The sequence below is a fragment of the Pantoea sp. X-Soil-YNGN-775 genome (genome assembly GCF_059730575.1).
Genome location: NZ_AP035945.1, coordinates 230,476 through 288,146, shown reverse-complemented (window position 1 = coordinate 288,146; position 57,671 = coordinate 230,476). Strand labels below are relative to the sequence as shown.

The window sequence follows — 57,671 nt, the reverse complement described above, 5'->3', positions numbered from 1 at the left end:
GAGCTGGCGCGTCAGGGACTGATTACGCTTGAGGCTGGCCAGCTGCGCTTTACCGCGGCGCGCTACCGTACGCTGCAACTGCTGGCGGCCGGCGTGCGTGAAACGCTCCAGCGCTATGCCATCACCTTCTCTATTCTCAGCGCCAAACCGGCCATTAACCGCGGGACGCTGGAGAAAGAGAGCCGCACACTGGCGCAACGTCTGTCAGTGCTGCACGGTATCAACGCGCCGGAGTTCTTCGATAAAGCGGTCTTCACCTCACTGGTTCTGACGCTGCGCGATGAAGGTTATATCAGCGACAGCGGTGATGCAGATGTCGCGCAGACCCTGGCAACATGGCACATTCTGGCCGATCTGGTCACCAGCGATGTACGCATGACCATCGAAAGCGCCGTGGCCCACGACTAAATGCCCTGCGCAGTAAAAAGGCGACCCCGTGAGGTCGCCTTTTTTGTGCCTGAACGATGCTGCGCTGCAACTGCACCCTTTCCTGCCTGACTATCTGTGCCGGAACCTTCTCCTGCCTGACGAATTGCCTGAACTGTACGCTGAGTCCCGTCACGCTGAATCGCATCGGTTCTTAGCCCGCCTGCAACCCGCCCGGCCTGTCGATCACCACGATTACCACAGTTGGCTAAACGGCGGGGTATTCATCAACACACCGAGGAACAGCACCAGCCCGACATAGTTGTTGTTGAGGAAGGCTTTAAAGCAGGCCGGGCGTTCACGCCGGGCGATCAGCGTTTGCTGGTAAATAAACAGGCCAGCCGCCAGCAGTAGCGTCCCGTAAAACGCCACGTTGAGCTGCAGCAACATGCCAACCCACGCCATCAGCAGCAGCGTTGCCAGTTGCAGCAGGCCGATTATCAGCTTGTCGAAACGGCCAAACAGAATCGCGGTCGACTTAACGCCAATCTTCAGGTCATCGTCGCGATCCACCATCGCGTACTGGGTGTCATAGGCCACCGTCCAGCAAATGTTGGCGAAGAATACCAGCCAGCAGACCAAAGGTAAGGACTCACTAACTGCCGCCCAGGCCATCGGAATCGCCCAGCCAAACGCGGCCCCCAGCACCACCTGCGGCAGATGGGTATAGCGTTTCATAAACGGATAAACCCAGGCGAGCGCCAGACCGACCACCGAAAGCAGTATCGTCATCAGATTCATGGTCAGCACCAGCGCAAACGCCACCAGCGCCAGCCCGGCGAACAGCAGTTTGGCTTCTCTGGCACTGACCGCGCCGCTGGCTAAAGGCCGATGCCTGGTCCGCTCAACATGCCCATCCACCTTACGGTCAGCAAAGTCGTTAATGACGCAGCCGGCGGCGCGCATCACGAAAACGCCGGCAACAAACACCAGCAGCACCGGAAGCGGCGGGATCGCCATATCAGCCAGCCATAAGGCCCACAGGGTGGGCCACATCAGCAACAGGGTGCCGATCGGCTTATCAATGCGCATCAGGCGGCTATAGGCCTGCCATTTATTGATGTGTAAGCTCTTTTCCACCACAGATTTCCTCAGGCCAGATCGCGATAAAGCGGTGAAGCCGGTAAAAACAGTTCCGTCAGCAGCAGCGGTTTGCCGGACAGCCGCAGACGCGAGCGGCGTCCCCACAGCGCATCAACCTTGCCCGGCTCGATAAAATCACGGGTTAGGGTTGAAGAGGAGAACAGATAACGCCCCAGCGGACGCGTACCCAGCTGTTGCAACATCGCCTCCGGGCCATTCAGGGTGCTTTCCGGTACCAGCGTGCGGCCAGCCAGCCAGGGTTCACCGTCGCCGAACAGCAGCACTTCCCGCAGCCAGAAGCGTTTGTCGTCCGGTAAAAAGGCTTTTTCTTCTCCCAACTCGCTGGCATCAATAAAGCCTTCACGTACCGGCTCTACCGTCACCTGCTGGCAATGCTGCTCAAAACGGCGCGTCATGGAGTCTTCTTCCATCAGCCAGTCGAGCAGCGACGGCGCAAGCGGAGCCTGCGTCGGTGAAAGCCAGTTAAGCGCACGTAATAAGCTGAGCGCGTCTTGCGACATAGCACCACTCCCAAAAATTTTCAGGGCGTCAGTTTAGCGCAGAGTCGCGGCATGAACACCTGCTGTCGTTACAGACGGCAGAGGGTTTATTCACGTTTGAGGCGGTTGCTGTTCGCCAGCCACAGCGTCACCACCAGAATCAGGATCGCGGCAGAGTAGCAGAGGGTGTCGAAAGGATTTTTATGATCGACAATAATCAGGCGAATGATCGCGGTGATGCCGATATAGACAAAATAGCGTAGCGGGAAGTGATAGCCAGACTGGAAATATTTCACAATCAAAGCGATAAACTCAAAATAGAGGAAATAAATCACAATTCCCTCTATCAGCAGATAGGACGATGCCTGTTCACCGGTGCTGAACAGCACGTTAGCCAGGTGAATGGTTTCTTTGCCGAGAAAAACGATAAGGATAATCGCCAGGCTAAGCAGACCCAGATTCAGCACCCATTGCAATACGGTCGCAAGGTGGCGGGCCAGGGGATTCTTGTCACTCATGTAGCGCCTCAGAAGAGAGTTAGTAGCGGACGCTATCATGCGTGAGTGTGACCTGAATCACAATATGGCCCTCAGGCTTCGACATCAACACACAGCGCATCGTAGCGCCAGTATTCACAGTCGCAGTCAATTACCCGTTTTTGCCGATCGCGATTAATCCGGGTAATCAGCAAGCCCGGACTGCCAGGCGCGACGTTCAGCGCCGGCGCGGCGATCTCCGGCAAAGGGCCGGGCAGAATGGTAAAGCGCGCCCCGCCATAGCGAATACCGTAGCGCTGGTCATAGAGATCGGTCAGTGAACGGGTAAGATCTTCATCCAGCAGGCCGGGGAAAAAACGCGGATTAAGGTAATGTTCAACGTACAGCACCGCCCGTCCGTCAATGCGCCGCAGGCGGCGAATGCGGTAAACCGTTGATCCCGGTGCCAGCAGCAGCGCTGTCGCTATCGCGCCCTGCACCGCGACCTGTTCAGCCGCGATCACTTCGGTGGTCGCCTGACGCCCCTGCTCCGTCGCCATGGCATGAAAATGGCTGTGATGCAGCGGGTTATAGATCAGTCGTGGCGGTGCGATAAACCAGCCACGGCGCAGTTCACGGTAAATCATTCCCTGCGCCTCCAGCTTGCCTAACGCTTCACGCAGGGTAATGCGGGTGGTGCCAAATGCCTCGCTCAGGGCCCGTTCCGCAGGCAGTCGCCCGCCGCTGAACTCACCGGCCTGTATGCGGCTCAGCAAGACGCTGGCGATTACGTCCGCCGTTTTGAGTGCTATCGACTCCACAACAGTAGCCTCATTTTGGTGCGATTTCGCACTGTAACCGTTCAGATAAGCGTCCCAGACCCTGCCTGCCGCGTTGAGTCGCTGCGGGCTTGCCATCCGCTATCCGCCACGCGCCCTCGCTTTGTCATAAATCGTTCATATACAGGGGCTACATTGGCTCGGTTCTTGCTGGACTAGACCAGCCAGGCCCATCAACTTACACCCGGAGCAACTGAGATGAAAGCGTTTATCGCCTCTGTAGTAGCCAGTGCTGTAGTGCTCGCCCTGCCCGTTGCGCAGGCTGCCGATAACGACCTTGCCGCGCTGGAAATAGCCGCGCGCAGTGAAGGTCAGGTTAACAGCGTCGGCATGCCGGACAGCTGGGCCAACTGGAAAGATACCTGGAACGACATCAGCAGCAAATACGGCCTGAAACACAGCGACACTGACATGTCGTCTGCCCAGGAGCTGGCGAAGTTTGACGCGGAAAAAGAGAACGCCAGCGCCGATATCGGTGATGTGGGCGCGGCATTCGGCCCGGTGGCGGTGGCGAAAGGCGTTGCTCAGCCTTATAAACCGAGCCACTGGGATCAAATCCCCGACTGGGCCAAAGACAAAGAGGGGAACTGGGCGCTGGCCTATACCGGCACCATCGCCTTTCTGATCGACAAGCAGCAGGTTAAAGATATTCCGCACAGCTGGGCCGATCTCAAAAAAGGTAAGTATGTGGTTACTATCGGCGACGTCGGTGTGGCTGCTCAGGCTGCTAATGGCGTACTGGCTGCAAACTACGCTTTAGGCGGCGATGAGAAGAACCTGAAACCGGCGCTGGCCTTCTTTGCCGACCTGGCTAAACAAGGCCGGCTGGGCGTCACCGATCCGGTGATTGCCAACATTGAAAAAGGCGAAGTACAAATGGCGGTGGTGTGGGACTTTAACGGCCTGAACTATCGCGACCAGATCGATAAAAATCGTTACGAAGTGGTGATCCCGTCTGACGGCTCCGTGACCTCTGGCTATACCACCATTATTAACAAATACGCGAAGCATCCGAATGCCGCCAAACTGGCGCGCGAATATATCTTCTCAGACCAGGGTCAGATCAATCTGGCGAAAGGTTACGCCCGCCCGATCCGTGCCGAGCATCTGACCCTGCCTGCCGATGTTCAGGCTCGCCTGCTGCCGCAGTCTGAATACAAAAATGCCCGTCCAATCCACGATCAGGCCGCCTGGGATAAGTCCTCGAAAATGCTGCCGCGCCTGTGGCAGGAAAATGTCGTCATCAATATGCAGCAGTAAATCGCGGCAAGGAGAACGGAATGAAGACTATCCTGGTGGTGCTGGACGGGTTGAGCAATCAGGTCGCGCAACATGCAATGGGTTATCTGCACGCCGAATGTGCGCAGGGCAACGGTCACTATTACCGTCTGACCTGTGAACTGCCCTCGCTGTCGCGCCCGCTTTATGAGTGCATTCTGACCGGCGTAACGCCGGTCAGAAGCGGTATTATTCATAACGGCGTCAACCGTTTAAGCCGCGAGCGCAGCGTATTTCACTATGCGCGCGCTGCCGGGCTGACCACGGCCGCCGCCGCCTACCACTGGGTCAGTGAACTGTATAACCGCACGCCGTTCGTGGCGGCACGCGATCGTCATACTGATACGCCGGAGCTGCCGATTCAGTACGGACATTTCTACTCTGATGATAGCTATCCCGATTCGCACCTGTTTGAAGATGCCGAAAGCCTGCGGCTGCGCCATGATCCGCACTTCCTGCTGATTCATCCGATGAACATTGACGATGCCGGCCATAAATCCGGCCTCTCGTCACTGCAATACCGCAATCGGGCGCGGATAGCGGACGGCCTGCTGTCGCTCTGGATGCCGTGCTGGCTGGCCGAAGGCTATCAGGTGATAGTGACCGCCGATCACGGCATGAACGACGATCGCTCACACGGTGGCATCCTGCCGGAAGAGACTCAGGTGCCACTGTTCGTTTTCGGTGCGGCTTTCTCGCTGCAACCCGACCTTCTGCCGCAGCAAACCGACCTGTGCGGCACCCTGTGCGAGCTGCTCGGGGTGCCGCACGATAAGCCACTCTGTCGCGGGCTGCTGGCGGAGCGACGCGCATGAAGGGAAAAGTGCTAGCGCTGTTTCTGCTGCTGCCGTTTGCCCTGTTCTGGATGGCCTTTCAGCTCGCCCCACTGCTGTGGATCACTATCAATAGCTTCTGGAGTGAGATGAACACGCGCTGGGGCTGGGACAACTATGTCGACATTCTGAGTTCGCCGTTTTATCAGCAGGCGTTTCGTTTTTCGCTGGATATCTCTTTCTGGTCAAGCGTATATGGCTTACTGATTGCGCTGCTGACCGGCTATTCGCTGCATCAGCTTGGCGGCGGTCGCCTGCAGCGCTTCCTGATTTCATTCACCAACATGACCAGCAACTTTGCCGGTGTGCCACTGGCGTTCGCCTTTGTGATCCTGCTGGGGCTGAACGGTTTTCTGACCCTGCTGCTGCGTCATTATGGGGTCATTGACGCGTTCAGGCTGTTTTCGCGCAATGGTATGGTGCTGGTCTACACCTGGTTTCAGATCCCGCTGGGCGTGCTGCTGCTCTATCCCGCCTTTGATGGGTTGAAACGCGAGTGGCAGGAGTCCGCCGCCCTGCTGGGTGCCAGCCGCTGGCGCTACTGGTGGCACATCGGCCTGCCGATTCTGTTTCCGGCGCTGCTGGGGACTTTCGTCATTCTGCTGGCCAATGCGCTCGGGGCCTATGCCACCATTTATGCCCTGACCACCGGCAATTTTAACGTGGTGCCGGTGCGGATTGCCGCACTGGTGTCAGGGGATATCTCGCTCGATCCCAACACCGGCAGCGCCCTGGCGATGCTACTGGTGGCGATTATGGCGCTGATCACCCTGATACAGCAGTATCTGGTGCGCCGTAGCTACCTCAACGCTAAACAGCCATGAAAGGAGCTGTCATGTCGCGCGCCGAACATCTCTATCATCGGGTGATGGTCTGGTTACTGTTTATTCTGCTGGCGTTGCCGCTGGTGGCGACGCTGCTGTACGCGCTGTCGTCCGACTGGAGTAATACCATTCTGCCGCAAGGCTACAGCCTGAAATGGTTTATCCAGCTCTGGAGCGATGGCCGTTTTCTGACCGCGCTGGGCCATTCTTTACTGATTTGCTTCGGCGCCCTGCTTTTTTCGCTAGTACTGGTGCTGCCTGCGATGTTTGTAATCGCTTACTACTATCCGCGACTCGATGCGGTGATGAACATCCTGATCCTGATGCCTTTCGCCGTGCCGCCGGTGGTGTCATCGGTCGGATTGCTGCAGCTCTACTCCTCTTCACCGCTGATGCTGACCGGTACGCCGTGGATCCTGATTGGCTGCTACTTCACTATTGCGCTGCCGTTTATTTACCGCGCGCTGGCCAACAATATGCAGGCGATCAACCTGAAAGAGCTGATCGATGCTGCCCAGTTACTCGGTGCCAGTACCTGGCAGGCGGCGCTGTGGGTGGTGCTGCCTAACCTGCGTAAAGGGATGCTGATTGCCGTCCTGCTCTCTTTCTCTTTTCTGATCGGTGAGTTTGTATTCGCTAACCTGCTGGTCGGCAACCGCTATGAAACGCTGCAGGTTTACCTCTACAACATGCGTAACGGCAGTGGTCACTTCACCAGCGCGCTGGTGATCTCCTACTTTTTTGTGGTGCTGCTGGTCACCTGGCTGGCCAATGCCCTGAATCCAGAACGAGGCTGAGTATGAGCTACCTTGAGGTCAGACAACTGAATAAGCGCTATGGACCGACGACGATATTCGAGCAGATCAATTTCAGCGCCGCCGAAGGAGAGTTTGTGACGCTGCTCGGGCCGAGCGGCTGCGGCAAATCGACGCTGCTGCGCTGTCTGGCCGGTTTAACCGAGGTCGACAGCGGTGAGATCGTGATAGAGGGCAAGGATATCGTGCCGCTGGCCCCGCAGAAGCGCGCCATCGGCATGGTATTTCAGAGCTACGCGCTGTTTCCCAATATGACAGTGGAGAAAAATGTCGCCTTTGGCCTGAAGATGCAGAAGCTGCCGGAGGCGCAAATTCGTCAGCGGGTGCAGGAGGTTCTGGAGCTGGTTGAACTTACCGACTATGCGCGCCGCTACCCGCATCAGTTGTCGGGAGGACAATGTCAGCGGGTGGCGCTGGCCCGATCGCTGGTCACCCGCCCGCGTCTGTTGCTGCTGGATGAGCCGCTGTCAGCGCTGGATGCACGCATCCGTCGTCATCTGCGCGATCAGATCCGTCGCATCCAGCGCGAGCTGAATCTCACTACTCTGTTCGTTACCCACGATCAGGAGGAGGCGCTGACGCTGTCAGATCGCATCGTGCTGATGAACCGCGGCAAAATTGTGCAGAATGGCGACGCCGAAGCGCTCTATACCCAGCCGGTCGACCTGTTTGCCGCCGGTTTTATTGGCAACTACAACCTGCTGAGCGCCGAACAGGCAACGCAGTTAACCGGCCAGTCTTTCCACAGCCAGGTGGCCATCCGCCCCGAGTCGATGCGGTTCACCGCGCCAGACCTCGGCATTCCGGCCGAAATTCTCAGCCACACCTTGCTGGGCAACGTGATTCGCTACCGCATCCGGGCGCAGGGAGTGGAACTTTCTGTCGATGTCCTGAACCGATCCGCTGCGGAATTACACCCCGCCGGACAGCAGATTGGTCTACAGTTAGAGATGTCGACTTTGCGCCAGGTGGCTTAAAACACAGGAAAAATTCACGCAAAGCCCGGCAATCCCCTTCACAGATTGCTCTCTCCGTCAGGCTGGCAGTCTGTGCTGCTTAAAGCCTGATGGTCGAGGAGCATCGCGACGTGTTAACCCTGCTTAATTTACTCTCTGCTGTCGCCCTGCTGGTGTGGGGAACCCATATTGTACGAACCGGCATAATGCGGGTGTATGGTGCCGATCTGCGCCGGGTACTGAGCCGCAGCGTGGAGAAAAAGCCGATGGCGTTTCTGGCCGGCATTGGCGTGACGACGCTGGTGCAGAGCAGTAATGCTACTACGCTGCTGGTGACCTCTTTCGTGGCGCAGAACCTCGTCAGCCTGACGCCGGCGCTGGTGGTGATTCTGGGTGCTGACGTCGGGACCGCCATCATGGCGCGAATCCTGACCTTTGACCTCTCCTGGCTGTCGCCGCTGTTCATCTTCTTTGGCGTGGTGTTTTTTCTCAGCCGTAAGCAGACCCGGGCCGGTCAGCTCGGCCGGGCCAGCATCGGGCTTGGCCTGATTCTGCTGGCGCTGCAGCTGATTGTCGAAGCCGCCCGCCCGATTACCCAGGCCGCCGGGGTACAGGTTCTGTTCTCCAGCCTGACCGGCGATATTATGCTGGATGCGCTGATTGGTGCCGTCTTCGCCATCATCAGTTACTCCAGCCTGGCGGCGGTGCTGATTACCGCGACGCTGACCGCCACCGGCGTCATCTCATTTAAGGTGGCGCTCTGCCTGGTGATTGGTGCCAACCTCGGTAGCGGTTTACTGGCGATGATCAATGCCAGCACGGCTAATGCAGCGGGCAAGCGCGTCGCCCTCGGCAGCCTGCTGTTTAAGCTGATTGGCTGCGTGGTGATCCTGCCGTTTGTTAATCTGGTGGCAGACTGGCTGGATAATCTGCCGGTTAACGATGAAGAGCTGGTGATCTTTTTCCATGTGTTTTACAACCTGATCCGCTGCGTGGCGATGGTGCCGTTTGCCGACCTGATGGCGCGTCTGTGCCGTCGGCTGATATCTGATGACGTGGAAAACGATCTGCACCTGAAGCCTAAACATCTGGACCGCAGCGCGCTGGACACCCCGGCGCTGGCGCTGGTCAATGCCGCCCGTGAAGCACTACGAATGGGCGATGTGCTGGAACAGATGCTGGAAGCGTTCAACAAAGTAGTGCATGGCGAACCGCGTGAGGAACGTACGGTGCGGCGGCTCGATGATGATGTTGACGTGCTTTACACCGCCATCAAGCTCTATCTGGCGCGGATGCCAAAAGAAGATCTGCCAGCGGAAGATTCGCGCCGCTGGGGCGAAATTATTGAGATGTCGCTTAACCTGGAGCAGGCCGGTGACATCATTGAGCGAATGAGCGGCGACGTGGCGGATAAGTCGCTGGCCGCGGGCCGCGCGTTCTCCGCCGAAGGATTGAAGGAGCTGGAGGCGCTGCAGGAACTGTTGATTGCTAATCTGCGCATGAGCCTGTCGGTGTTTCTGTCGCACGACGTCACCAGCGCCAAACGCCTGCGCCGCGCCAAGCATCGCTTTCGCCTGATGATTCGTCGCTATTCTCACGCGCACGTCGATCGACTGCATCAGCAGAACGTACAGAGCATAGAGACCAGTTCACTGCATCTGGGTTTGCTGGGCGATATGAAGCGTCTGAACTCGCTGTTTTGCAGCGTCGCCTATACCGTGCTGGAGCAGCCGGATGATGAGCGCGATTACGAGTAACGGCGGGCCGATAGCGCCGGGCGAGGCATTGCCCGGCGCAAGCAGATTGCGGTGTGGTGGTTACTCGCCGTGCCGCGTTGACGTCTTATTGATCGGTTTACCGGACCAGTAACCGGCCAGCAACGAACCGGAAAGGTTGTGCCAGACCGAGAACAGCGCGCCAGGCAATGCCGCCAGCGGTGAGAAGTAGAGCTTGCCCAGCGTTGCCGCCAGACCGGAGTTCTGCATCCCGACTTCCAGCGCCAGCGTTCGGCAGGTTGACTCATCGAAGCCAAACAGCTTACCGCCCCAGTAACCGCCCAGCAGGCCAATCGCGTTATGCAGGATCACCGCCGCGATCACCATTAATCCTACCGATCCGATAAAGCCCTGGCTGCCTGCTACCACCGCGCTGATGATCAACAGAATGCAGACCATGGAAAACGCCGGCAGCCAGGGTTCAACCCGACGTACCACGCTGTTCATGCTGTGATGAATGATCAGACCGAGACCGATCGGGATCACCACGATCTTCACGATGCTCAGCAGCATGCCAACCACATCCACCTGAATATGGGTATCAACATAGAAACGCGTTAACAGCGGCGTGGCAAACACCCCTACCAGCGCCGAAACTGACGAAATGGTTACCGACAGGGCGACGTCGCCCTTCGCCAGATAGATCATCACGTTACTGGCCGTGCCACTGGCGACGCTGCCGACCAGGATCATCCCGGCGGCTAAATCGGGTGGCATCTGAAACAGTCTGGCTAATCCCCACGCCGCTAACGGCATCACCAGATAGTGCAGAAAGGTACCGGCAATCACCGGCGCAGGCCGGGTCAGTACCCGTTTAAAATCGCCGATATTTAAGGTTACGCCCATACCAAACATGATCAGCATCAGCAGGTAACTCACCCACGGTCCGATGCCGAGGAAAGTAGCGGGAGAATAATAGGCGGCGACAGATAACAGCACGGCCCACAGCGGGAACAGGCGAGTGACGGTGGCGAGCATGGCCAGACTTCCTTATAAGAATGTGATGATTTATGCAGGTTTGCCATAGAGATACGCCCGGCAGGAACGACTGCGCAAGCGAAGGCGGGATCATAACATTTCGTTATCACGGCGTAAGGCGCAGATAGGGCCAGAGGGGAAAATGCGGATCGACTGCTGCCGATCCGCCGATCATTGACGAAATTACGCTGCTTTTGCCGCTAAACCGCGGTAGATCACACCACCAATTACCGCACCGAGGATCGGCATCAGCCAGAACATCCACAGCTGGGACAGCGCCCAGTCGCCCTGGAACAGTGCAACGGCGGTGCTGCGCGCCGGATTGACCGAGGTGTTGGTGACCGGAATGCTGATCAAATGGATCAGGGTCAGTGCCAGACCGATAGCGATCGGCGCGGCACCTTTGGCGGCGCGTTCGCGGGTAACGCCCATAATGACGATCAGGAAGATCGCTGTCAGCACGCCTTCAGTAATCATGCCTGACAGCAGGTTAAAGCCGCCCGGTGAGTGCTCACCGTAACCGTTCGCCGCAAATCCGCTGGCGGCGGCGTTAAAGTCGCCTTTGCCGCTGGCGATCAGATACAGTACTGCACCTGCCGCAATACCGCCTGCCAGCTGCGCGATGATGTAAGGGATTACCTGTGAGGCAGGAAAACGTCCACCCGCCAGCAGGCCCAGCGTCACCGCCGGATTAAAATGACCGCCGGAGATATGCCCGACCGCATAGGCCATAATCAGCACACTCAGCCCGAATGCCAGTGCCACGCCCATGAAGCCAATGCCCAGGCCGGGGAACGCCGCCGACAGCACCGCACTACCGCAACCGCCCAGTACCAGCACGAAGGTGCCCAGTGCCTCTGCCACTATCCTTTTCATATTATTTCCTAAAATGGGTGTATTGATTTAGCGGCAGGATTATAAAACTGCGCAGCGACAGCGCAACGAAAGTGACTGAAATTGCTGAATAAAATGGGTTTCATTTGGCAATGAGGGAATCTAACGTCTTGTAGAATAAGACTTAAATCTGAGCGGTGGGCATAACGGGAGGGGGATGATTTTCAGGCCGCGCGCCCGCGGCCCGATCGACGCGCTGGCGTCTATTCAAACAGGTTGTGATGCAGCGTACGGACCACGCTTTCCGCGTCTGTGCCGGGGACCAGGAAGCAGAGATTATAGCTGCTGGCACCGTAGCAAATCATCCGCAGGTTAAACGGTTCAAGCACGCCAAACACCTCTTTGCCGACGCCACAGGCTTTTGACAACTGGTTGCCAATAATCGCCACCAACGCCAGATCTTCTTCTACTTCAACCCGGCACAGCGACGATAGCTCGGTCAGCAGCGCCTGCGTCAGCAGGCTGTCGCCGGTGGAGGTGGAGCCAGTGGTGTCGAGCGTCAGCGCCACGCTTACTTCAGAGGTGGTAATCAGGTCCACGGAAATATTGTGGCGGGCCAGAATATTAAACAGTTCGGCCAGGAAGCCAGGCGTGTGCAGCATGTTAAGGCTGTGCAGCGTTAGCAGCGTCTGCTTGCGGCGCAATGCCAGCGCGCGGAACAACGGGGGATTACGGGTCTCATTACAGACGCGCGTTCCGCCCGCCGCCGGATCTTTACTCGAGCCGACAAACACCGGAATATCGCAGCGTACCGCCGGCAGCAGCGTGGCCGGGTGCAGCACTTTGGCACCAAAGGTCGCCATTTCAGCGGCTTCTTCAAAGGTAATTTCGTCGATGCGCTTAGCGGTCGGTACCACGCGCGGATCGGTGGTATAGATGCCCGGCACGTCAGTCCAGATATCGACCCGCGCCGCTTTCAGCGCTTCACCCAGCAGCGCCGCCGTGTAGTCACTGCCGCCACGGCCTAAGGTGGTGGTGCGGCCTTTGCTTTCGCTGCCGATAAAACCCTGGGTAATCACCAGCGCCTGCTCAACGCGCGGCTGCAGCTGGGCAATTGCCTGCTCCGCCAGCAGCTTCACGTCCGGCTCGGCCCGGCCAAAACGATCGTCGGTGCGCATCACTTTACGCACGTCAAACCACTCGGCATTAACCTGGCGTTCACGCAGAATTTCGACAAAAAGCAGCGATGACATCAGTTCGCCATGGCTGACCAGCTCATCGGTTAGCGCATGCGACGTCGCCAGCGAAGCGGCTTCAGACAGCATGGCAATGTTGTCGATCATCCGATCGATTTCGTCACGGATAACCTCCGGACGCTGTAAGCGATCGATGATGGCATATTGGATACGGCGGATATCATCCAGCAGGATGGCGCGCTCGGTAAGCGGCTGGCCTTCAGCCAGTGCCACCAGCAGATTGGTAATGCCCGCCGAGGCGGATAGCACCACCAGACGCGTACTGGCATCATTCAGCACCACGTCGGCGCTGCGGTTCATCGCATCAAAATCGGCTACGCTGGTGCCGCCGAATTTTGCCACAATCAGAGTTTGAGACATGTATGACCTCGTGTCAGGTTATCTTGTTCTCGCCGGCGATAATGCGGTCGGGAAACATTTTTTCAGCCAGGCACAAGGAAAGAGCAGAAACGGGCAGACCAGATCGGGTAGACGAGTCACCCAGAAGCGCCCCACCTTGCGAAACGTCCGACTGTGGACGTTTCTGGTGACAACCCAGAGGATTCAGCCCCTGTAGCCGACAGGCAACACACCGCGTGTTGACCCACCTCGGCGTCGCTCCCCATCATGTGTCTTCACCGGATACGGTTCCTCCAACACACTGCCTGGGCGACGCGCCTCTTCTGGCTTGCGCACGGGTGCGCAAGTAGCCGCATACATTTATCGGTTTCTGGCGCTGCTGTCAATCTCAGAGGCTGGCAGATTTTGCTTTGCGGCGCACCGTAAAACAAATTTACCCGCTTCACAGCGACTAGAGTGCTAAATGGCTTCAGCCAGTGCAGCAATCCCTGATGCGGCACAAGGATTTTTCGCCGCGTTCACGCCACACTTGCGCCGCGCGATCTGTTCGCCGCCTGCAGGCTATCCGCACCAGCCAATGCTGGCGCTCCGGCGCAGGCTGGCCGGTGACGGCGCCCGGCTTAGCCGGCACCGGGTGACAAAATTTTTCCTTTCAGTAGCAACTGTGGTCATACTGAAACGCTAACCGGGTACGATGTGCCCCCGATGGAATGACGGTTCTTAATATCAACAAGAGTGTTGCCATGAAAAATATCAATCCGACACAAACCGCAGCCTGGAAAGCGCTGCAACAGCATTTTGAGCAGATGAAATCGGTAGAAATTGCCGACCTGTTTGCCCAGGATGCCGATCGTTTTGCCAAATTCTCTGCCACCTTTGATGATCAGATGCTGGTGGATTTCTCCAAAAACCGCATCACCCAGGAAACCCTCGACAAGTTACAGGCGCTGGCGAAAGAGACCGATTTAAGCGGCGCGATTAAGTCTATGTTCTCTGGTGAGAAAATTAACCGCACCGAAGACCGTGCGGTGCTGCACGTCGCGCTGCGTAACCGCAGCAACACGCCGATTCTGGTCGATGGCAAAGATGTGATGCCAGAGGTCAATGCGGTACTGGACAAGATGAAGGGCTTTTCAGAGCGCATCATCAGCGGCGAATGGAAAGGCTATACCGGTAAAGCGATCACCGACGTGGTGAACATCGGTATCGGCGGGTCTGACCTCGGTCCTTTCATGGTGACGGAAGCGCTGCGTCCTTACAAAAACCACCTGAACATGCACTTTGTCTCCAACGTTGACGGCACCCATATCGCCGAAACGCTGAAAGATCTCAGCCCGGAAACCACCCTGTTCCTGGTGGCGTCAAAAACCTTCACCACCCAGGAAACCATGACCAATGCGCACAGCGCACGCGACTGGTTCCTGAAAACGGCCGGTGACCAGCAGCACGTCGCGAAGCACTTTGCGGCGCTCTCGACCAACGCTAAAGCGGTCGGCGAATTTGGTATCGACACCAACAACATGTTCGAATTCTGGGACTGGGTTGGCGGTCGCTACTCACTGTGGTCCGCGATTGGCCTGTCGATCATTCTCTCTATCGGTTTCGATAACTTCGAGCAGCTGCTGAGCGGCGCGCATGCGATGGACCAGCACTTCGCCTCTACCCCTGCCGAACAGAACCTGCCGGTGCTGCTGGCGCTGATTGGCATCTGGTATAACAATTTCTTCGGCGCGGAAACCGAAGCGATTCTGCCATATGACCAGTACATGCACCGCTTTGCCGCCTATTTCCAGCAGGGAAATATGGAATCGAACGGCAAGTATGTCGATCGTGACGGCAATCCGGTGGATTACCAGACCGGCCCGATCATCTGGGGCGAACCGGGCACCAACGGCCAGCACGCGTTTTATCAGCTGATCCATCAGGGAACCAAGCTGGTGCCGTGTGACTTTATCGCACCGGCAATCACCCACAATGCGCTGGCGGATCACCATCCAAAACTGCTGTCTAACTTCTTTGCACAGACCGAAGCGCTGGCGTTTGGCAAGTCACGCGAAGTGGTTGAGAAAGAGTTTACCGATGCCGGTAAATCGGCCGAATCAGTCGCCCACATTGTTCCGTTCAAGGTGTTTGAAGGTAACCGTCCGACCAACTCCATCCTGCTGCGTGAAATTACGCCGTACAGCCTCGGCGCGCTGATTGCCCTGTATGAGCACAAGATCTTCACCCAGGGCGCGATTCTGAATATCTTTACCTTCGATCAGTGGGGCGTGGAATTAGGTAAGCAACTGGCAAACCGTATTCTGCCAGAACTGGAAAATGACGAACAAATTACCAGTCATGACAGTTCCACCAATGCCTTAATTAACCGCTATAAATCCTGGCGTTAATTGGCGATAAAATATCCGGGCGGCAGTATTGCCGCCCTTTTTTCGCCCATTTTTAGCCTGAATACGGCAATTTATACACTTCTACCCTGCCGCTCCGGTTGGATAATTCTTAAAATTACCTAAGATAATTCTGAACATACCATTATTAACACCCACCCAATCCAGTTTAAAGTGGACCTGAAAATCATGCCGCGTATCAGTTACTCTTTGATTCATAATGGGATTAAAATAAGGCAATCCTGAGTAAATTCTGATTATTCTTATTCCGTACCAAATATAAATAAAAAAGAACAATCCGCTTTGCATCTGATTTAAGACCAGTGAAATATGCGGCATAAACCGGAAATATTCCGATATAAAAAGGTGTTAAATCCAAACTGAGTTAATATCCCGCCGTTTTACCCCGTCCGATCACCTGCTTTTTCCGCTGCTGAACTCTGGTATTTTGTTGCCCTATACTGAACGCGCCCGCAATGGGACTGTCCGTCGCTTTTGCTGCGTAGTGAACTGCGCGGTGAATGTGGCGGATCAGACATCCTTCATTCACTCAATGCAGGAAATGTTGTTATGAAAAAAACCATGGTTGCCGGTGCAGCCCTGATTTTCGTTGCTGTCTCTTCCAGTGCTTTTGCAGCCCCGGAAGACGCAGGTGCCGCAGCAGGCGCGCAGGCGGGAGCAATCTCCGCTGGCACGTCGACCGCTGTAGGTATCGGCGCACTTGGCGCGTTAGTCGGACTCGGCATTGCTGCTTCTGGCGGTGGTGACGGCGCAAATACCGGTACTACAACCACGACCACGACGAGCACCACTCGTTGATGGATACCCAGCAGGTGTTCGGGTGTCAGACAGCGGCGAACGGGCAACGGCGGAATCGCTGACCACGGTGAGTGATCTGCCGGGCAACGCAGTCTGCTGTACCGCCACGCGAACCCTGCGGGTATAGGATCTTTAAACATAACCACACGCCTGTGTGGTTATTTTTACTTTGGCATGACTTATCAGGGACACACAGTGCGCCAACTTCCTCTGCTGCTCGCTTGCCTGCTGCTGCAGGCCTGCACACAAACGCAAAAAGGCCTTGAACAGACCCTCATGCTGGCTGTTAACGGTCCGGATGACGTCACCGTCACCGACCAGCAGGTCAATGCATTACCCTACGCCAGCCTCTATGCCCGCCTCAATGAAGGCCCGCGCATCTTCGTGGTGCTTGGCTACAACGAAGCCGGCCAGCAGAAATGGGTGACGCAGGACCAGGCGATGCTGGTGACACAGCATGGCCGGCTGGTTAAAACGCTGGGACTCCCCGACAACCTGCTTAGCGTGAGTAATCTGCAGCAGGATCCGCTGGCAGACAGCCTGCACCTCAGCAACGGGGCCAGCTGGACCCGCATCGTGCAGTGGACCGAGCAGGGCAATATCCGCGGAGGGACGGTTCGGTCCACCTTCCAGCGCGGCATCGATGAAGTGCTGACCGTGGCAGGTAATCGTATCGCCTGTCGCGTCTGGCATGAGCAGGTGAGCCTCGACAGCAGCAACCGCGAGTGGGAAAACACGTTCTGGATCGATAACAGCAGCGGCGATGTGGTGCAGGCCCATCAGATGCTGGCGGCTGACGCCTTCCCCGTAGACATCACCATTCTGAAGCCGGCGAAATCATGAAAAAAATCACTTTCCTGCTGGCCGGATTGAGCCTGCTCAGCACCCCAGGCGCGCAGGCTGCTGCGCAGGTGACGGTACATGCGCCACACAATGGCGCACAGGCAGAACTGAGCCAGGTGCCCGATCTGGCGCAACTGGTCAGCCAGCCCGCCCTCCAGCAATCAATCGACTGGCGCAGCAGCGTGATTGCCGAACGCGGTGCCAGCGCCGTGGCACAGCAGCAGTATCAGCAGACGCTGGGCCAGTTACGCGCCTGGCGCGCCGACAGCAGTGGCGACCGTGCCGCCGCAATTGATGAGGTGCTCCGCCAGCTGAGCGCGATTAAGGTTACCGGCCGGCAGTTCACCTCGCTCGACCCGGACTGGGTGCGTCTGCATCCGGCCGATAATCGCCGCCTTGAAGGCAGCTACGATCTCTATCTGCAAACCCGGTCTGATTCGGTGTTACTGCTCGGCGCCCTGAGCGGCGCGGGCAAGGTCAGCTGGCAACCGGGCCGGTCGGTGCGCGAGTATCTGGCCGATCACCCACGCCTTTCCGGCGCGGAACGAAATTTTGCAACGGTTATCGCCCCCTCAGGTGCCACGCAACAGGTGCCGATTGCGTACTGGAACCACCGTCATGCTGAGGTGGAGCCGGGCAGCATTATCTGGCTGGGCTTCTCATCATGGAGCCTGCCAGGCGCCTATGACGACCTGAATAATCGCATCCTTTCCGTTCTGACTCACCGGATACCAGACTGATGAAAAAACGTTATCTCTTCAGCCTGTTGGCTGTTTCTGTGGCGACAGCCTGTCAGGTCGAGGCTGAAACCTGGCCCGCGCCGGTGGGTCCTTCCCAATCCGATTTCGGTGGTGTTGGCCTGATGCAGGTGCCGACAGCGCGCATGGCCAGAGAAGGCGAGTTCAGCCTTAACGCGCGCGACAACGATCAGTACCGCTATTACTCCGCGTCGCTGCAGCTGTTCCCGTGGCTGGAAACCACCGTGCGCTATACCGATGTGCGTACCCGCCGGTACAGCGCCGTGTCAGACTTCAGTGGCAATCAGAGTTACAAAGATAAAGCCTTCGATCTGAAACTGCGTCTGTGGCAGGAAGGTTTCTGGCTGCCGGAAGTGGCGCTGGGCACCCGCGATCTTGGCGGTACCGGGCTGTTCGACAGCGAATATCTGGTCGCCAGCAAAGCCTGGGGCCCGTTTGACTTCACGCTCGGCCTCGGCTGGGGCTATCTCGGCAACAGCGGCACGGTTAAAAACCCGTTCTGTTCCTACAGCGACAGCTACTGTCAGCGTCCGCGGGTTGGCGAAGCGGGCTCGATCAATGGCTCACAGATGTTCCATGGCCCAACGGCCCTGTTTGGCGGCGTCGAGTATCAGACGCCGTGGCAGCCGCTGCGGCTTAAGATGGAATATGAAGGCAACGATTATCAGGATGATTTCGCCGGCCGGCTGACGCAGAGCAGCAAGGTTAACGTCGGAGCCATCTACCGCGTAACCGACTGGGCAGACATCAATGCCAGCTACGAGCGCGGCAATACCTTTATGTTTGGTGTCACCATCCGCACCAACTTTAACGATCTGCGTCAGGCGCACATCGACAGCGAGAAACCAGCGTATAACCCGCAGCCTCAGCCGAAGCTGCTGGAGCCGACGGTGGTCGGTAATCAGCTGACTGACCTGAAGTACAATGCCGGACTCGACGGTCCACGCATTCAGACTAAAGGCCACACGCTGTATGTGTCGGGCGAGCAGACCAAATATCGCGACACCCAGGAAGGGGTCGATCGCGCTAACCGCATCGTCATGAATCATCTGCCGGCGGACATTGATACCATCAGCGTTACCGAGTCCCGCTTCAATATGCCGCAGGTCACCACCGTGACGCCGGTCGCCAGCCTGCACAATACCCTGGCGGGCTATCCGCTGGGTCACGAGCAGCCGCTGCAGCAGACGCGTGAAAATCCGGTTGATCCGGGTCAGACTGAGCAGGGAATGTTTATTCGTAAAGATCGCCTGAACTACAGTCTGTCACCGGTGCTTAATCAGTCGGTGGGCGGCCCGGAAAGCTTCTACATGTATCAGGTTGGCGTGATGGGTAACGTCGATTACTGGCTGACCGATCACCTGCTGGTGGGCGGTAGCCTGTTCGGCAACCTCGCTAATAACTATGACAAGTTCAACTACAACGGCGCGCCGGCGGACTCCAGCCTGCCCCGCGTGCGGACCCATATCCGCGACTACGTTGAGAACAACGTCTACGTTAACGATCTGCAGGCTAACTATATGGGCCACCTCGGCAATGGCTTCTACGGTCAGCTGTATGGCGGTTATCTCGAAACCATGTATGGCGGCGTGGGCGGCGAGCTGCTCTATCGTCCGGTCGATGCTAACTGGGCGGTGGGCGTTGATGCCAACTATGTCCGGCAGCGTGACTGGGACAACATGATGCAGTTTACCCGTTACAAAGCTTCCACCGGCAATCTGACCGCCTACTGGCGTCCGTGGTTTATGCAGGACGTGCTGGTCAAAACCAGCGTCGGTCAGTATCTGGCGAAAGATAAGGGCGTGACGGTAGACGTGTCGAAGCGCTTTGACAGCGGCGTGATGGTGGGTGTTTATGCCACCAAAACCAACGTGTCGTCTGAAGAGTATGGCGAAGGTGACTTCACCAAAGGGTTCTACATCTCGATTCCGATGGATCTGTTCACCGTTACCCCAACCCGCGGTCGTGCGCAGGTCAACTGGGTGCCGCTGACGCGTGACGGCGGTCAGATGCTGGGCCGTAAGTACCAGCTGTATGATCTGACGTCGGATCGCGACGCTCGCTTTAACTAAACAGAGGCGGCCTCCGGGCCGCTTCATGTGGCTGCCAGACGTAAAGCGATGGGAGCATACGCCTGAAGTAAAGCATAGCGGGCCAGGGATGGCCGCGCTGAGCCTGCCAGGGAGGGCGTTGTGGTGTCTTTGCGAAAGACATATGCTCCCTGAGCCTGCTTAGGGAACCCGGTCAGATCGTAAAGAGGCTAATGCCAATCCCTGGCCGCTCGGCCCGCGCCATCCATGGCTCGGGACGCTTTCCTCATCTGCCCGGGTTCCCTGCGCGTTGAGTTTATTCCTTGCGACCCGATTCACCCGAATTTGGGTTTGTCAGTAGTCTTAAGCGGCCATCAGGCCGCTTTTTTGTTTAGTCCGCGTCGTAGCCGAGATTTGGTGCCAGCCAGCGCTCACTGTCATGGTAAAAATGAAGTTATTGCTCAGACCGAAAAGTAAAACGCCCTGAAATGGCATGCTGACTGGATCAAGCTTAAATTCAAAACATTCACACCCGCTTTTATTTTTGGTGGTGGCAACTATCGAACATTCCCTGCTTCGCTATCATCAGACATATTTCATTACCCAGCGGACTGTTCTAATCTGCTAACTAGGTTCGTAAACATGCGCTTTTATCCTTATTGTCTGGTGTTATGATCTCTTATACTCATCGGATACGCTGACAAGCTGGGAAATTAACAGGTACATTTAAATACTAGCGAATTATTCGCGTTAGCGAGAAATTTGTGACTACTCCTGTATATTTTGCATTTCTGGCTAACAGGTGGAAATATCTATGAAGCTCTCATTGATTTTTCCCACCGGGATGTTAATTATATGTTACCGAAAGTTCATGTCGTCAACTCATCTCAGGGAAGTTTTTTAACTTTCGGGAATGATGCTATTTCTCAACATCTTTTCACTCATGGCAATTGGGAAAGCTGGTTGGTTCCAATCACTAATGAATTCATTCAGGGTTTCATTGCTCCTGTCGTTTTTGATCTGGGTGCAAACCTCGGAGCTTATACTGTCCCTATAGCACTACAGGTTGAAAAACAAAAAGGCCAGGTTTACGCGTTTGAGCCACAAAAAACCATTTATTATCAATTGTGTGGTAATATTTTCCTTAACCGACTGGATAATGTTACCGCGCTTAATTACGCCGTTGGTCATCATTCCTGCTTTATAGACATTGCAGTACCTGATTACCATAAAACGCATAATATTGGCGCGTTTTCTATGGATGAACAGTTCCGTACTGAGTTAGGCACTCAAGCATCCATGAGTAATGAAAAAGATAGCATACAACTGGTGAAGTTAGACGATATTATCCCCGATAACAAAGTCCGCTTCCTTAAAATTGATGTGGAAGGGTTAGAAATTGATGTGCTGAGAGGCGCATTAAACTTTCTGGAACAGAATAATTTCCCACCTTTTTCTTTTGAAGCCTGGAGTCTCCCATGGTTTAGCGAAAAAAGACGTGAGTTGCTAACATTTATTTTGCAATTGGGTTACCAGATTGAACACATCCAGATGGATGATTATGTGGCTCACCATCCTGCAAATGAGGCTAAAGTCGAGTTTGTGCGCGACCAAAAAAAATGTTTACAGAAAATACATCGAATCGGATAAGAACCCTTCAGCTTTATTATCAGATTGTTATCTTACCTATGGGGTTGTTGTTCTGGCCCTCTGGCAGCCATATTGCATCGAGTGTGTTCTCAGCTAATTGTTCTGAAACTCTTCTTTAAAAATGAGAATAATTCGAAGAACTGTTTTCTGCCTGGCTGATGGATGAACCGCCATTTAATAACCCTCCGTATTATTGAAACAGAAAAAATGCATATATTTCTCTTCCAGAAGTAACGTTTTAGGTTGTTGTTTCTACCTTATGGGACATAGTCGATGACTGAATTTTTACGTATCAAGGGAATGCACCAATTCTATCGGGATGTTTTTACCCGAGATATTTATCTACCCGAAGCGGATATTATGCCAGAACATGTTGTGGCAAAGATCCTCAGTGGCAAATTTACTATTTCTGACGAGCAACCTGAAACCATCATTCATGCATTTGATACCGGACTCGACGTGAAAAAAGATGGCGCACTAAAAAAAATGCTTTGCGCTATCGCTATTGCAAATGGAGCACTTGATGAGCACAATGAAGGATACCAACGTCAACTCCCTGCCGGGTTGAGCGCCCAGGTCATTAACTACCTCAGTTCCGCTCTTGAAGCCAATAATAATATTAACTATCTGATTGCCGCAATTCAGATATTATTCCGTATTAATGAAATCAGTTCTGCAATATCTTTGATTGAGCAAAATTTTTCAGCAATCGATAAATTCGAACCGGTACTGAAAATACTTCTGCTCATTAGTTTGATGGAGCGAGACTATATCCTGGCACTGGATATGATTAAGCTGCTGGTTTCGAAAGGCGCACATCTTGTGGGAGATATGACCACGAGACTGATGATAACCTGTGGTCTTTACCAGGCTGGCGGTATGCCTGAAAAGTTTATAGATTTCCGGCCGCTCAACGATAGCGGCTATTACCTTGATTACTCAAGCTACACGTGGTTACTTAAAAAAGAATCAACAAACAAAACCACAGTGCTTATAGCTTGCGATAAGCATTATTATTTTGAGCATGCCTTGCCGTCGATATATTCGATTTACGCAACAAACCGCGATGAACTGGATGTGCATCTGCATCTCTATAACAGCGATAATGAAGTTAATGATAGTGTAATGTCACTTCGTCAACAGTTGCCTGAGTTACATATCTCTGCAAGTCTGGAAAATATCCCTGCTAATGGCGCGATGAACGTTTTTTACGCCTGTCGTCGGTTCGTTTTCCTCAGCTATGCGCTAAAAAACTTTAATACGCCAATCCTTGTTCTGGATGCAGATGTGTTGATACGCAAGCGCTGGAGCCTGCCGGAATCACCAGCCTCTACACTGCTGTTAATGAAAGGCAATTCCTCGCCATTCTGGGAGGAGGTCCTGGGTGGTCTTTTGTATGCAGAACCCAATGATGTAGCCCAGAAGTATTTTGACGTGGTAGCACATTTTATCGATGTGAACCTTAAAGCCGGCAATTACGTCTGGTTCCTGGATCAGGTAGCGCTGTCTGCGAGTTTAGATAGGCTGACGGAGAGGGAGCAGATGATGGTTTCCCGTCCGGCAAACGCCTCTCTAATCGATCTTAATCACAACAGTGATGTTTTCTGCTGGGCGGTTACGACGGTTAAAAACGCAGAAGGGCCCTATAAGCAATATAAATTATCGCTTATTGAAAAATATCAGCATTAACCATTTTCTCAAGTGCCTGCAGGCGATCGATCTCTCACCAGGCTGGTGAAAAAGATGCTATCCGATAGCGTTTGAAACGAACGTTATATACCCGATAAGGGCGCATTACGCCAAGGCCAGATAATCTGGCAAAGGAAGTGCGGTCTGTCTGACATGCTGAGGATTACACTCACGATCCCGCTAACGCTGGCCGCGATCGGCTGAACGCCTCAGACAGCGGGCAAACCCAAGTCAAGGTGAATCTGGCCGCAATAACTAAGCTGCCCAGACAACAGCGGCAAAGCAGGAAAGCGCCCCGCGCCATGAACAAAATCACGGGCGCGTTTTGAACAACGCAAAGCGTTGGTCCGGCTACGGTCGCACCTCAGGGATGAGGTGCGTAATCGTGCGGGGCGAGCGGCCAGCGACTGGCGTTAGCGTCTTTCCGACCTGACCGCGTATCCTGCGCAGGCTCGATTTCACAGCTGACGGCGCCAGACGGTGTAACAACCTCAGGCGGCCATCAGGCCGCTTTTTTGTTTAGTCCGCGTCGTAGCCGAGATTGGGTGCCAGCCAGCGCTCGACCTCGGTCACTGACATCCCTTTACGCGCCGCATAATCCTCCACCTGATCGCGCTGAATCTGCGCCACAGCGAAGTAGCGACTGTCAGGATGGCTGAAGTACCAGCCTGATACTGCCGCGCCTGGCCACATCGCAAAGGATTCAGTCAGCTGCATGCCGGTCTGCCTTTCCACCTCCAGCAGGGTCCAGATTGCCGCTTTCTCAGTGTGCTCGGGACAGGCCGGGTAGCCTGGCGCCGGCCGTATGCCCTGATAGTTTTCGCGAATCAGCTCTTCATTACTGAGGTTTTCGTTGGGCGCGAAGCCCCAGATCACTTTACGCACGCGTTCATGCAGATATTCCGCAAAGGCTTCAGCCAGACGGTCAGCCAGCGCTTTCACCATGATCTTGTTGTAGTCGTCATGCTGACGATCGTACGCCTCCGCCAGCGCATCCTCTTCCAGTCCGCCGGTCACCGCGAAGGCACCGAGATAGTCCGCTTTGCCGCTGGATTTAGGTGCGACAAAGTCCGCCAGACAGTAGTTGGCGAAGTCGGTTTTTTCGGTCTGCTGGCGTAAGTGATGACTCACTACCAGTAGCTCACTGCGGCGCTCATCGCGATAGATCTCGATGTCATCGCCGACCCGGTTAGCCGGGAAAATACCGACCACGCCGCGCGGTTTCAGCAGCGCCTGCTGGCTTAGCTGGTCCAGCATCGCATTCGCATCGGCGAACAGACGCTGCGCCTCTTCGCCGACCACCTCATCTTCCAGGATGCGCGGATACTTACCCGCCAGCGACCAGGTCATGAAGAACGGCGTCCAGTCAATGTAGTTGCGCAGCGTTTCAATACTGGCCTCGACCTGACTGACCCCGAGACGATGCGGCACCGGCGGCGTATAGCTCTGCCAGTCAATCGAGGTGGCGTTGTCGCGGGCCGCCTGCAACGATACCGGCGGGGTGCGCGGTTTTTTACGCGCGTGCTGGATACGCACGGTTTCGTACTCTTTGCGGGTCCGCGCCACAAAATCCTCTTTCAGCGTGGCGGAAAGCAGTGACGAGACCACGCCAACGGTACGTGAGGCGTTCTGCACGTAGACCGTCGGACCGCTGTAGTTCTGCTCAATTTTGACCGCCGTATGCGCTTTAGAGGTGGTCGCGCCGCCGATCAGCAGCGGTAAAGTGAAGCCCTGACGCTCCATCTCTTTCGCCATATTGACCATCTCATCCAGCGACGGTGTAATCAGGCCCGACAGGCCAATGATGTCGGCATTCACTTCGCGGGCCGTTTTCAGGATCTTCTCGCCTGGCACCATTACGCCGAGGTCAATAATTTCGTAGTTGTTGCACTGCAGCACTACGCCAACGATGTTTTTACCAATGTCGTGAACGTCGCCTTTGACCGTGGCCAGCACGATTTTGCCGTTGCTGCGCCCCGCCTCTTTGCTGGCTTCGATAAAGGGTTCCAGATAAGCCACCGCCTGCTTCATCACCCGTGCCGATTTCACCACCTGCGGCAGGAACATTTTGCCTTCGCCAAACAGATCGCCAACCACGTTCATGCCGGACATCAGCGGGCCTTCAATCACCTCTATCGGACGCGGCACCTGCTGGCGCGCCTCTTCGGTATCCTGTTCAATGAATTCGGTTATGCCTTTGACCAGTGAATATTCCAGCCGCTTCACCACGTCCCAGCTGCGCCACTCCGCCAGCTGTTTTTCCTGAGCACCGTCGCTTTTGCCGCCACGGTATTTTTCCGCCAGATCCAGCAACCGCTCGGTCCCGTCATCACGGCGATTGAGGATCACATCTTCTACCGCGTCGCGCAGTTCCGCCGGCAGATCGTCATAAATCGCCAGCTGGCCGGCGTTGACAATGCCCATATCCATGCCGTTGCGGATGGCGTAGTAGAGGAATACCGCGTGTATCGCTTCGCGCACCGGATCGTTGCCGCGGAATGAAAACGACACGTTGGAGACGCCACCGGAGATCATCGCATGTGGCAGCTCGCGCTTGATATCTTCACAGGCACCGATGAAATCCATCGCGTAGTTGTTGTGTTCATCAATGCCGGTCGCCACCGCAAAAATGTTGGGGTCGAAGATGATATCTTCCGGCGGGAAACCGACCTGCTCCGTCAGGATGCGATAGGCGCGGCGACAAATCTCAATCTTACGGGCGCGGGTATCCGCCTGGCCCACCTCATCAAATGCCATCACTACCATCGCCGCACCGTAGCGGCGGACCTGGCGCGCATGATGAATAAAGGCCGCTTCCCCCTCTTTCATCGAGATGGAGTTAACGATGCCTTTACCCTGAATGCACTGTAACCCTTTTTCGATCACCTCCCACTTTGAGGAGTCGATCATGATTGGGACGCGGGCAATATCCGGCTCACCGGCGATCAGATTGAGGAAGCGCACCATCGCCGCTTCGGCGTCGAGCATTCCTTCATCCATATTGATGTCGATGATCTGAGCACCGCTTTCAACCTGCTGCAACGCCACTTCCAGCGCTTCGTTATATTTCTCTTCTTTAATCAGCCGCTTGAATTTTGCTGAACCGGTGACGTTGGTCCGTTCGCCGACGTTAACAAACAGCGATTCTGCGGTAATGTTGAGCGGCTCAAGACCGGCCAGACGACAGGCAACCGGGATCGTCGGCAGCTTACGCGGCGCCACGCCCTCAACGGCCGCCACCATGGCGGCGATATGCTGCGGTGTGGTCCCGCAACAGCCACCGATAATATTCAGAAAACCCGAAGTCGCCCATTCGCCAATCTGCTGCGCCATCAGCTCCGCATCCAGATCGTATTCGCCAAAGGCATTGGGTAAACCAGCATTCGGGTGCGCAGTGACGTAACCCTCGGCGATGCGCGACAGCTCCGCCACATACTGGCGCAGCTCGTCCGGGCCGAGGGCGCAGTTCAGGCCAAAGGAGAGCGGCTCAGCGTGACGCAGGGAGTTGTAAAAGGCCTCGGTGGTCTGGCCGGAGAGCGTCCGACCGGAGGCATCGGTGATGGTGCCTGAAATCATCAGCGGCAGCGTCACGCCGAGCGCTTCCATCTCGGTCTGGACCGCATAGATCGCCGCTTTGGCATTCAGGGTATCGAACACCGTTTCGATCATGATGATGTCACAGCCGCCTTCCACCAGCGCCCGGGTCGATTCGCGGTAGGCGTCCACCAGCTGATTAAAAGTGACGTTACGGAAGGCGGGATCGTTTACATCGGGCGAGATCGAGCAGGTACGGTTTGTCGGCCCCAGCACGCCCGCGACGTAACGTGGGCGATCCGGCGTTTTTGCCGTCCATTCATTGGCGCAGGCACGTGCCAGCCGGGCCGCCTCGTAGTTGATCTCGGCCGATAACGCTTCCATCTGATAATCCGCCATCGCAATGGTGGTGGCGTTAAAGGTATTGGTTTCGAGAATATCGGCACCGGCGGCCAGATAGGCGTTGTGGATCTCGCGGATCACCGCTGGTTTACTCAATACCAGCAGATCGTTGTTGCCCTGAAGATCGCAGGGCCAGTCGGCAAAACGGCTGCCGCGAAAATCCTGCTCATCCAGCTTATAGCTCTGGATCATGGTGCCCATACCGCCGTCCAACACCATAATGCGTTGGGCGAGCTGCTGGTGTAGCGCTTCGATTTTATTGATCACTGTTGGCTCATCCACGTCAATCTGCTGGCTGAAATAGCTTTGAATCATTCTGTCATAAGCGGGTTAACCGACAAAGCAACCTTAGCTGAGACATTTTCAGGTCGACCGCCAACAGGTCTGACCAGAAAACCAGCGTTTGCAAAGCGCGTGATTAAAACGAAAATGATTTCCACATTCCTAAGGAGATTTGATCATGGCGACGCCTGTTCCCGTTAAGCGCGGCAAAAAACCTCGCGGCACTGCCGCCACTGCCGCACCCGCGGGCGGCCAGGTGCAATCCCTGACTCGCGGCCTGACACTGCTGGAGCTGATTGCCGATTCCCACGGCAGCGTGGCGCTGACCGAACTGGCACAGCAGGCAGGTTTGCCTAACTCCACCACTCATCGTCTGCTCAGCACCATGCAGCAGCAGGGCTTTGTCCGCCAGGTGGGCGATCTGGGGCTGTGGACCATCGGAGCACATGCCTTTGTGGTGGGCAGCAGCTTCCTGCAGAGTCGCAATCTGCTGTCGCTGGTGCATCCGGTGCTGCGCAGCCTGATGGACGCCTCGGGCGAAACGGTCAATCTGGCGGTGCTGGATCTCAGCGATCATCAGGCGGTGATCATCGATCAGGTGCAGTGTACCCAGCTGATGCGCATGTCCGCGCCGATTGGCGGCAAGCTGCCGATGCACGCCTCGGGTGCCGGCAAAGCGTTTCTGGCCCATCTCAGCGATGAACAGGTCACGACGCTGCTGCATCAGAAAGGGTTGCATTACTACACGCCGAAGACCCTGATGTCGCCGCAGAGCCTGAAAGAGAATCTGGCGCAGGTACGTAAAGCGGGCTTCTCATTTGATGATGAAGAGCATGCGCTCGGACTGCGCTGTGTCGCGGCGCCAATTTATGACGAACACGGCGAGGCGTTTGCAGCTCTCTCTATCTCCGGTCCGATCGCCCGGATGACCGACGATCGTATTACCGAACTGGGTGCGCTGGTGATCCGTGAAGCACGTCAGGTCACGCTGGCGTACAGTGGTCGCTGACCGCCTCCGTCGCGTAGCGCACGCAGAAGCGCTGCGCCTGCCGCCAGGCGATCACCTCTTCTACGTGCCCCCCGGCAATGCGTTGTTGCTGGGCTCGCCACCAGCGGGCCTCAAAGATCTCCGGATGCAGTTCCAGCAGCAAAGCACCGATGGCAGTGTCGCTGCATAGGGCGTAGCGGAAGGTTTCCGGAAATACATCGTCCGGCCCGACGCTGTACCAGGGTTCGGCGCTGAGTTCATCCTCTTCGTAGCGCGCGGCCGGCACCTCACGAAAGTGCAGCTCCTGCATCGGCCGGATCTCATCGTAGTCGTAAAACACCACCCGGCCATGGCGGGTTATGCCGAAGTTTTTAAACAGCATGTCGCCCGGGAAGATATTCGCTGCCGCCAGCTGCCGGATGGCATTGCCATACTCCTCAATCGCCTGACGCCGTTGTCCGGCACTGGCCTGCGCCAGATAGAGGTTAAGCGGCTGCATGCGGCGTTCGAGCCACAGGTGCCGAATGATCAGCCGGTCGCCTTCAATCTTCAGCTTCTCCGCCGCGCAGGCGTTAAGCTCGGCCAGCAGTTCAGGCGAGATACGCGCCAGCGGCAGCGCGAACTGCTCAAACTCCTGAGTATCCACCATTCGTCCGACGCGATCGTGCTCTTTAACCTGCTGATAGCAGGCGCGCACCTGGGCCTCCGTTACCTCTTTTTGCGGCGCGAAGCGATCTTTAATCACTTTAAACACCCGATCAAAGCCAGGCAGCGTGAAGACCAGCATCACCATGCCGCGAATGCCAGGTGCGATCTCAAATTCAGCTTCACTCTGTTCCAGCGCCTGCAGGTATTCGCGGTAACTTTCGGTCTTGCCATGCTTCTGGCAGCCAATCGCCATATAACGTTCGGCCAGCGTTTTGCCTGGCAGAATCGGCTGCAGCCACGCCACCAGCGCTGCGGGCATCGGCGCATAAACCATGAAATACGCGCGGGCGAAACCAAACACAATACTGGCGTCATCCACATCGGTCAGACAGGTATCGATCCACAGTTCGCCCGTCGCGCTGCGCTGAATCGGCAACAGACAGGGATGGATGGCATCCGGCAGGTGCAGACGCGCCACCAGCCATGCAGTTTTATTGCGATAAAACAGTTCGCAACTGACCTCAAGCCAGCCCTGCTCCAGCTGCGGAAACTGCGTCTGCAGGTGGCGCACAATCCACCCGATATCACGTTCGCGAAGCTGCCATGGCAAGGTTAACGGTAAATCGCGCAGCACCTGTCCGATCAACGCCTGCCAGCCCTGCTGTGGCTGATAGCCGCGCGCCAGCGGCCGCGACGGGCTTATCTGCGCTGACGGTGACTGCGAACTGAAGATAAACAGCCGTTCCGGCTGCAGATCGGCATGACCGTGCAGCCGACAGTAAACCGAATTGAAGAAACTCTCGGCAATTTCATAGCGCGGATAGCCAGGCAATAAGCTTTCATACTGGCCCTTTACCCGTAGCCAGAACGCCTCATCCCAGCAGGCTGCGCCGTTCAGCACCCGCAGTTGATCGGCGACCAGACCGACATGATGATCGTAGAGATGGATTCTTGCTTTCATGGCCTGCTGCACCGCCTGCCATTCAGCCTGTTCAAAGCGCTGCTGGGCCCCGGCCGTGATGTCGAGAAAGCGGCCATATTGTGCGTCGAAGCCCTGCAGGATGGTGTGCGCAATCAGCGATTCGCGTGGCGGCATAATCAGCTCCGATAAAAGCCCGCCGGCAACCAGCCGGGCGGGAGGCTGTCAGGGATTTACTCAGAACTGGTGCTCTTCGGTCGAACCGGTCAGCGCTGTTACCGACGATTTACCGCCTTGGATGGTGGTGGTGACCCGATCAAAATAGCCGGTGCCCACTTCCTGCTGATGCGATGAGAAGCTGTAACCGCGATCTCGCGCGGCAAATTCAGGCTGCTGCACTTTCTCAACGTAGTGGCGCATGCCCTCGCCCTGCGCATAGGCGTGGGCCAGGTCAAACATGTTGAACCACATGCTGTGAATCCCGGCCAGCGTGATGAACTGGAAGCGATAGCCCATCTCGCTGAGCGCTTGCTGAAACTGTGCGATGGTGCGATCGTCGAGATTCTTTTTCCAGTTGAACGATGGCGAACAGTTGTAGGCCAGCAATTTACCGGGATAGTGGGCGTGGATGGCATCGGCAAAACGTTGCGCCATGGCCAGATCGGGCGTCGAGGTTTCACACCACAGAATGTCAGCGTAAGGGGCATAGGCCAGACCGCGGCTGATCGCCTGCTCGATACCGGCATTGGTGCGGAAGAACCCCTCTGCGGTGCGGTCGCCACTGATGAAAGGACGATCGTATTCATCGCAGTCGGAGGTAATTAAATCGGCCGCATCGGCATCGGTGCGCGCCAGCAGCAGCGTGGGTACGCCCATGACATCGGCCGCCAGTCGGGCAGCCACCAGTTTTTGTATCGCTTCCTGCGTCGGTACCAGTACTTTACCGCCCATATGACCGCATTTTTTCACCGCCGCCAGCTGATCTTCAAAATGGACAGCCGCCGCTCCCGCCTGAATCATCGCCTTCATCAGCTCAAACGCATTCAGCACGCCGCCGAAGCCCGCCTCGGCATCGGCAACGATCGGCAGAAAGAAGTCGGTATAGCGACTGTCACCCGCTTCAATCCCGCTGGACCACTGAATCTGGTCGGCGCGCTGAAAGGTCTGATTAATGCGCGTCACCACTTCAGGTACCGAGTTAACCGGATAGAGCGACTGATCGGGGTACATCTGTCCCGCCACGTTGGCGTCGGCAGCCACCTGCCAGCCAGAGAGATAGATCGCCTCGATACCGGCCTTTGCCTGCTGTAATGCCTGCCCGCCGCTTAACGCGCCCAGACTATTGATGTAACCCTTCTTCGCGTCTCCGTTGAGCAGCGCCCACAGTTTTTCCGCACCGCGCTGGGCCAGAGTGCAGGCGGGCTGTACCGAGCCGCGCAAATTTACCACCTCTGCCGCACTGTAAGGACGGGTGATGCCTTCCCAGCGCGGGTGCTGCCAGTGCTGCTCGAGTTGCTGAATTTGTTGAGTTCGTGTCATGGCAATGTCTCCAGGAGTCAGGGGATCAGGCGGTAGCCCGGCAGAGTAAGGAATGAGACCAGCTCGCGTTCGGTGGTGATTTGCGCCATCAGCTGTGCCGCTTCGCCATAGCGACCGGCACTGAACCGGGCTTCGCCCAGGCTCTGCTGCAACAGATGGAGTTCTTCGTTCAGCCAGCGCAGGAACAGTTCAGCGGTGACCTGCTGACCACTGCTCAGGGTTTGCTGATGACGTATCCATTGCCAGATTGAGGTGCGGGCAATCTCGGCCGTGGCGGCATCTTCCATCAGGCCATCAATCGGCACGCAGCCGTTGCCGCTGATCCAGGCTTCAAGGTATTGCAGTGCTACGCGAATATTGGCGCGCATACCCGCTTCAGTGCGTTCACCGCTGCAGGGCGCCAGCAGCGTGGTCGCGTCGATCGGCGCATCCTCTTCCCGTGTGACTGATAGCTGGTTAGGCCGGTTGCCCAGCACCGCATCAAATACTGCCATCGCGGTGTCCGCCAGCCCGGGATGGGCGATCCAGGTGCCATCATGACCGTTGTTCGCTTCGCGCTGTTTATCTTCTGTAACGCGTTGCAGTACCCAGGCATTACGCGCCGGATCTTTACTCGGGATCAGCGCTGACATGCCACCCATCGCAAACGCGCCGCGCCGATGACAGGTTTTGATCAGCAGGCGTGAATAGGCGTCCAGAAAAGGCTGAGACATAGTGACGGACTGGCGATCCGGCAGTACCCGATCCGCATGCTGTTTCAGCGTTTTGATATAGCTGAAGATGTAGTCCCAGCGCCCACAGTTAAGGCCAACGATGTGATCGCGCAGATTCCACAAGATCTCATCCATCTGGAAGACCGCCGGCAGGGTTTCAATCAGCACCGTGGCTTTGATGGTGCCGCGCGGCAGATCGAATCGATCCTCGCTGAAGCTGAAGATCTCACGCCACCAGGCGACCTCCTGCCAGCTTTCGGTTTTGGGCAGATAGAAATAGGGGCCGCTGCCCTTCGCCAGCAACGGGTGAACGTTGTGAAAGAAATAGAGCGCGAAATCAAATAGCCCGGCGGGAATCGGATTGCCCTGCCAGCTGACGTGTTTTTCCGACAGGTGCAGGCCACGCACCCGACACATCAGCACGGCGGGATCGGCACGCAGCTGGTAAATTTTGCCGGCGTCGCTGGTATAGCTCAAAGTGCCCTGTACCGCTTCACGCAGGGTCAGCTGCCCCTCAATCAGCTTATTCCACTCCGGTGACAGCGAGTCCTCAAAATCCGCCATAAACACTTTTACGTTCGCATTCAGGGCGTTAATAACCATTTTGCGATCCGGCGGACCGGTGATCTCGACCCGTCGATCCTGCAAATCTTTTGGAATCGAACGGATCGCCCAATTACTTGCTCGAATGGAAGCTGTTTCCATATCTAAGTCGGGCAGATAACCCTGATCGTACTGTTGCTGTCGCAGCTGGCGGGCCGTCAGTAACGCGTCGCGCTGTGAGGCAAAGCGCGTAACCAGCGCATCTAAAAACAGAATCGCCTCGGCAGTCAGCAGCTGCTGTTCGGCGTGGTTAAAGGGCTGGCTGAAGGTCAGAGTATGGCTGATCACAGAATCTGTCATGCTGGCGCTCTCCTGTATTCAGAGGATCGAATAACGCGGATCCCCGGATCGACTGTTTTATGAACTACAGGATCAGAGCATATGCATTTAATTTTCTAAATCAAAAACTATTTCCATTTTATTATAATTATCTATTTATCTTTTTGTTTTTAATGAATTTAAAGTTTTGTTATTAAAGGGAACAGCTTTCATCGAAAATTTGAGGCGAAAAAAAACCGTGTCGCCATCGGCTGACACGGTTCATTTAAGGTAGATTCTGGCACTATTCGAGGGTCGGATTCATGTGGCGTAAATCAAACGGTGTGATCTGATAGACGTAATAGTTTAGCCAGTTGGAGAACAGCAGATTGCCATGACTACGCCAGGCGGCACGCGGCGGCAGTGCCGGATTATCCTGTGGGAAGTAGTTATACGGCACCTCAGGATTCAGGCCGGCTTCATAATCACGGTGATATTCACCCGATAAGGTCAACGCATCGTATTCAGGGTGACCGGTAACGAACACCAGTCGTTTGTCTTTACTCGCCATCAGGTAGGCACCGGTTTGTTCCGATTCAGCAAATAATTCCAGATCGGTATAATCGGTAATTAATTGCGTCGGGAAATCAGCGTAACGTGAATGCGGCGCCAGGAAATTATCATCAAATCCGCGGGTCAGTAAGGCATGCGGATGCAATATCTGATGCTCAAAGACACCAGATAGCTTGTTATGTCGGGTCTGCTTAGGAATGCCATACAAAATATTAAGCGCCGCCTGCACTGCCCAACAGACAAACAGCGTTGAGGTAACATGCTCTTTGGCCCAGTGCAGCACGCGCTGGATCTGTGGCCAGTACGCCACATCATTAAAATCGACCAGTCCCAGCGGGGCACCTGTCACGATTAAGCCATCAAAGTTGTCGTGCTGGATATCTTCAAAATTGCAGTAGAAGTTATTGAGGTGCTCAGTCGGCGTGTTACGTGACTCCCGGCTGTCGATGCGTAACAGCTGGATATCGATCTGTAACGGCGAGTTTGAGAGCAGGCGCAGGAACTGATTTTCCGTTTCGATCTTTTTCGGCATCAGATTCAGTACCAACACTTTAAGCGGACGGATCTCCTGAACACTGGCGCGTGACGAGGTCATCACAAAGACATTCTCGTTACGCAAAAAATTCACTGCCGGTAATTCGTCGGGAACCCTGATTGGCATAGCCTGCTCACCTCTTACAACCATATAAACGTTTAGACATCTGGATGCCCAACATTAGCCTGGTGGCCATGTAATGTCGAGGTTTCATGCAGAAAATGAAAATGTTTCAGTTTAAAAGGGCAAATAGCAGACGGGTGTTGCAGGGGGAATTTCAGGATCTCAGCGAAAATTTCAGCGATCTGCGGACGTAAAAAAGCCCCGCACTTCCGTGCGGGGCTTCTTCACTTGTTTGATGCCTGGCAGTTCCCTACTCTCGCATGGGGAGACCCCACACTACCATCGGCGCTACGGCGTTTCACTTCTGAGTTCGGCATGGGGTCAGGTGGGACCACCGCGCTACAGCCGCCAGGCAAATCTTGGTGCACGGAACGAATCTTTTGCGTCATGACCGTGCGCCATGCCGCAGAATCCTTCGTTCCCGCTAATTTTTATCCGTCACAAGCTGAAAATCTGTCCCTCAAAAACGCCTCTGGCGTTGTAAGGTTAAGCCTCACGGGTCATTAGTACCGGTTAGCTCAACGCATCGCTGCGCTTACACACCCGGCCTATCAACGTCGTCGTCTTCAACGTCCCTTCAGGACCCTTAAAGGGTCAGGGAGAACTCATCTCGGGGCAAGTTTCGTGCTTAGATGCTTTCAGCACTTATCTTTTCCGCACTTAGCTACCGGGCAATGCCATTGGCATGACAACCCGAACACCAGTGGTGCGTTCACTCCGGTCCTCTCGTACTAGGAGCAACCCCCCTCAATTCTCCAGCGCCCACGGCAGATAGGGACCGAACTGTCTCACGACGTTCTAAACCCAGCTCGCGTACCACTTTAAACGGCGAACAGCCGTACCCTTGGGACCTACTTCAGCCCCAGGATGTGATGAGCCGACATCGAGGTGCCAAACACCGCCGTCGATATGAACTCTTGGGCGGTATCAGCCTGTTATCCCCGGAGTACCTTTTATCCGTTGAGCGATGGCCCTTCCATTCAGAACCACCGGATCACTATGACCTGCTTTCGCACCTGCTCGAGCCGTCACTCTCGCAGTCAAGCCAGCTTATGCCATTGCACTAACCTCACGATGTCCGACCGTGATTAGCTGACCTTCGTGCTCCTCCGTTACGCTTTAGGAGGAGACCGCCCCAGTCAAACTACCCACCAGACACTGTCCGCACCCCGGATCACGGGGCCACGTTAGAACATCAAACATTAAAGGGTGGTATTTCAAGGTTGGCTCCACGCAGACTGGCGTCTGCGCTTCAAAGCCTCCCACCTATCCTACACATCAAGGCTCAATGTTCAGTGTCAAGCTGTAGTAAAGGTTCACGGGGTCTTTCCGTCTTGCCGCGGGTACACTGCATCTTCACAGCGAGTTCAATTTCACTGAGTCTCGGGTGGAGACAGCCTGGCCATCATTACGCCATTCGTGCAGGTCGGAACTTACCCGACAAGGAATTTCGCTACCTTAGGACCGTTATAGTTACGGCCGCCGTTTACCGGGGCTTCGATCAAGAGCTTCTCCTTACGGATAACCCCATCAATTAACCTTCCGGCACCGGGCAGGCGTCACACCGTATACGTCCACTTTCGTGTTTGCACAGTGCTGTGTTTTTAATAAACAGTTGCAGCCAGCTGGTATCTTCGACTGGCTTCGGCTCGGGGAGCAAGTCCCTCCACCTACGCGCCAGCGTGCCTTCTCCCGAAGTTACGGCACCATTTTGCCTAGTTCCTTCACCCGAGTTCTCTCAAGCGCCTTGGTATTCTCTACCTGACCACCTGTGTCGGTTTGGGGTACGATTTTGTGTTACCTGATGCTTAGAGGCTTTTCCTGGAAGCAGGGCATTTATCACTTCAGCACCGTAGTGCCTCGTCGTCACGCCTCAGTGTAAAGTGAACCGGATTTGCCTGGAACACACACCTACACGCTTAAACCGGGACAACCGTCGCCCGGCTGATATAGCCTTCTCCGTCCCCCCTTCGCAGTAACACCAAGTACAGGAATATTAACCTGTTTCCCATCGACTACGCCTTTCGGCCTCGCCTTAGGGGTCGACTCACCCTGCTCCGATTAACGTTGAACAGGAACCCTTGGTCTTCCGGCGAGCGGGCTTTTCACCCGCTTTATCGTTACTTATGTCAGCATTCGCACTTCTGATACCTCCAGCAGCCCTCACAGGCCACCTTCGACGGCTTACAGAACGCTCCCCTACCCAACAACACATAGTGTCGCTGCCGCAGCTTCGGTGCATGGTTTAGCCCCGTTACATCTTCCGCGCAGGCCGACTCGACCAGTGAGCTATTACGCTTTCTTTAAATGATGGCTGCTTCTAAGCCAACATCCTGGCTGTCTGTGCCTTCCCACATCGTTTCCCACTTAACCATGACTTTGGGACCTTAGCTGGCGGTCTGGGTTGTTTCCCTCTTCACGACGGACGTTAGCACCCGCCGTGTGTCTCCCGTGATAACATTCTTCGGTATTCGCAGTTTGCATCGGGTTGGTAAGCCGGGATGGCCCCCTAGCCGAAACAGTGCTCTACCCCCGAAGATGAGTTCACGAGGCGCTACCTAAATAGCTTTCGGGGAGAACCAGCTATCTCCCGGTTTGATTGGCCTTTCACCCCCAGCCACAGGTCATCCGCTAATTTTTCAACATTAGTCGGTTCGGTCCTCCAGTTAGTGTTACCCAACCTTCAACCTGCCCATGGCTAGATCACCGGGTTTCGGGTCTATACCCTGCAACTTAACGCCCAGTTAAGACTCGGTTTCCCTGCGGCTCCCCTATACGGTTAACCTTGCTACAGAATATAAGTCGCTGACCCATTATACAAAAGGTACGCAGTCACCCCCATAAAGAAGGCTCCCACTGCTTGTACGTACACGGTTTCAGGTTCTGTTTCACTCCCCTCGCCGGGGTTCTTTTCGCCTTTCCCTCACGGTACTGGTTCACTATCGGTCAGTCAGGAGTATTTAGCCTTGGAGGATGGTCCCCCCATATTCAGACAGGATACCACGTGTCCCGCCTTACTCATCGAGCTCACAGCCTGTGTGTTTTTGTGTACGGGAGTATCACCCTGTACCCTGCGACTTTCCAGACGCTTCCACTAACACACAAGCTGATTCAGGCTCTGGGCTGCTCCCCGTTCGCTCGCCGCTACTGGGGGAATCTCGGTTGATTTCTTTTCCTCGGGGTACTTAGATGTTTCAGTTCCCCCGGTTCGCCTTGCAGCACTATGTATTCATGCTGCAATGATGCACTGAGTGCACCGGGTTTCCCCATTCGGACATCGACGGCTGTAGCGGTTCATATCACCTTACCGTCGCTTTACGCAGATTAGCACGTCCTTCATCGCCTCTGACTGCCAGGGCATCCACCGTGTACGCTTAGTCGCTTAACCTCACAACCCACAGGCGTTTTTCAACGCTGCGTGCTGCAAGCATTTGAGAGACTCGAACATGTCGTGGCTTTCATTCTTATTACGGAGAATGAAAACGACATGTCGTTTCAATTTTCAGCTTGTTCCGGATTGTTAAAGAGCAAATATCTCAAACGCGGCTCGGCTGCTCACGCAACTGAATCGGTTTTGAGATACTTCGTGGAGACACCTTTCACCTGTCACCAAGCAAGTGGCGTCCCCTAGGGGATTCGAACCCCTGTTGCCGCCGTGAAAGGGCGGAGTCCTAACCGCTAGACGAAGGGGACACAAAGGTGTCACGACTTCGCAGCCGTCTTGCTCATTACTTTTTATCAGACAATCTGTGTGGACACTGCGCGGGAAGGTATCTTCAGGTAAGGAGGTGATCCAACCGCAGGTTCCCCTACGGTTACCTTGTTACGACTTCACCCCAGTCATGAATCACAAAGTGGTAAGCGCCCTCCCGAAGGTTAAGCTACCTACTTCTTTTGCAACCCACTCCCATGGTGTGACGGGCGGTGTGTACAAGGCCCGGGAACGTATTCACCGTGGCATTCTGATCCACGATTACTAGCGATTCCGACTTCACGGAGTCGAGTTGCAGACTCCGATCCGGACTACGACGCACTTTGTGAGGTCCGCTTGCTCTCGCGAGGTCGCTTCTCTTTGTATGCGCCATTGTAGCACGTGTGTAGCCCTACTCGTAAGGGCCATGATGACTTGACGTCATCCCCACCTTCCTCCGGTTTATCACCGGCAGTCTCCTTTGAGTTCCCGACCGAATCGCTGGCAACAAAGGATAAGGGTTGCGCTCGTTGCGGGACTTAACCCAACATTTCACAACACGAGCTGACGACAGCCATGCAGCACCTGTCTCAGCGTTCCCGAAGGCACCAATCCATCTCTGGAAAGTTCGCTGGATGTCAAGAGTAGGTAAGGTTCTTCGCGTTGCATCGAATTAAACCACATGCTCCACCGCTTGTGCGGGCCCCCGTCAATTCATTTGAGTTTTAACCTTGCGGCCGTACTCCCCAGGCGGTCGACTTAACGCGTTAGCTCCGGAAGCCACTCCTCAAGGGAACAACCTCCAAGTCGACATCGTTTACGGCGTGGACTACCAGGGTATCTAATCCTGTTTGCTCCCCACGCTTTCGCACCTGAGCGTCAGTCTTCGTCCAGGGGGCCGCCTTCGCCACCGGTATTCCTCCAGATCTCTACGCATTTCACCGCTACACCTGGAATTCTACCCCCCTCTACGAGACTCAAGCCTGCCAGTTTCAAATGCAGTTCCCAGGTTAAGCCCGGGGATTTCACATCTGACTTAACAGACCGCCTGCGTGCGCTTTACGCCCAGTAATTCCGATTAACGCTTGCACCCTCCGTATTACCGCGGCTGCTGGCACGGAGTTAGCCGGTGCTTCTTCTGCGGGTAACGTCAATCGACGCGGTTATTAACCACATCGCCTTCCTCCCCGCTGAAAGTACTTTACAACCCGAAGGCCTTCTTCATACACGCGGCATGGCTGCATCAGGCTTGCGCCCATTGTGCAATATTCCCCACTGCTGCCTCCCGTAGGAGTCTGGACCGTGTCTCAGTTCCAGTGTGGCTGGTCATCCTCTCAGACCAGCTAGGGATCGTCGCCTAGGTGGGCCATTACCCCGCCTACTAGCTAATCCCATCTGGGTTCATCCGATAGTGAGAGGCCCGAAGGTCCCCCTCTTTGGTCTTGCGACGTTATGCGGTATTAGCCACCGTTTCCAGTGGTTATCCCCCTCTATCGGGCAGATCCCCAGACATTACTCACCCGTCCGCCACTCGTCACCCAAGGAGCAAGCTCCTCTGTGCTACCGTCCGACTTGCATGTGTTAGGCCTGCCGCCAGCGTTCAATCTGAGCCATGATCAAACTCTTCAATTTAAGTTTGATTTGCTTAAACAAGTTAAGCGGTGCTCATCTGTAAAACGTCATAATGAATTTCATTATGTGTTCACTCGTGAGACTTGATATTTTTTACGTCCGGAGACGCTGATATCAATCCTGCGAGTGCCCACACAGATTGTCTGATAAATTGTTAAAGAGCAGTGCGAGCAGCGGGTTAACCGTCTGTCGCGAGGTGGCGTATATTACGCTTTCCTCCTTCAGAGTCAACTTCTTTTTCAGAAGCTTTTCTCCGGCGGCGCAGTCTCCTGTGCCTTTCAACCCGGCGGCGTTAAGCCGTTGTTCCGTGTCGATGGAGGCGCATTATAGGGAGTTGTTCGGCAGGCGCAACCTGTAAATTGCATAAAAACAACCGTTCGCTGCATTCCACAGCAAAAGCCCCTGTTATACGCAGTTACGCACAAACTTATCCACATTCATCGGGCACAGCGAATTTAGGCGAGCATCACGCAAACGTTTTCGCTACAATGCCCGGCGACGTAACGGATGCCCCTTTTCGGGGCGTTACCTGAAGTTTTCGATCTTTTCTTCTTATATAAGCAAAGGAAGGATCGTTAAGCTTGATGTAACGCTCTTATATACGCGAAACAAAGCCAAGGGATAAAACCACCATGCAACAACGTCGTCCTGTACGCCGCGCTCTGCTCAGTGTGTCTGACAAAGCCGGTATCCTCGAATTTGCTCAGGCGCTCGCTGACCGCGGTGTCGAGCTGCTCTCCACAGGTGGCACGGCTCGCCTGCTGGCGGATGCGGGCCTGCCTGTCACTGAAGTCTCTGACTACACCGGCTTCCCGGAAATGATGGATGGACGCGTCAAAACCCTGCACCCGAAAGTGCACGGCGGCATTCTGGGCCGTCGCGGCCAGGATGATGCCATCATGGCGCAGCACGACATCAGCCCAATCGATATGGTGGTGGTAAACCTGTATCCCTTTGCCCAGACGGTGGCACGTGAGGGATGTTCGCTGGAAGATGCCGTTGAGAACATTGATATCGGCGGCCCGACTATGGTGCGCTCCGCTGCGAAGAACCATAAAGATGTGGCGATCGTAGTGAAGAGCAGCGACTATCCGGCTATCGTGGCTGAGATGGACGCGAATCAGAACGCCCTGACCCTTGAAACCCGCTTCGACCTCGCCATTAAAGCCTTCGAGCACACCGCCGCTTACGACAGCATGATCGCTAACTATTTTGGATCGCGGGTGCCGGCCTATCATGGCGAACGCGGCCAGCCAGCCGGTCGCTTCCCGCGCACCCTTAACCTGAACTTCATTAAGAAGCAGGATATGCGCTATGGCGAAAACAGCCATCAGGATGCGGCCTTCTATATAGAAGAGAATGTGGCGGAAGCGTCCGTCGCTACCGCACAGCAGGTTCAGGGCAAAGCCCTTTCTTATAACAATATTGCCGATACCGATGCGGCGCTGGAATGCGTAAAAGAGTTCAGCGAGCCGGCCTGTGTCATCGTTAAACATGCTAACCCGTGCGGCGTCGCGGTCGGTGATTCTCTGCTGACGGCCTATGAGCGTGCCTGGCAGACCGATCCGACTTCCGCATTCGGCGGCATCATCGCCTTTAACCGCGAGCTGGATGAAGCAACCGCGCAGGCCATTATCAGCCGTCAGTTTGTTGAAGTGATCATTGCGCCTGCAGTTTCCGAAGCGGCGCTGAAAATTACCGCGACCAAACAGAATGTACGGGTGCTGATCTGCGGCCAGTGGCAAAACCGGGTGGCCGCGCTGGACTTCAAACGGGTTAATGGCGGCTTACTGGTGCAGGATCGCGATCTCGGTATGGTCGATGCCAGCCAGCTGCGCGTGGTCAGCAAACGCCAGCCAACCGAGCAGGAACTGCGTGATGCACTGTTCTGCTGGAAAGTGGCGAAGTTCGTTAAGTCTAACGCCATTGTTTATGCGCGCGACAATATGACTATCGGTATCGGCGCTGGCCAGATGAGCCGCGTCTATTCCGCTAAGATTGCCGGCATCAAAGCGGGCGATGAAGGGCTGGAAGTAAAAGGCTCGGCGATGGCGTCTGACGCCTTCTTCCCGTTCCGCGACGGTATTGATGCGGCAGCGGCGGTAGGTATCAGCTGCGTGATTCAGCCTGGCGGCTCAATCCGTGATGACGAAGTGATCGCCGCAGCTGATGAACACGGCATTGCGATGATCTTTACTGATATGCGCCACTTCCGCCATTAATCGTTTGGAGAGTTACAGATGAAAATTTTAGTGATTGGCAATGGCGGACGTGAGCACGCATTAGCCTGGAAAGCCGCACAGTCTCCGCTGGCGGAAACTGTGTTTGTGGCACCGGGCAACGCCGGCACCGCATTAGAGCCAGCGCTGCAGAATGTGGCGATCGCCGCCACTGATATCCCTGCCCTGCTGGCCTTTGCACAACGCGAAGCCATCGATCTGACCATCGTCGGCCCTGAGGCGCCACTGGTGGCGGGCGTGGTCGATGCATTTCGCGCTGCCGGCCTGAACATTTTTGGCCCGACGCAGGCTGCCGCTCAGCTGGAAGGCTCTAAAGCCTTCACCAAAGATTTCCTTGCCCGCCATCAGATCCCGAGTGCGGAATACCAGAACTTCACCGAGGTTGAACCTGCGCTGGCCTATCTGCGTGAGAAAGGCGCACCGATCGTCATTAAGGCTGACGGTCTGGCGGCGGGCAAAGGCGTGATTGTGGCGATGACGTTGCAGGAAGCGGAAGCGGCGGTTCAGGATATGCTGGCCGGCAATGCGTTTGGCGATGCCGGCCACCGCATTGTGATCGAAGAGTTTCTCGACGGTGAAGAAGCCAGTTTCATCGTAATGGTCGATGGCGAGCATGTCCTGCCAATGGCCACCAGCCAGGATCACAAACGCGTCGGTGACGGCGACACCGGCCCGAACACCGGCGGTATGGGCGCCTATTCTCCGGCACCGGTGGTTACCGATGAGATCCACCAGCGGGTGATGGATCAGGTTATCTGGCCTACGGTGCGTGGCATGGCCGCTGAAGGTAACGTCTATACCGGCTTTCTCTATGCCGGCTTGATGATCGATCAATCCGGTCAGCCGAAAGTGATCGAATTTAACTGCCGCTTTGGCGATCCGGAAACCCAGCCGATCATGCTGCGTATGCAGTCGGATCTGGTCGATCTTTGCCTGGCAGCCTGTGCCGGCACGCTGGATCAGAAGACCTCTGAGTGGGATCCACGGCCGTCACTGGGCGTAGTGCTGGCGGCGGGCGGCTACCCCGGCGATTACCACCAGGGCGATCAGATTCACGGTCTGCCACTGGAAGAGGTTGAGGATGGCAAGGTATTCCACGCCGGAACCCGTCTGGAAGACGATCTGGTGCTTACTCACGGTGGCCGGGTACTGTGCGTTACCGCGCTGGGCGACGATGTGGCGGCGGCCCAACAGCGGGCTTATCAGCTGGCACAGCCGATTTCCTGGCAAGGCAGTTTCTGCCGTCGCGATATTGGCTACCGCGCTATTAACCGCAAATAAGTCAAAAGGGGCACAGTGTGCCCCTTACTCCTGCGCTTACATATCCTCTTCTTTCGGCTGCTGCGCGCAATCATCCTGCTGACTTACCCGCAACAGCTGCACCCCTTCCGGCGCTTCCAGCCATGAAACCATCAATGGCGTGGCCGATCCACGCTGCTGCTGTGCCAGCGTCCGTAAGGCATCGCTATCGAAGGCGGGCCTGACCTGCTGGCCTTCACAGCTTTCGATCAGATTGCCGCCCTGCCAGTGACCCTGCCGCAGGAATATCCGGCCGCTGAGTAGCGCGTCACTGACGTTGCGCATCCGCTGGGCATCGAACTTATACAACTCCACCGCATCCGCACTGACCGCCTCGCGCCGGCCAGCCAGCTGGCGCTGCATAAAGTTAAGGCCGCCTTGCTGGTCAAACCGTAAAGTGACGTCATCGGGATGCTCGCCTTTGACCTGACGATGAACGCTGATTAACGCCTCTTCCAGCCAGATGTAATCGGTAACTTCCCCTTCACCGCTGGCGAACGGGGTAAAAATGGTGCGGATATGGACCGACTGATGATCGTTATTCTTGCGCCAGATGCGCACGACGCCACGGTCAGCAAGATAACCACTGGCAGAGAAAGGAGGAATATCAGGTGTGGAGCTGCAACCGAAAAGCAATAAGGAGAGAGACAGGGCGGAAAAACGCTGAAGCAGCGTGGTCATGATGGCAGGCCCCTTAAACAAAAGGGGCGAATCGCCCCCTGTTTTAAAGCTTAACCGCAGTGCGACGTCTTACTTAACGGCGTCTTTCAGCGCTTTACCAGACACGAATGCCGGTACGTTTGCTGCAGCGATTTTGATCTCTTTGCCAGTCTGCGGGTTACGACCGGTACGCTCAGCGCGGTGGTTCACTTTAAAAGTACCAAAACCAACCAGTTGTACAGCATCACCATCTTTCAGAGACTCAGTGATCGCAGCCAGAGTAGATTCCAGCGCTGCCTTTGCCTGGGTTTTAGACAGGTCAGCTTTTTCTGCGATCACATCAATCAGTTGAGTCTTGTTCATAAGTTATCCTTAAAGTGTATTTATCGCTTGCTAAGCAACGAGTGCGAGGGAAAAGCCATATTCTGGCACTCTTCAGCCTGCACGCACCGATAGCCACAATTTTCAGCCCCCCAAATGTAGACCAGAGAGGGGGCCAATGTGAAGCCTCCAGGCGCGCTAATTCGGGCCTGAAGTCACGTTTTATCGCCTTACTGCTGGAAATTTATACCGATGTTACTAATTCCCGCTTCACGCAGGTCCGATCGCAGGCCTTTGATTAATTCAAGGTCACGCTCTTCGCACTCGGCGAGCAGGCGGAAAATCTCCCACTGAAGGTCCCATTCATCAATGATGGCCGGGTTTTCACGGAGCTCTTCGTCGGTCATTTCGCGTCCAGCCTGGGTCATTTCCAGCATGGCAACGGTAGTAATTGAGGTCTCGCTGACTTCAATCGCGTGCTCAAGTGTGTCGCCGCTCAGCTGCGCATGAACCACTTCGCTTAATGCCACGCAGGCATCAATCGCCGGATACACACCGTAAACCTCAAACGCATCACCATCAGGAATGGCAGCTTCAAGTTTTTCCAGCTGGCTGTCGAAGTTGATCTTCGCATCTTTGACCGTCAGGTTTTCCCAGATCAGATCAAGAATGCGGCGATAGAGTGCCGGATCGGCAAATTCGGTCTGCTCGCAGAATGCCCGATAATTCGGGTACATACGCTCGCACAGGCAGGCCATAAAAGTAAGATGCTGCCAGCTTTCCAGCTTCGCCAGACGCAGATGAACGGGATTTTGTAACATAAAGGTGGCTCTTATTCGTTTCGCTGGCGGCAGTGTAACTGCAAAAGCGCAGCACAAACAGTGTTAAAGCGCGTTTTGCCAGCGCTGGAAAGTCGGACGATTCGAGGCAACCGCATCCGCCCAGCGGGTTGGCTCCGGCAAACGGTAGCCGCGCGTGCAGTTTTCAACCCAGTGCAGCGCAGTATCAAGGCTGACACGATGCCCGGTGGCCACGAACAGCGGATTGCAACGCTGCTTGCTGCGCCACACCCAGCCGATCTGTTCGCCTTTATCCATCAGCGGCTGACGACTGCCCGGCTGCGGATCCAGTTCGGCGAAACGACCGCACAGACGGCGTTTCGCTACACCAATGGTCGGAACATCCACCAGCAGGCCAAAATGCGACGCAACGCCGAGCCGCCGGGGATGGGAGATACCGTGACCGTCGACAAACAGCAGGTCCGGTTTTTGCTCCAGCATCTGCCATGCCGCCATCAGCGCCGGGTACTCACGGAAGGAGAGAAAGCCGGGAATATAAGGCATGGTGGTCTCGATACGCGCAATGCGATGCTCCACCAGCGTTAGCGAGGGCCACTCAAGTATCACCAGCGCCGCCCGGGTGACGGCGCCTTCCTGTTCAAATCCGACGTCCGCCCCGCCAATAAAGCGTGGCGGCAATACGTCAAAGTCATCTTCACGCACCACATCAGCGGCGCGTTGCAACTGCTCAGCGCGAAGTGCGGCAATATCCATGGTTACTCCTGATGGAAAGGACGCGATAAACGGTGCACCGCCTCAACAAACACACCCGCATTTTCCGGCGGCACATCCTGATGAATACCGTGACCAAGGTTGAAAACATGACCGGTGCCGTTGCCAAAGCGCTGCAGAATCCCGGCCACTTCCTGTTCAATACGGGCGGGTGGCGCATAGAGCATAGAAGGATCCATGTTGCCCTGTAGTGCAACTTTGTCACCGACACGGCGGCGTGCATCGTCGATATCCGTGGTCCAGTCGAGGCCCAGCGCATCACAGCCGGTTTCAGCCATCGCTTCCAGCCACTGCCCGCCCCCTTTGGTAAACAGGGTAATCGGCACCCGACGACCGTCGTTCTCACGCAGCACGCTGTCGACGATTTTGTGCATGTAGTGCAGCGAGAACTCGCGGTAATCACGGCCGGTCAGGACGCCGCCCCAGGTATCAAATACCATTACTGACTGCGCGCCGGCGCGAATCTGGGCATTGAGATAAAGAATGACGCTGTCCGCCAGTTTATCCAGCATGGCATGCAGCGTGGCGGGATCGGCGTACATCATCTTTTTGATTTTGGTAAACGCTTTGCTGCTGCCGCCTTCCACCATGTAGGTGGCCAGCGTCCACGGACTGCCGGTAAATCCGATCAGCGGCAGGTCGCCGTTCAGGCTCTTACGGATGGTACGTACCGCGTTCATCACATAACCCAGTTCCATTTCCGGATCGGGCACCGGCAAACGCTCTACATCTGCCCGGCAGGTTATCGGATGCGAAAAACGCGGGCCTTCGCCGGTTTCGAAATAGAGGCCCAGACCCATCGCATCGGGGATGGTCAGGATGTCACTGAAGAGGATTGCAGCATCCAGCGGATAGCGGCGCAGCGGCTGCAGCGTCACCTCACAGGCCAGCTCAGCATTTTTACACAGCGACATAAAGTCACCCGCTTCGGCGCGCGTCGCTTTGTATTCTGGTAAATAACGTCCGGCCTGGCGCATCATCCACACTGGCGTTACATCGACTGGCTGACGTAACAGGGCACGCAAATAACGATCGTTCTTCAGTTCACTCATTTCATTACTCTCTCAATTTCAGGCGTGTAGTGTAGCACTTTCACGCTTCGGCGCGGCACAGGGCGACGGTATCTTCAATCAGGCGGCGCGCCACGGTGCCCGGTGGCGGCAGTAAAGGCAAGGCATCAAAACGGAACCAGGCCGCATCCAACAGCTCTTTGCCGTCATGTTGCAGATCGCCACTATCATATTCCGCCATAAACGCCGTCATCAGCGACTGCGGGAATGGCCACGGCTGGGAGGTGACGTAACGGACATTTTTGACGCGGATATTGCTCTCCTCCATCACTTCACGTGCCACCGCCTGTTCCAGCGTCTCGCCGACTTCGACAAATCCAGCCAGTACGGTATAAACGTTATTACGATGACGGGCGTGATTCGCCAGCAGGATCTCATCGCCACGCCGGATCGCCACGATAATGCAGGGCGCAATCTGCGGATAATATCGCTCGCGGCAATGACTGCACAGACAGGCAAACTCATGTTTGCTGTGGTGCATTTCGTGACCACAGTAGCCGCACCAGCGATGGGAACGGTAGAACTCCGCCAGCTGTACGCCGCGGCCCGCCAGCTGAAACAGTCCGACATCCAGATCGATCAGCTGCCGCACCGAGAACATGCTCTCTGCACGTGGCTCGCAAATCAGCCAGACTTTTTCCCCCTGCCACTCGCCAATTACCCGGGCTTTGGTGCCCGTCAGACCAAAATTTTCGGCGCTTCCGTGGGGTAAATCACCTTGCGGCAACCAAAGTTTCTGCTCGTGGCTGACAATCCACCATCCAGCGTCTACGCTTGAGATTTCGCATTGCATTTATTTCGTCATCCTTAGCGTCAACTCGCACGCTGAAGTCCTGATGTTAAGTGTGTAGATAAACAACTATAACTCACATGGAGTTAGATATGCTTAACCAGTTAGACGTCCTGGCCGAACGCGTAGGTGGCAGTAACGAACTGGTCGATTCGTGGCTGGAAGCCCGTCGCCAGCTGTTAGTAACCTATTATCATCTGGTCGGACTTAAACCCAATAAAGAAGCCCTGACCCGCCTCGATGAGCAGGCGCTGGATAACTTTTGTCATGGCCTGGTCGATTATCTTTCCGCCGGTCACTTTAGTATTTACGAACGCATCATCAGTGAGATGAGCGGTGACAGCCCGATGATCGCGGCAGCCCAAATCTATCCCCCGCTGGAAGCCAATACTGAACGCCTGATGCAGTTGTATGATGGCCATCTGCAGCAGGCGATCGATGACGATAACTGCATGACGTTCCAGCAGGCGCTGTCTGAAGTCGGTGAAGTGCTGGAGGCGCGCTTTACGCTGGAAGACAAGCTGATCCAGCTGGCGTGGGATAACCACCTGGCACCACCACCGGTGGCCAATGACAGCCAGATTGCTCGTCCGGCATAAGGTTAAACGCAGGTAAAGGGGTTGTGATTCAGTTGCAGCCCTTTTATGCTGAAGGGGTTCTGATGGCCGAGGCCAGAAGAACCCATTTTTTTCTGTTTGAACGTTAAGGTTTTTCGTCTTCAGCGGGCGCTCTGCCAGCCGCAGCGTAAAACCGCATTCTTGTCGGAGTGCCCAGTTGGGCTGAGACCGTTAATTCGGGATCCGCGGAACCTGATCAGGTTAGAACCTGCGAAGGGAACAAGAGTAAATATTATCGGTACGCCAGTCTTTTGCACTGCCCGTGCTGTTACTCCTTCCGAACTCCGGACAAGCATCATTCCCACTTACTGGAAGATTGCTATGTCTGACTCAAAAATGACCCGTCGTGAACAGCGTGCCCTGGCGCAGGAATTTATCGATTCACTGCAAGGCGGCAGCGCATTTCCCCGTTCTGAACGCATCTGGATTACCGGCAGCCGGCAGGATATTCGCGTGCCAATGCGCGAAATCAGGCTCAGTCCGACCCCGGTCGGCGGCAGTAAAGAACAGCCGCTGTATGAGCAGAATGAGGCGGTGCCGGTCTATGACACCGCCGGTGCCTATGGCGATCCCGCCGCGCAGATTGATCTGCATCGTGGACTGACAAAGTTGCGGGCGGGCTGGATCGAAGAACGCAACGACAGCCAGCCGCTGCCACAGCGCAGTTCAGACTATACCCAGCAGCGTCTGGCGGATGATAGCCTCGATCACCTGCGCTTTGACGCGCTGCCCACGCCGCGTCGCGCCCTCGCCGGCCGTTGCGTCACGCAGCTGCATTACGCCCGTCAGGGCATCGTTACGCCGGAGATGGAGTTTATCGCCCTGCGGGAGAATATGGGCCGTGAGCGAATTCACAGTGAGGTGTTACTGCAACAGCATCCGGGCCACAGTTTTGGCGCGCATTTGCCAGATAACATCACCCCGGAGTTTGTGCGTCAGGAAGTGGCGGCAGGCCGGGCGATTATTCCCGCCAACATTAACCATCCTGAATCGGAACCGATGATTATCGGGCGTAACTTCCTGGTCAAGGTGAATGCCAACATCGGCAATTCAGCGGTCAGCTCGTCGATTGAGGAGGAGGTAGAAAAACTGGTCTGGTCGACCCGCTGGGGCGCCGATACGGTGATGGATCTCTCTACTGGCCGTAATATTCATGAAACGCGCGAATGGATTTTGCGTAACAGCCCGGTGCCAATCGGCACAGTGCCGATTTATCAGGCACTGGAGAAAGTGAACGGCGTGGCCGAAGCGCTCAACTGGGCAGTATTCCGCGATACGCTGCTGGAACAGGCTGAGCAGGGCGTTGACTACTTCACCATTCATGCTGGCGTGTTGCTGCGCTACGTGCCGATGACGGCAAAACGGCTGACCGGCATTGTCTCGCGCGGCGGCTCGATCATGGCGAAATGGTGTCTGTCGCATCATCAGGAGAGCTTCCTCTATCAGCATTTCCGCGAAATCTGTGAAATCTGCGCGGCCTACGATGTCTCACTGTCGCTGGGCGATGGTTTACGCCCTGGCTCGATTCAGGATGCTAACGATGAAGCGCAGTTTGCCGAACTGCGAACGCTGGGCGAGCTGACGCAGATCGCCTGGGAATATGATGTGCAGGTGATGATTGAAGGCCCCGGCCACGTCCCGATGCATATGATCCGCCGTAATATGACAGAGCAACTCGATGTTTGTCACGAGGCCCCCTTCTATACGCTCGGTCCTCTCACCACCGACATTGCGCCCGGCTATGACCACATTACGTCTGGTATCGGCGCAGCAATGATTGGCTGGTTCGGCTGCGCAATGCTGTGTTACGTCACCCCCAAAGAACATCTTGGTCTGCCCGATAAAGAGGATGTAAAACAGGGTCTGATCACCTACAAAATTGCTGCGCACGCCGCCGATCTCGCTAAAGGCCATCCGGGTGCGCAGATCCGGGATAATGCCATGTCAAAAGCGCGCTTTGAATTCCGTTGGGAAGATCAGTTCAATCTGGCGCTCGATCCGCATACCGCGCGCGCAATGCATGACGAAACCCTGCCTCAGGAATCCGGCAAGGTGGCCCACTTCTGTTCAATGTGCGGCCCTAAATTCTGCTCAATGAAAATCTCTCAGGAGGTGCGGGATTTTGCCGCAAGCCAGCAAGCCAGCGCGCAGCCGATTGAGGTTGGCATGGCACAGATGTCTGAACAATTTCGCAGCCGGGGTGGTGAGCTTTATCATCCGGCAGATGCCATGAAGGAGGAGTAACTATGTCTGCATTTCCTGCTACCGTGCCGCGTCTCGGCCTTTATCCGGTAGTCGATAGCGTTGAATGGATCGAACGTCTGTTAGACGCCGGCGTCCGCACCCTGCAACTGCGCATCAAAGATCAGTCGGACGAGGCGGCAGAAGCGGCCGTCGCCCAGGCCATTGCGCTGGGTAAACGTTACGATGCGCGCCTGTTCATCAATGACTACTGGCGGCTGGCGATAAAGCATCAGGCCTACGGTGTCCATCTGGGTCAGGAGGATCTGGAGGTGGCGGACCTGGCACAAATCCGCCTGGCGGGGTTACGACTCGGTATTTCCACCCATGATGATACCGAACTGGATCGTGCGCTGGCCATTCAGCCCTCTTACATCGCGCTCGGGCATATTTTTCCGACCCGCACCAAACAGATGCCGTCTGCGCCGCAGGGGCTGGCAGAACTGCAGCGACATCTGACCCGCCTGACGCATATTCCGACCGTGGCGATTGGCGGTATCTCCGTTGCGCGAGCACCCGCGGTGCTGGCGACCGGCGTGGGCGGCATTGCGGTGGTAAGCGCCATCACCGAGGCAGAGGACTGGCGTGAAGCGACGCGTACCCTGCTTGCGCTGGCTGAACCGGCGCGGCCAGCGTGCGTGTGATTGGGTAACAGCGCGCAAAAATGATTAAACCGCTGCAACGGCAGCGATAAATCAGGAATACCGCGCGCGATTATCCAGTCAGCCACTGGCGCGGTGTCAGATAGCCGTTTAGGGTGGCCTTCGTCAGGTACGGTTACCTGACCAGGGCCAGTTCCCTCCTCTTTCTGGCCCTGCTTCTCTCCTACTTAGCCACCAGCAAATCGGGCGCTAAGGCGGCAGGAAGATCATCATGCTGGCAGGCCTGCATCGCCCGTTCGACGGCTGCCCCTACCCGCGCCACCGCCTGTTCGGTTTGTTCAGTGATCGGCAAGCCGTAGTTTAAGCGCAGGCAGTTACGGTATTTACCCGCGGCGGAAAACAGTGAGCCGACGGCGATCTGAATTTTGGATTCACGCAGTTCACGATTGAGCCGAACGGCATCAAAAGGTTCCGGCAACTCAATCCACATCAGGAAACCGCCCTGCGGACGGGAGACGCAAATCCCGCAGGGGAAGTAATGGCGCACCCAGCAGCTGAAGGTTTCATAGTTGCGATGATAGATCTGCCGCATCCGCCGCAGATGGGGTTGATAATGGCCCTGACGAATAAACTCCGACACGGCATGTTGCGGTTGCGTAGCGGTAGAGCCGGTCACGATGTACTTCATATGCAGGACGCGGTCCCGGTAGCGGCCTGGTGCCACCCAGCCAACCCGTAAGCCTGGCGCCAGCGTTTTGGAAAACGAACTGCAGAGCAGGACCCGGCCATCCAGATCCAGTGCTTTGATGGTCGGCGGACGTGGATATTCCCAGGCAAGTTCACCATAGACGTCGTCTTCAATCACCGCGGCGTCAAAGCGTTGCGCCAGCGCCAGCAAGGCGCGTTTACGCGATTCCGGCATAATGAAACCCAGCGGGTTATTGCAGTTCGGAACCACCACCACCGCTTTGATTGGCCACTGATCAAATGCCAGTTCCAGCGCTTCCAGACTGATGCCGGTCACCGCATCGGTAGGGATCTCAATGGCGCGAATGCCAAAGCCGCGCAGCGTCTGCATGATGCCGTGAAAGGAAGGTGACTCAACCGCGATGATATCGCCGGGCTCGCAGACCGCGCGTACTGCGACGGATAACGCTTCATGACAGCCGGTGGTGATCACAATGTCATCAGCGGTGAGCTGACAACCGCTATCGATCGCCAGACGCGCAACCTGTTGCCGCAGCGCGAGCACGCCATACAGGTTGTCATAATTAAGCAGCGCCGTTTCCTGCTTCTGGGCCTGGCGGCTAAATGCTTTCCACAGCGGCTTTAACGTCGGCTGGGTCAGATCGGGCATGCCGCTGCCAAGTTGCAGCACGTCATCTTCCAGACGGCTGTTGATCAACTCCAGCACCGCGTCCCACTGGGTGACTTCAACCGGCCGCTGCGCAGGTCGCGTCAGTGCCGGTATCGGCGGAGTCGCTTTCCGTGACGCCACAAAATAGCCTGAACGCGACTGCGGCGTGATCATCTGCTTCTCTTCCAGCAGGTGATAAGCCTGTTGTACCGTACTGATGCTCACGCCATGTTCGGCGCTCAGGCTGCGTACTGAAGGAAGACGCTCTCCGCTACGGTATAAGCCCTGTTCAATGCGCTGCGCCAGTAGCGTAGCCAGATGTTCATATCGGGTCATCGTATCCCCTCGTTGCATTTTTCAAAGCCTGAACCAGTACAGTTAGTCGTTATTATTACCATTCAGATCGCAGTGACGGCAATCTGTATGTTAAATAAAAGTGATTTTTGCGTCTGTATCATACAGCGCTGGTTTACCAGAATAGTCCTCAGGCAAACCGATGAGGACAGCATGATGGGATACGATGAAAATCGCGCAGGCAAACCGTTTACCGGCACACCTTACACACTGGTGCGTTATCTGTGGCGAAGCTTCAGACGCTGGCAGTGCCGGCGTGAAACCCGCCTTATTCTGTCGAAACTCAGCGACAGCCAGCTAAAAGATATCGGCCTTAGCCGCAATGAATGGAACAAGCTGAACTGAAGACAAAAAAAAACCCTGCCGAAGCAGGGTTTTTTATTACGCCAATGACGATTACTCGTCGTTGTTACCGCCGAGACCGGCGTTCAACAACTCGGCCAGGCTGGCTGAGGCTTCATCCGCAGTCACCTGCGGTGCTACCGGCACTTCGCCTGCCGCTTTGCGGCGCATACGATCCTGATGGTAAGCGTAACCGGTACCGGCCGGGATCAAACGACCCACGATGACGTTCTCTTTCAGACCGCGCAGTTCGTCGCGCTTGCCTGCTACTGCAGCTTCGGTCAGGACACGAGTGGTCTCCTGGAACGATGCAGCAGAGATGAACGATTCGGTTGCCAGTGACGCTTTGGTGATACCCAGCAGGTCACGCATGAAGGTGGCGCCAACTTTTCCGTTCGCTTCCAGATCGCGGTTAGCAATCTTGATGCGAGAGAATTCAGCCTGTTCACCTTCGAGGAAGTCTGCACTTCCTGCGCTCATGATGGTTGCTTTACGCAGCATCTGACGAACGATGACTTCGATGTGCTTATCGTTAATCTTAACGCCTTGCAGACGGTAAACTTCCTGCACTTCGTTAGTGATGTAACGGGTCACCGCATGCACGCCACGCAAGCGCAGAATGTCATGTGGAGACTCTGGGCCATCGGAAACCACGTCACCACGCTCAACACGTTCACCTTCGAACACGTTCAGCTGACGCCATTTCGGAATCATCTCTTCGTACGGCTCGCTACCATCCAGCGGAGTAATCACCAGACGACGCTTACCTTTGGTCTCTTTACCGAACGAGATAATACCGCTGATCTCGGCCAGAATAGCTGGCTCTTTCGGACGACGCGCTTCGAACAGGTCAGCAACGCGTGGCAGACCACCGGTAATATCTTTGGTACCGCCAGATTCCTGCGGTACACGCGACAGCGTGTCACCGGCGCTGATCTTAACGCCATCTTCCAGCTGAACAATCGCTTTACCTGGCAGGAAGTACTGAGCCGGCATATCGGTGCCCGGGATCAGAACATCATTGCCGTTGGCATCAACAATTTTCAGTGCTGGACGCAGATCTTTACCGCCCGCAGTACGCTCGGCGCTGTCCAGAACCACCAGCGAGGAGAGACCGGTTAAGTCATCTGTCTGACGGGTAATGGTCTGGCCATCAATCATGTCGGTGAAACGAATGAAACCGCCCACTTCGGTGATAACAGGCATGGTGTGCGGATCCCAGTTTGCGACGGTTTCGCCCGCTGCAACCTGCTCACCATCACCTTTCGCCATGGTGGCACCGTAAGGAACTTTATAGCTCTCTTTGGTACGACCAAATTCGTCGATCATTTTCAGTTCAACGTTACGCGAGGTGATCACCAGCTTGCCAGCCGAGTTAGTTACCGACTTGGCATTGGTCAGCTTGATGGTACCTTTGTTCTTCACCTGAATGCTGGATTCAGCAGCCGCACGTGATGCCGCACCACCGATGTGGAACGTACGCATCGTCAGCTGTGTACCTGGCTCACCGATGGACTGTGCCGCGATAACACCGATCGCTTCACCTTTGTTGATGATGTGACCACGTGCCAGGTCGCGACCATAGCAGTGTGCACACACACCAAAGTCGGTTTCACAACCTACTACCGAACGGACTTTCAGGCTGTCTACTGAGTTCAGTTCCAGCACGTCACACCAGTGCTCATCGAGCAGGGTGTTACGTGGAACCAGAATGTCAGCGGTGCCTGGTTTCAGCACGTCTTCTGCCGTCACACGACCCAGTACACGTTCACGCAGTGGTTCTTTAACGTCGCCACCTTCGATGACCGGCGTCATCATGATGCCTTCGTGCGTACCACAGTCGTCTTCGGTAACCACCAGATCCTGTGCAACGTCAACCAGACGACGCGTCAGATAACCGGAGTTCGCCGTTTTCAGTGCGGTATCCGCCAGACCTTTACGCGCACCGTGGGTTGAGATGAAGTACTGAAGTACGTTCAACCCTTCACGGAAGTTCGCCGTGATTGGTGTTTCGATGATGGAGCCATCTGGCTTCGCCATCAGACCACGCATACCGGCCAGCTGACGAATCTGTGCAGCAGAACCACGCGCACCGGAGTCGGCCATCATAAAGATGCTGTTAAAGGAAACCTGTTTCTCTTCTTCGCCATGACGGTTGATCACGGTTTCGGTTGAGAGGTTTTCCATCATCGCCTTGGCAACACGTTCGTTCGCTGCTGCCCAGATATCGATGACTTTGTTATAACGTTCGCCGGCGGTAACCAGACCAGACTGGAACTGTTCCTGAATCTCAGCCACTTCTGCTTCAGCTTCAGAGATGATTTCCACTTTCTTGGCCGGGATAACCATGTCGTCGATACCGACTGATGCACCTGAACGGGCTGCGTAAGCAAAACCGGTGTACATGGTCTGGTCAGCAAAGATAACGGTCGGCTTCAGGCCCAAAATGCGGTAACAGGTGTTCAGCATTTTGGAGATAGCTTTTTTACCCAGCGCCTGGTTAACGATGGAGTACGGCAGACCTTGCGGTACGATCATCCACAGAATCGCACGACCAATGGTGGTGTCGATAATGCTGGTTTTCGGAACGAATTCGTCCTGCTCGTTTTTGCTGTATTCAGTGATACGAACTTTAACGCGGGCATGCAGCTCAGCCAGGCCAGCGCGGTAAACACGCTCAGCTTCTTTCGGGCCAGTCAGCACCATGCCTTCGCCTTTGGCGTTCACTTTGTCGCGGGTCATATAGTACAGACCCAGAACAACGTCCTGTGAAGGAACGATGATTGGCTCGCCGTTCGCTGGAGACAGAATGTTGTTGGTCGACATCATCAACGCACGCGCTTCCAGCTGGGCTTCCAGCGTCAGCGGTACGTGAACAGCCATCTGGTCACCATCGAAGTCGGCGTTATAAGCCGCACAAACCAGCGGGTGCAGCTGGATCGCTTTACCTTCGATCAGAACCGGTTCAAACGCCTGAATACCCAGACGGTGCAGCGTAGGCGCACGGTTCAGCAGAACCGGGTGCTCACGGATTACTTCGTCGAGGATATCCCAGACAACCGCTTCTTCGCGCTCAACCATTTTCTTCGCGGCTTTGATGGTGGTGGCGAGGCCACGCAGTTCCAGCTTGCCGTAAATGAACGGTTTGAACAGTTCGAGTGCCATTTTCTTCGGCAGACCGCACTGATGCAGGCGCAGGTATGGACCTACGGTGATAACCGAACGACCTGAATAGTCGACACGTTTACCCAGCAGGTTCTGACGGAAACGACCCTGCTTACCTTTGATCATGTCAGCCAGCGATTTCAGCGGACGCTTGTTGGAACCGGTGATCGCACGACCGCGACGACCGTTGTCCAGCAGGGCATCTACCGCTTCCTGCAGCATACGTTTTTCGTTACGTACGATGATATCTGGCGCAGCCAGATCCAGCAGGCGCTTCAGACGGTTGTTACGGTTGATCACACGACGATAAAGATCGTTCAGATCCGACGTAGCAAAACGGCCACCGTCCAGCGGTACCAGCGGACGCAGATCCGGCGGCAGTACAGGCAGCACGGTCAGGATCATCCACTCTGGCTTGTTGCCAGACTGAACGAACGCTTCCAGCAGCTTGATACGCTTGGTCAGTTTTTTACGCTTGGTTTCAGAGTTGGTTTCGTTCAGCTCTTCACGCAGCTGCTCGCACTCCTGCTCCAGATCCATGTTTTTCAACAGGGCCTGGATCGCTTCGGCGCCCATTTTGGCGTCGAACTCATCACCGAACTCTTCCAGCGCGTCAAGGTACTGCTCTTCAGTCAGAATCTGGCGCTTCTCGAGGTTGGTCATGCCACCTTCGATTACCACGTAAGATTCAAAGTAGAGCACGCGCTCGATGTCACGCAGTGGCATATCCAGCAGTAAGCCGATACGCGAAGGCAGTGACTTCAGGAACCAGATGTGCGCAGTTGGCGACGCCAGTTCGATGTGGCCCATGCGCTCACGGCGCACTTTAGTCTGGGTCACTTCAACGCCGCACTTCTCACAAATCACACCACGGTGTTTCAGGCGCTTATACTTTCCGCACAGGCACTCGTAGTCTTTTACCGGCCCGAAGATACGGGCACAGAACAGACCATCGCGCTCTGGCTTGAAAGTACGGTAGTTAATGGTTTCCGGCTTTTTCACTTCACCGAAAGACCAGGAACGGATCATGTCTGGCGAAGCCAGCGCAATTTTGATCGCATCAAACTCTTCGGTTTTAGTTTGCGCTTTCAGAAACTTAAGTAAGTCTTTCACGGATTAGCTCCCGTCGGAGTGAGACTCAGGGGCGTCCAACCGAAATTGAACGCCCCATAACCAGTACAATTGCGAGCGCTTAAACCCTGCGCTTTCAGGCG

41 protein-coding genes, 1 tRNA gene, 3 rRNA genes and 2 riboswitches (1 of these 47 running past the window's edge) are annotated in these 57,671 nt (G+C 55.6%); of the genes, 21 read left to right on the top strand and 24 right to left on the bottom strand.

Going from position 1 to position 57,671, the window contains the following annotated elements:
- Positions 1-408 carry the end of a glycerol-3-phosphate 1-O-acyltransferase PlsB gene (gene plsB / locus AC6I8I_RS01275; RefSeq protein WP_312057403.1) on the top strand. The gene continues 2,016 nt to the left of window position 1, outside the view, so only the last 408 of its 2,424 coding nucleotides appear in the window; its start codon lies beyond the left edge, outside the window; the stop codon is at positions 406-408.
- Positions 409-621: 213 nt separating this feature from the next.
- Here the strand turns inward: plsB and ubiA are convergent, their stop codons facing one another.
- From ubiA to AC6I8I_RS01255, 4 genes are all read right to left on the bottom strand, one after another.
- Positions 622-1,458, bottom strand: a complete 837-nt coding sequence (ubiA, locus tag AC6I8I_RS01270; RefSeq protein ID WP_497828629.1) for a 4-hydroxybenzoate octaprenyltransferase — start codon at positions 1,456-1,458, stop codon at positions 622-624.
- 59 nt (positions 1,459-1,517) lie between these two features.
- Positions 1,518-2,030, bottom strand: a complete 513-nt coding sequence (gene ubiC / locus AC6I8I_RS01265; RefSeq protein ID WP_312057382.1) for a chorismate lyase — start codon at positions 2,028-2,030, stop codon at positions 1,518-1,520.
- Between the two features lie 86 nt (positions 2,031-2,116).
- Positions 2,117-2,527 (bottom strand): phosphate-starvation-inducible protein PsiE, encoded by a 411-nt coding sequence (psiE, locus tag AC6I8I_RS01260; RefSeq protein WP_031375527.1) that lies wholly within the window; start codon positions 2,525-2,527, stop codon positions 2,117-2,119.
- 71 nt (positions 2,528-2,598) lie between these two features.
- Positions 2,599-3,306: a UTRA domain-containing protein gene (locus AC6I8I_RS01255; RefSeq protein WP_312057384.1), complete on the bottom strand. Its 708-nt coding sequence runs from the start codon at positions 3,304-3,306 to the stop codon at positions 2,599-2,601.
- 216 nt (positions 3,307-3,522) lie between these two features.
- Between AC6I8I_RS01255 and AC6I8I_RS01250 the strand changes: the two genes are divergently transcribed.
- From AC6I8I_RS01250 to AC6I8I_RS01225, 6 genes are all read left to right on the top strand, one after another.
- Positions 3,523-4,584 (top strand): ABC transporter substrate-binding protein, encoded by a 1,062-nt coding sequence (locus AC6I8I_RS01250; RefSeq protein WP_497828247.1) that lies wholly within the window; start codon positions 3,523-3,525, stop codon positions 4,582-4,584.
- A gap of 20 nt (positions 4,585-4,604) precedes the next feature.
- Positions 4,605-5,417 carry an alkaline phosphatase family protein gene (locus tag AC6I8I_RS01245; protein WP_312057388.1) on the top strand — a complete coding sequence of 271 codons (813 nt, stop codon included), beginning with the start codon at positions 4,605-4,607 and terminating at the stop codon, positions 5,415-5,417.
- Positions 5,414-6,259 (top strand): ABC transporter permease, encoded by an 846-nt coding sequence (locus AC6I8I_RS01240; protein ID WP_312057390.1) that lies wholly within the window; start codon positions 5,414-5,416, stop codon positions 6,257-6,259. Before AC6I8I_RS01245 ends, AC6I8I_RS01240 begins: the two co-directional genes overlap by 4 nt.
- Positions 6,260-6,270: 11 nt before the next feature.
- Positions 6,271-7,056 (top strand): ABC transporter permease, encoded by a 786-nt coding sequence (locus AC6I8I_RS01235; protein ID WP_312057392.1) that lies wholly within the window; start codon positions 6,271-6,273, stop codon positions 7,054-7,056.
- A 2-nt stretch (positions 7,057-7,058) separates the two neighbouring features.
- A complete protein-coding gene (locus tag AC6I8I_RS01230; protein WP_312057394.1) occupies positions 7,059-8,051 on the top strand; it encodes an ABC transporter ATP-binding protein in 993 nt (330 codons plus the stop codon).
- Between the two features lie 110 nt (positions 8,052-8,161).
- Positions 8,162-9,787, top strand: coding sequence for a Na/Pi cotransporter family protein (locus AC6I8I_RS01225; protein WP_312057396.1), 1,626 nt, complete (start codon positions 8,162-8,164; stop codon positions 9,785-9,787).
- Between the two features lie 60 nt (positions 9,788-9,847).
- Here the strand turns inward: AC6I8I_RS01225 and panS are convergent, their stop codons facing one another.
- From panS to lysC, 3 genes are all read right to left on the bottom strand, one after another.
- The gene (panS, locus tag AC6I8I_RS01220; protein WP_312057398.1) at positions 9,848-10,783 is read right to left on the bottom strand and encodes a ketopantoate/pantoate/pantothenate transporter PanS; all 936 of its coding nucleotides are present in this window, start codon (positions 10,781-10,783) and stop codon (positions 9,848-9,850) included.
- A gap of 183 nt (positions 10,784-10,966) precedes the next feature.
- The gene (gene aqpZ, locus AC6I8I_RS01215) at positions 10,967-11,659 is read right to left on the bottom strand and encodes an aquaporin Z (protein ID WP_312057400.1); all 693 of its coding nucleotides are present in this window, start codon (positions 11,657-11,659) and stop codon (positions 10,967-10,969) included.
- A 221-nt stretch (positions 11,660-11,880) separates the two neighbouring features.
- Positions 11,881-13,233, bottom strand: coding sequence for a lysine-sensitive aspartokinase 3 (lysC, locus tag AC6I8I_RS01210; RefSeq protein ID WP_312057401.1), 1,353 nt, complete (start codon positions 13,231-13,233; stop codon positions 11,881-11,883).
- 116 nt (positions 13,234-13,349) lie between these two features.
- Positions 13,350-13,543, bottom strand: a riboswitch (Lysine riboswitch).
- 412 nt (positions 13,544-13,955) lie between these two features.
- On the opposite strand from lysC, the gene pgi reads away from it, so the two are divergent.
- The 7 genes from pgi (at position 13,956) to AC6I8I_RS01175 (ending at position 23,388) form a co-directional block, all read left to right on the top strand.
- Entirely contained in the window at positions 13,956-15,602 is a 1,647-nt protein-coding gene (gene pgi, locus AC6I8I_RS01205) for a glucose-6-phosphate isomerase (RefSeq protein ID WP_312057309.1), read from the top strand.
- Positions 15,603-16,169: 567 nt separating this feature from the next.
- Positions 16,170-16,418 carry an exopolysaccharide production protein YjbE gene (gene yjbE / locus AC6I8I_RS01200; protein WP_031375538.1) on the top strand — a complete coding sequence of 83 codons (249 nt, stop codon included), beginning with the start codon at positions 16,170-16,172 and terminating at the stop codon, positions 16,416-16,418.
- A 195-nt stretch (positions 16,419-16,613) separates the two neighbouring features.
- Positions 16,614-17,261 (top strand): YjbF family lipoprotein, encoded by a 648-nt coding sequence (locus tag AC6I8I_RS01195; protein ID WP_312057295.1) that lies wholly within the window; start codon positions 16,614-16,616, stop codon positions 17,259-17,261.
- The gene (locus AC6I8I_RS01190) at positions 17,258-18,001 is read left to right on the top strand and encodes a capsule biosynthesis GfcC family protein (RefSeq protein WP_312057297.1); all 744 of its coding nucleotides are present in this window, start codon (positions 17,258-17,260) and stop codon (positions 17,999-18,001) included. The genes AC6I8I_RS01195 and AC6I8I_RS01190 overlap by 4 nt, the downstream gene beginning before the upstream one ends.
- Positions 18,001-20,091 (top strand): YjbH domain-containing protein, encoded by a 2,091-nt coding sequence (locus AC6I8I_RS01185; protein ID WP_312057299.1) that lies wholly within the window; start codon positions 18,001-18,003, stop codon positions 20,089-20,091. Before AC6I8I_RS01190 ends, AC6I8I_RS01185 begins: the two co-directional genes overlap by 1 nt.
- An 813-nt stretch (positions 20,092-20,904) precedes the next feature.
- On the top strand, positions 20,905-21,699 hold the full coding sequence (locus tag AC6I8I_RS01180) for an FkbM family methyltransferase (RefSeq protein ID WP_312760419.1): 795 nt from the start codon (positions 20,905-20,907) through the stop codon (positions 21,697-21,699).
- Positions 21,700-21,972: 273 nt separating this feature from the next.
- A complete protein-coding gene (locus tag AC6I8I_RS01175; protein ID WP_312057302.1) occupies positions 21,973-23,388 on the top strand; it encodes a hypothetical protein in 1,416 nt (471 codons plus the stop codon).
- Between the two features lie 519 nt (positions 23,389-23,907).
- On the opposite strand, the gene metH is transcribed toward AC6I8I_RS01175, so the two are convergent.
- Positions 23,908-27,639, bottom strand: coding sequence for a methionine synthase (metH, locus tag AC6I8I_RS01170; RefSeq protein WP_409456015.1), 3,732 nt, complete (start codon positions 27,637-27,639; stop codon positions 23,908-23,910).
- A gap of 145 nt (positions 27,640-27,784) precedes the next feature.
- Between metH and iclR the strand changes: the two genes are divergently transcribed.
- A complete protein-coding gene (gene iclR / locus AC6I8I_RS01165) occupies positions 27,785-28,615 on the top strand; it encodes a glyoxylate bypass operon transcriptional repressor IclR (protein WP_312057303.1) in 831 nt (276 codons plus the stop codon).
- On the opposite strand, the gene aceK is transcribed toward iclR, so the two are convergent.
- From aceK to AC6I8I_RS01125, 8 genes are all read right to left on the bottom strand, one after another.
- Entirely contained in the window at positions 28,590-30,338 is a 1,749-nt protein-coding gene (aceK, locus tag AC6I8I_RS01160) for a bifunctional isocitrate dehydrogenase kinase/phosphatase (protein ID WP_312057304.1), read from the bottom strand. The two genes, iclR and aceK, sit on opposite strands and share 26 nt — an antisense overlap.
- Before the next feature lie 60 nt (positions 30,339-30,398).
- Positions 30,399-31,700, bottom strand: a complete 1,302-nt coding sequence (gene aceA / locus AC6I8I_RS01155; RefSeq protein ID WP_312057305.1) for an isocitrate lyase — start codon at positions 31,698-31,700, stop codon at positions 30,399-30,401.
- Positions 31,701-31,717: 17 nt separating this feature from the next.
- Positions 31,718-33,316, bottom strand: a complete 1,599-nt coding sequence (gene aceB, locus AC6I8I_RS01150) for a malate synthase A (RefSeq protein ID WP_497828246.1) — start codon at positions 33,314-33,316, stop codon at positions 31,718-31,720.
- A 262-nt stretch (positions 33,317-33,578) separates the two neighbouring features.
- Positions 33,579-34,508: a homoserine O-acetyltransferase MetA gene (gene metA, locus AC6I8I_RS01145; RefSeq protein ID WP_312057308.1), complete on the bottom strand. Its 930-nt coding sequence runs from the start codon at positions 34,506-34,508 to the stop codon at positions 33,579-33,581.
- A gap of 234 nt (positions 34,509-34,742) precedes the next feature.
- Positions 34,743-34,858, bottom strand: a 5S ribosomal RNA gene (gene rrf, locus AC6I8I_RS01140).
- Positions 34,859-34,987: 129 nt separating this feature from the next.
- Positions 34,988-37,893, bottom strand: a 23S ribosomal RNA gene (locus AC6I8I_RS01135).
- Positions 37,894-38,123: 230 nt separating this feature from the next.
- Positions 38,124-38,198 (bottom strand) — tRNA-Glu (locus AC6I8I_RS01130).
- A gap of 88 nt (positions 38,199-38,286) precedes the next feature.
- A 16S ribosomal RNA gene (locus AC6I8I_RS01125) occupies positions 38,287-39,828 on the bottom strand.
- The 16S, 23S and 5S rRNA genes sit together here with 1 tRNA gene alongside, the layout of an rRNA operon.
- Positions 39,829-40,460: 632 nt before the next feature.
- On the opposite strand from AC6I8I_RS01125, the gene purH reads away from it, so the two are divergent.
- Entirely contained in the window at positions 40,461-42,050 is a 1,590-nt protein-coding gene (purH, locus tag AC6I8I_RS01120; RefSeq protein ID WP_312057667.1) for a bifunctional phosphoribosylaminoimidazolecarboxamide formyltransferase/IMP cyclohydrolase, read from the top strand.
- An 18-nt stretch (positions 42,051-42,068) separates the two neighbouring features.
- Positions 42,069-43,349 carry a phosphoribosylamine--glycine ligase gene (gene purD, locus AC6I8I_RS01115; protein WP_312057669.1) on the top strand — a complete coding sequence of 427 codons (1,281 nt, stop codon included), beginning with the start codon at positions 42,069-42,071 and terminating at the stop codon, positions 43,347-43,349.
- 36 nt (positions 43,350-43,385) lie between these two features.
- Here the strand turns inward: purD and AC6I8I_RS01110 are convergent, their stop codons facing one another.
- The 6 genes from AC6I8I_RS01110 to nudC form a co-directional block, all read right to left on the bottom strand.
- Complete coding sequence (locus AC6I8I_RS01110) at positions 43,386-44,048, bottom strand: DUF1481 domain-containing protein (RefSeq protein WP_312057671.1); 663 nt, start codon at positions 44,046-44,048, stop codon at positions 43,386-43,388.
- Positions 44,049-44,117: 69 nt separating this feature from the next.
- Positions 44,118-44,390, bottom strand: a complete 273-nt coding sequence (hupA, locus tag AC6I8I_RS01105; protein WP_003850136.1) for a nucleoid-associated protein HU-alpha — start codon at positions 44,388-44,390, stop codon at positions 44,118-44,120.
- Positions 44,391-44,578: 188 nt separating this feature from the next.
- Positions 44,579-45,169 carry a YjaG family protein gene (locus AC6I8I_RS01100; protein WP_031376924.1) on the bottom strand — a complete coding sequence of 197 codons (591 nt, stop codon included), beginning with the start codon at positions 45,167-45,169 and terminating at the stop codon, positions 44,579-44,581.
- 63 nt (positions 45,170-45,232) lie between these two features.
- Positions 45,233-45,901, bottom strand: coding sequence for a deoxyribonuclease V (nfi, locus tag AC6I8I_RS01095; protein WP_312057505.1), 669 nt, complete (start codon positions 45,899-45,901; stop codon positions 45,233-45,235).
- Positions 45,902-45,903: 2 nt separating this feature from the next.
- Positions 45,904-46,971, bottom strand: coding sequence for a uroporphyrinogen decarboxylase (hemE, locus tag AC6I8I_RS01090; protein ID WP_089562566.1), 1,068 nt, complete (start codon positions 46,969-46,971; stop codon positions 45,904-45,906).
- Positions 46,972-47,011: 40 nt separating this feature from the next.
- On the bottom strand, positions 47,012-47,782 hold the full coding sequence (nudC, locus tag AC6I8I_RS01085) for an NAD(+) diphosphatase (RefSeq protein WP_312057507.1): 771 nt from the start codon (positions 47,780-47,782) through the stop codon (positions 47,012-47,014).
- Between the two features lie 89 nt (positions 47,783-47,871).
- On the opposite strand from nudC, the gene AC6I8I_RS01080 reads away from it, so the two are divergent.
- The 3 genes from AC6I8I_RS01080 (at position 47,872) to thiE (ending at position 51,281) form a co-directional block, all read left to right on the top strand.
- Positions 47,872-48,378 carry an Rsd/AlgQ family anti-sigma factor gene (locus tag AC6I8I_RS01080; protein ID WP_031376920.1) on the top strand — a complete coding sequence of 169 codons (507 nt, stop codon included), beginning with the start codon at positions 47,872-47,874 and terminating at the stop codon, positions 48,376-48,378.
- A 153-nt stretch (positions 48,379-48,531) separates the two neighbouring features.
- Positions 48,532-48,632: riboswitch (TPP riboswitch) on the top strand.
- Between the two features lie 85 nt (positions 48,633-48,717).
- Positions 48,718-50,640, top strand: coding sequence for a phosphomethylpyrimidine synthase ThiC (gene thiC, locus AC6I8I_RS01075; RefSeq protein WP_312057510.1), 1,923 nt, complete (start codon positions 48,718-48,720; stop codon positions 50,638-50,640).
- Positions 50,641-50,642: 2 nt separating this feature from the next.
- Positions 50,643-51,281 carry a thiamine phosphate synthase gene (gene thiE, locus AC6I8I_RS01070; protein WP_312057512.1) on the top strand — a complete coding sequence of 213 codons (639 nt, stop codon included), beginning with the start codon at positions 50,643-50,645 and terminating at the stop codon, positions 51,279-51,281.
- Positions 51,282-51,462: 181 nt separating this feature from the next.
- Here thiE and AC6I8I_RS01065 read toward each other — a convergent pair whose 3' ends face one another.
- Positions 51,463-52,932, bottom strand: a complete 1,470-nt coding sequence (locus tag AC6I8I_RS01065; protein WP_312057514.1) for an aminotransferase-like domain-containing protein — start codon at positions 52,930-52,932, stop codon at positions 51,463-51,465.
- A gap of 174 nt (positions 52,933-53,106) precedes the next feature.
- On the opposite strand from AC6I8I_RS01065, the gene AC6I8I_RS01060 reads away from it, so the two are divergent.
- Positions 53,107-53,295: a DUF1127 domain-containing protein gene (locus AC6I8I_RS01060; RefSeq protein WP_031376917.1), complete on the top strand. Its 189-nt coding sequence runs from the start codon at positions 53,107-53,109 to the stop codon at positions 53,293-53,295.
- A 51-nt stretch (positions 53,296-53,346) separates the two neighbouring features.
- On the opposite strand, the gene rpoC is transcribed toward AC6I8I_RS01060, so the two are convergent.
- The gene (gene rpoC / locus AC6I8I_RS01055) at positions 53,347-57,570 is read right to left on the bottom strand and encodes a DNA-directed RNA polymerase subunit beta' (RefSeq protein ID WP_031376916.1); all 4,224 of its coding nucleotides are present in this window, start codon (positions 57,568-57,570) and stop codon (positions 53,347-53,349) included.
- Between the last annotated feature and the right edge of the window lie 101 nt (positions 57,571-57,671).

Bases quoted from the DNA above. Each gene is read 5' to 3' on its own strand.
- ubiA (WP_497828629.1), bottom strand. From the start codon at position 1,458: ATGCGCATTGATAAGCCGATCGGCACCCTGTTGCTGATGTGGCCCACC.
- ubiC (WP_312057382.1), bottom strand. From the start codon at position 2,030: ATGTCGCAAGACGCGCTCAGCTTATTACGTGCGCTTAACTGGCTTTCA.
- psiE (WP_031375527.1), bottom strand. From the start codon at position 2,527: ATGAGTGACAAGAATCCCCTGGCCCGCCACCTTGCGACCGTATTGCAA.
- AC6I8I_RS01250 (WP_497828247.1), top strand. From the start codon at position 3,523: ATGAAAGCGTTTATCGCCTCTGTAGTAGCCAGTGCTGTAGTGCTCGCC.
- AC6I8I_RS01245 (WP_312057388.1), top strand. From the start codon at position 4,605: ATGAAGACTATCCTGGTGGTGCTGGACGGGTTGAGCAATCAGGTCGCG.
- AC6I8I_RS01240 (WP_312057390.1), top strand. From the start codon at position 5,414: ATGAAGGGAAAAGTGCTAGCGCTGTTTCTGCTGCTGCCGTTTGCCCTG.
- AC6I8I_RS01235 (WP_312057392.1), top strand. From the start codon at position 6,271: ATGTCGCGCGCCGAACATCTCTATCATCGGGTGATGGTCTGGTTACTG.
- AC6I8I_RS01230 (WP_312057394.1), top strand. From the start codon at position 7,059: ATGAGCTACCTTGAGGTCAGACAACTGAATAAGCGCTATGGACCGACG.
- panS (WP_312057398.1), bottom strand. From the start codon at position 10,783: ATGCTCGCCACCGTCACTCGCCTGTTCCCGCTGTGGGCCGTGCTGTTA.
- aqpZ (WP_312057400.1), bottom strand. From the start codon at position 11,659: ATGAAAAGGATAGTGGCAGAGGCACTGGGCACCTTCGTGCTGGTACTG.
- lysC (WP_312057401.1), bottom strand. From the start codon at position 13,233: ATGTCTCAAACTCTGATTGTGGCAAAATTCGGCGGCACCAGCGTAGCC.
- pgi (WP_312057309.1), top strand. From the start codon at position 13,956: ATGAAAAATATCAATCCGACACAAACCGCAGCCTGGAAAGCGCTGCAA.
- yjbE (WP_031375538.1), top strand. From the start codon at position 16,170: ATGAAAAAAACCATGGTTGCCGGTGCAGCCCTGATTTTCGTTGCTGTC.
- AC6I8I_RS01190 (WP_312057297.1), top strand. From the start codon at position 17,258: ATGAAAAAAATCACTTTCCTGCTGGCCGGATTGAGCCTGCTCAGCACC.
- AC6I8I_RS01185 (WP_312057299.1), top strand. From the start codon at position 18,001: ATGAAAAAACGTTATCTCTTCAGCCTGTTGGCTGTTTCTGTGGCGACA.
- AC6I8I_RS01180 (WP_312760419.1), top strand. From the start codon at position 20,905: ATGTTACCGAAAGTTCATGTCGTCAACTCATCTCAGGGAAGTTTTTTA.
- AC6I8I_RS01175 (WP_312057302.1), top strand. From the start codon at position 21,973: ATGACTGAATTTTTACGTATCAAGGGAATGCACCAATTCTATCGGGAT.
- metH (WP_409456015.1), bottom strand. From the start codon at position 27,639: ATGATTCAAAGCTATTTCAGCCAGCAGATTGACGTGGATGAGCCAACA.
- iclR (WP_312057303.1), top strand. From the start codon at position 27,785: ATGGCGACGCCTGTTCCCGTTAAGCGCGGCAAAAAACCTCGCGGCACT.
- aceK (WP_312057304.1), bottom strand. From the start codon at position 30,338: ATGCCGCCACGCGAATCGCTGATTGCGCACACCATCCTGCAGGGCTTC.
- aceA (WP_312057305.1), bottom strand. From the start codon at position 31,700: ATGACACGAACTCAACAAATTCAGCAACTCGAGCAGCACTGGCAGCAC.
- aceB (WP_497828246.1), bottom strand. From the start codon at position 33,316: ATGACAGATTCTGTGATCAGCCATACTCTGACCTTCAGCCAGCCCTTT.
- metA (WP_312057308.1), bottom strand. From the start codon at position 34,508: ATGCCAATCAGGGTTCCCGACGAATTACCGGCAGTGAATTTTTTGCGT.
- purH (WP_312057667.1), top strand. From the start codon at position 40,461: ATGCAACAACGTCGTCCTGTACGCCGCGCTCTGCTCAGTGTGTCTGAC.
- purD (WP_312057669.1), top strand. From the start codon at position 42,069: ATGAAAATTTTAGTGATTGGCAATGGCGGACGTGAGCACGCATTAGCC.
- AC6I8I_RS01110 (WP_312057671.1), bottom strand. From the start codon at position 44,048: ATGACCACGCTGCTTCAGCGTTTTTCCGCCCTGTCTCTCTCCTTATTG.
- hupA (WP_003850136.1), bottom strand. From the start codon at position 44,390: ATGAACAAGACTCAACTGATTGATGTGATCGCAGAAAAAGCTGACCTG.
- AC6I8I_RS01100 (WP_031376924.1), bottom strand. From the start codon at position 45,169: ATGTTACAAAATCCCGTTCATCTGCGTCTGGCGAAGCTGGAAAGCTGG.
- nfi (WP_312057505.1), bottom strand. From the start codon at position 45,901: ATGGATATTGCCGCACTTCGCGCTGAGCAGTTGCAACGCGCCGCTGAT.
- hemE (WP_089562566.1), bottom strand. From the start codon at position 46,971: ATGAGTGAACTGAAGAACGATCGTTATTTGCGTGCCCTGTTACGTCAG.
- nudC (WP_312057507.1), bottom strand. From the start codon at position 47,782: ATGCAATGCGAAATCTCAAGCGTAGACGCTGGATGGTGGATTGTCAGC.
- AC6I8I_RS01080 (WP_031376920.1), top strand. From the start codon at position 47,872: ATGCTTAACCAGTTAGACGTCCTGGCCGAACGCGTAGGTGGCAGTAAC.
- thiC (WP_312057510.1), top strand. From the start codon at position 48,718: ATGTCTGACTCAAAAATGACCCGTCGTGAACAGCGTGCCCTGGCGCAG.
- thiE (WP_312057512.1), top strand. From the start codon at position 50,643: ATGTCTGCATTTCCTGCTACCGTGCCGCGTCTCGGCCTTTATCCGGTA.
- AC6I8I_RS01065 (WP_312057514.1), bottom strand. From the start codon at position 52,932: ATGACCCGATATGAACATCTGGCTACGCTACTGGCGCAGCGCATTGAA.
- AC6I8I_RS01060 (WP_031376917.1), top strand. From the start codon at position 53,107: ATGGGATACGATGAAAATCGCGCAGGCAAACCGTTTACCGGCACACCT.